Genomic DNA, 57671 nt, shown 5'->3' on the forward strand with positions numbered 1-57671 from the left:
AAAAAGAAAATTTTTAATATTTAATAATGTAACTTTAGAAACAAGTATCAATATTATTAAAAATCATGAAAAGTTATGGTTTTATATAAAAATATCAATGTTTTTCATGATATTAATTGTTTTTTTTACAATTTGCTTTTGGGTTTATTAGGGCTTTGTTGCACAAACCTTTTCTTAAGGGGTTCTTCAGCAATATAATTTCAAAATGAAAAAGCCTAGAGCTTGAATATCGAATTATCAATTGACCCTCGTATGGCTAAGCTTTAATTAAGCGAGGAAATATCTCTATTTAGTTTGATCCTGCGGCTCGATGATATGTTCGGCCTCATGGCAAGCATGGTCGACCTATTAGGAAAGCTCTATCTTTAAAATCTTTATGCAACAAAGCCGTCCAAAACTATAAGATGAAAGGTAGTATGAATTTAAAGACAGAAAAAGTTATTGAAAAAAATATTACTACGATAATTTTTAAAAATATGTCATAACAATGAGTGTCATGTGGATTATCCTAAAAATTTAGAGTTTAAATGTTATGTTTTAATGCTGGGAACCTATTCTGATAGAAGCTATAGAACGAATGAGAATAAAATTACGTATCAGAGTTTCAGATAGATTGTGCGGAAAGAGATAAAAATAAACCCGCACTAAGCGGGTTTATTTTTTATCTCTTGAGATTACATGTTCGGAGATGAGCTTGTGAAAGGACTATCCCAATTACATATTCGGATAGTTCGGACCGCCGCCACCCTCAGGGGTTACCCAAGTAATGTTTTGTGATGGGTCTTTAATGTCACACGTTTTACAGTGTACACAGTTGGCCGCGTTAATTTGGAAACGCTTAGAACCGTCATTCTCTTCCATAATTTCATACACGCCAGCAGGGCAGTAGCGCTGAGCAGGCTCATCCCATTTTGGCAAGTTTACATTTACAGGAATCGATGCATCGGTCAGTTTCAAATGCGCAGGCTGGTTCTCTTCATGCACGGTATTGGATACGAACACTGAAGACAAACGGTCAAATGTCAGTTTACCATCCGGTTTCGGATAATTCGGCTTGAAGTTCGCAGCATCCACAGTTTTCAGTGCGCTGAAATCAGGCTGCAAATCATGCAGCGTGAATGGCACTTTAAAGACATTTTGATCGATAAAGTTGAACGCGCCGCCCATCCATTGACCAAATTTATGCATCGCAGGGCCAAAGTTGCGTGAGTTGTATAGCTCTTCTTTCAGCCAGCTGTTGTTGAACTTATCTGTGTAAGCCGTCAATTCTTTCGCGAAGAAGTCTTCACCTTCGGTCACACGGGCAATCGCCAGATCACCGCCTTTTTCAACACCGGCAGCAATGGCTTCAAACACCGCTTCACCGCACAGCATGCCTGATTTCATTGCGGTGTGAGAGCCTTTGATTTTCGCAAAGTTGAGGAAACCTGCATCATCACCGATTAAAGAGCCGCCTGGGAAAGTGAATTTAGGCAGGGAGTTGAAACCGCCTTTCACCACAGCGCGCGCGCCATAAGAAATACGCTTGCCGCCTTCCAGATACTGCTTGATCAGCGGGTGTGTTTTCCAGCGCTGCATTTCCATAAATGGATACATGTGCGGGTTGGTGTATGACAGGTCAACAATCATGCCCAAAGTCACTTGGTTGTTTTCCGCATGGTACAGCCACCAGCCGCCTGAAGAACCCGTTTCAGCTAAAGGCCAGCCTGCGCCGTGCATCACCAGGCCAGGCTTGTGTTTTGCTGGATCGATTTCCCACAATTCTTTAATGCCGATGCCGTAATGCTGCGGATCTGCATCTTTATCCAAGTCAAATTTAGCAATGAGGCGCTTGCCTAAATGGCCGCGGCAGCCTTCAGCGAAAATGGTGTATTTCGCGTGCAGTTCATAGCCTGGGGTAAAGTTGTGCGTCGGTTCGCCGTCTTTGCCGATGCCCATGTCGCCGGTTTGAATGCCTTTTACTGTGCCGTCTTCGTGGTACAGAATCTCAGACGCTGCAAAGCCCGGGAAGATTGAGACTTCAAGTTCTTCCGCTTTAGCGCCTAACCAGCGAACCACGTTGCCCAGTGAAATCACATAGTTGCCATCATTGTGCATGGTTTTCGGCACCATCCAATGCGGTGCTTCCTGTGATTTTTCATCAGACAATAAGAAGAAAGTTTTATCTTCAGTCACAGGCACATTTAAAGGCGCGCCCTGTTCTTTCCAGTCTGGGAACAATTCATTGATGGCGCGCGGTTCAAGCACAGCGCCAGAGAGGATGTGCGCACCGACTTCGGAGCCCTTTTCCACGATACAAACGGACAGATCGTTCAGGTTATTTTCAATTGCAAGTTGACGGATTTTAATCGCAGCTGAAAGGCCGGCAGGGCCTGCGCCAACGATGACTACGTCAAACTCCATCGATTCACGTTCGATGTGTTCCATGTAGGACTCCTCATCTGGTTTTAAAGGTGGCTACCGTTTTGACTCTAAAAACGGCGCTGCCATGAGTGTTCTCAGTTTCTAGACACAAATAAATTATCGTGTCATTTATATTGTGGGCTAGTATAGTTTTAAACCTTGGTCTAGCCAATTGGCTGAATCATATTATTTTGCCGTCATTAGGGTCTTCTGCTATGAATAATCAAGAAAAAACACCAATTCCGACGAAAACAGCAGCTCTTGGCGATAATAAAAATTTAATGGATCTTGCACAATACTTAAAAGATGGACAGTCCGGTCACAAAAAGTCAATTTTGCCTTTAGACAAATGGCATCCAAAGCACTGCGGAGCCATGAATTTAGAGGTGAAAGCAAATGGCGAGTGGTGGCACGAAGGTCAATTGATCAAGCGCCAGCCGCTGATTGACCTGTTCTCCAGCGTACTGTGGAAAGAGGATGGAAAGTTTTATTTAAAGACGCCTGCGGAACAGATCGAAATTCAGGTGGAAGATGAACCTTTATTCATTAATCAAGTGAATGTGATTGAACTGAATGGGCAACGCTATATTCAGCTGATCTCCAGTACGCAGGATGAAATAATTGTCGATGAGCAGCATCCGGTTTTTATGCGGGAATTTGCCGGTGAGCTTCGGCCTTATGTTGCTGTGCGCTTTGGGCTGAATGCCCTGATTCAGCGAGCGGCTTTTTTTCATTTGATTGAGCTTGGCGAGATGCTTGAAAATGCGCAGGGAGAAACCATATTAAGCTTGAAAAGCGGTGATTTTCACTTGCAATTAGGCGCTTGAGGTTTAAGCTTTCACCATCCCGAAATTCAATTTTTTGAAACTGCAGCCATGACCGCAATCCATCCCATCTATCCGCTTGATGATCCCATGCCGAAAGCAGGCGCTGATGCGCCGATTGGAATTTTTGACTCGGGAATTGGCGGCTTGTCTGTGGCGCAGGAAATTGCGCGTTATTTGCCGAATGAGCACATTGTTTATTATGCCGACACGGCGCATGTGCCTTATGGCCCGCGGGATGATCAGGAGATCCGTGAACTCACGGCGCATGCCATTGAATGGCTGTACCGCAAAGGCTGCAAAGTTGCGGTGGTGGCCTGCAATACGGCGTCAGCCTTCAGTCTGGATTATCTGCGTGCGCATTATGGTGAAAACTTTCCGATCATTGGCTTGGTGCCGGCTTTAAAACCGGCCGTTTTGCAAAGCAAAAGCAAAACAGTAGCCGTCTTGGCAACCCCAGCAACATTCCGCGGCCAGCTGATTAAAGAAGTGATGGAGCATTTTGCCAAGCCTGCACAGGTGCAGGTGATGCCGATCACCAACTTGGATTTAGTGCCTTTTGTTGAGGCAGGCGCGCAAATGAGCGAAGCCTGCCTGCAGACGCTGCGTGAAATTCTGCAGCCGGCAGTCAACCAAGGCGCAGATTTTTTAGTTTTGGGCTGTACGCATTATCCGTTCTTAAAACCTGCCATTCAGCATATTTTTGGTCAGAAACTGACATTAATTGACTCAGGATTTGCCGTTGCGCGTCAAACAGCCCGCATTTTAATTAAAAATGAGTTATTATTTGAGCAAGCTTGTGCTGATGCCATCCGTATTGAGTGCTATGTCAGCGGGCAAAATGCAGAAAATTTAAAGCCGATTCTCAACCGTCTCATTTCAGCGGACTTGAACTGGACGGTGAATAACATCGGCGCTTAAAAGCAAATAAAGTTCTTCTGCGCATTGCTAAAGTAATAATTATCTATAGATTAAGTCTTTATATTGGGGAAGTCTTATTGCAGCCAGAGCATGCGGCACATCAGCGCATCACACTGCAGTAGGCATGGGAATGAGGATAACCAATGCTCGATAAGCGTTATCAGGTTTTTATTTCAACATCTGGCGCGGAAATGCAGCCGGAACGGATGATTTTGGCGCAGACCCTGGTCGGAATGGGGTTCTTCTCTTGGGGATTGGAACAGCGCACACCGTTAAGCACGGCCTTTGCGCGCCGGCAAATTGATGATTGCGATTATGTGGTGATGCTGCTGGGCAGCGCTTATGGCGAACAGTCGGTCTCTGGCGTGGGCTATATGCATCTGGAATATATCTATGCTGTAACCAAGCAAAAACCGATTATTGTTTTTATGCATGATGATCCCGCTTCCCGCGACAATGCTTTGCATGACGACAAGCCTGAATTGCGCGACAAATTTCAGGAGTTCCGCAAACTGCTACAGCATGAAGTCGATCAGGTCTTTACTTACCGCAGCCTGCGCGATTTGGAAATGGCAGTGCGCTTTAATATGACGCAAATGCTGGAGCGCTATCCGGTCTTGGGCTGGGTGCGTCCGCAGAATACGCAAGTGCTGCAAGATGAAATCGACCGCCTGAAAAGCAAGCTGGAGCAGCTGGAAACCGAATCCGGCAAGCGTGAAGCCGATCCTTTCCTGACCTTGCCGAAAGTCTCGATGCATGAGTTTTTCGCCTTTGAATACCGCATGCATGTGTATCAGGACGGCAACTTTAAAGAGCTTAAAATTCAGAAAAAAATGACCTGGGCGCAGCTGCTGGCGGTGCTGGGAGCGACGTTTGTCAATCCGACGCCGGAAGAATTCTTCTCGAAGCGCATGAATGAATATTTGAATGAAACCGGCTTGCAGGATGCCCGCATGGAGATGCCGCGCGCGCATGCGGTTGCCCGCGCGCAAATCAATATCCGCGCTTTGCACAGCATCAAAATGCAGATGCGTCAAAATGAATGGATTATTCAGTCCGGCCGGGATGACCGTCAGCGCATGCTGTGGCAGGTGACGGCTAAAGCGCAAAAGCTGATGGAAAGCAATTTATTGGATAATGATCGAGTTTTTCAATTTAAAGCTCAATATTAATCCGTTTATGAACTTATTCAAAAGCTGATAAAGTAGAGATATTCATTTAAGTTGGAATGGTTTGATGTCGGCTGCAGCGAAAGCGAAAATCACAATTATCTTGGCCAATCTGGGTACGCCGGATTCGCCAGCTGTTCCAGCAGTGCGCCAATTCTTAAAGCAGTTTTTATCCGATCAGCGCGTCATTGAAATTCCCAAGCCGATTTGGCAGCTGATTCTGCGGTTATTTATTTTGCCGTTCCGCCCCAAACGGGTCGCGCATGCCTATGAAATGGTCTGGTCAAATGATTCCCCGATGCGGGAAATTCTGCTGCAGCAGGTGCAGGCGGTAAAACAGCAGCTGACGGTGCAGTATCCTGAGTTTGAGCTGAATGTCGTGCCTGCCATGACTTATGGCAATCCCGGCATTGATGCCTTGCTGCAGCAGCTGTCGCAAGATCCGCAGGATCATATGATTTTATTGCCGCTGTTTCCGCAATATTCGGCAACATCGACCGCGCCGCTGTTTGATGCAATTGCCAAATGGATTCCGCAGCAGCGCAATTTGCCGGGCATTTCCTTGATCCGCGATTATTATCAGCATCCTTTATTTATCCAGTCTTTGGCGCAAAGCGTGCAGGATTATCAGGCTGTGCATGGCAATCCGGAAAAACTGTTGATGTCGTTTCACGGCATTCCGCAACCGTATGCAGATAAAGGCGATCCTTATGCCGAACGTTGCCGTATCACGGCCAAATTGCTGGCAGCGCAGCTGGGTTTGAGTGATGAGCAATGGGCGATCAGCTTTCAGTCGCGTTTTGGCAAGCAGGAATGGGTCAAGCCCTATACCGATGCAACGCTAGAAGCCTGGGGCAAGGCCGGTGTGAAATCGGTGCAGGTCATGAGTCCGGCCTTTTCGGCTGACTGTCTGGAAACGCTGGAAGAGCTGGCGCTGCAAAATGCGGCGCTGTTTCAGCAGTCCGGCGGCGGCAGCTACAGCTATATTCCGGCACTCAACAGCCGTGAAGACCATTTGCAATTGCTCAATGCGCTGCTTCAAGCTAATCTTGACGCCTTAAAGCACACATTAGCCCACTGATTTCGAGGTTCCACCATATGCTGCAAGTCAAAATTGTGCCGGTCACGGCATTCCAGCAAAACTGTTCCATTCTGTGGGATTCTGAAAGCAAAGAGGCGGTTTTGATTGATGCGGGCGGTGAGCCTGAAAAACTGCAGGCGGAAGTGGAAGCGCTGGGCTTAAATGTGAAGGCGCTGTGGCTGACGCATGGCCACTTGGATCATGCCGGCGCGGTGGGCGCGCTTAAAAATCTATGGAATGTGCCGGTGATTGGCCCGCATAAAGAAGATGCGTTTTGGCTGGACATGATTCAGGAGGTTTCCGCGCGTTATGGCTTTCCGATTCCGGAAAAAGTTGAAGTGACGGAGTGGCTGGAAGGCGGTGAAACGCTGAAATTGGGCAATGAAGAATTTGAAGTGCGTTTTGCGCCTGGGCATACGCCAGGCCACGTGATGTTCTACAACAGCAATTACGGCCTCTTATGGACCGGCGATGTGCTGTTTAAAGGGTCGATTGGCCGGACGGATTTCCCGCGCGGCAACCATCAGCAGCTATTGGATTCGATTCAGCGCGAATGCTTCAGCCTGCCGGATGAAACACAGTTTATTTCAGGCCATGGCCCGATGAGCACCATTGGCTTTGAAAAGCAGCATAATCCATTTGTTGCAGGCAAAGCGGGCTGATCGGCTGTTGATGATGTTTCATCTATCATGTGGCGGGCCATTTCAGTTTATGAATGTAAAGGCCGCTCAATCAAAAAACTGAAGCATTTGGCTTCAGTTTTTTTTAAAGGGATTGGAGAGTATCTTTCGGATTTCCATATGCAGAATGACTGAAGCAATGCCTAAGAGCATGCCTGCAGCGGCAATGATCAGATCCGAACGAAGTATCCCCAGCACCAGGCAGCAGATGCTGAGCAGCACCAATAAGCCGAAAACGGCATACAGCAAAGCAGCTTTCATCCTTGAGTGTTTCCCCCTGAAAATATTCACGCATGTTTTTTATTTTGATCATCAAGTGATCTTGATTATGCAGGCACGAATTTACCGGGGTTATGTGACACTATTCTGAATTCAAAAGAAAAAAAGAGAGGAATAACGCTTTTTTATTCTTCAGAACCGTCAGCTTGCGGCGCATCCTGAGTGGGAAGTTTGTAGTCTTCATTGGCCCATGCGCCTAAATCAATCATCTTGCAGCGCTCTGAGCAGAATGGGCGGTATTCATTGTTTTCCCATGTGGTCAGTTTGCCGCAGCGCGGGCATTTTAAAGTGGTTGGCATGGCAAAGCTCCAGGCAAAAAAGCAGACGGTTCGAAATTGGCAAATCAATTAGGCAAATACAGCCACAATTGTTAGACTTATGCCGTTTTTATTAGTTTGATCTGATTATGCCGATTCGTCAATTTCAAGCGCAGCGCATGCATGCTCCCCGTGATTTTCAAGCGATTGCCAATCAGCCGGTCTGTGTGGAAATCGGCGCAGGCAAAGGCAAGCATGCTTTGCTGTTCAGCGCGCAGCATCCTGAAAAGCAGCTGATTGCGGTTGAGCGCACCCGCGAAAAATTTCTGTCGATGCAAAAACAGCACGGACTGGAAGGCCAGCAGAATTTGCAGCCTGTGCATGCCGATGCCTTGCCATGGGTGGTGCATGCGCTGTTTCCGGCGCAGGTGGAACAGTTTTTTATTTTGTATCCGAATCCGGAGCCGCATAATCCTGCACAGCGCTGGCTGAATATGCCGTTTTTCGAATTTCTGCTGTCGCGGTTAAAAACCGGCGGTCAGATCACCTTGGCCAGCAATATTCCAGAGTATATTGCCGAAGCGCAGCAGCAGCTGATCGAAGTATGGAAATTGCCTTTCGTGAAAGAAGTGATTGCATCTGATTCGGCGCGTACGCATTTTGAAATTAAATATCTGGAGCGCGGTGAATTGTGCCAGCAGCTGATCATCACCAAGCCGGAAGGCTACAGCACGCGTTTTGATGAATTTCAGCCTTTGCAGGGGCAGACGGCGGCAGCGGCGGAATAAGCGCCATGAACCAGCGCATTGCGATTATTGGCGCAGGCCCGGCAGGGCTGATGGCGGCCGAGCTGCTGAGCCAGTATGGCTATGAGGTGCATGTCTATGAGCAAAAGCCGTCGGCAGCCCGCAAATTTTTAATGGCGGGCAAAACCGGCTTGAATATCTCACATGCAGAGCCTGTGGAGCAGTTTATTCAGCGTTACGATCAGGCGGATTGGCTGGCGCCGTGGGTGACGCAGTGGGATGCTGCATGGATTCAGCATTGGATGAACGATCTGGGCATCGATTCCTATATTGGCTCGTCTGGCCGTGTATTTCCGATTGAAATGAAGGCTGCGCCGCTGCTGCGCGCGTGGCTGAAACGGCTGGCGCAGCATGGGGTGAAATTTCATTACCGCCATCAGGTGCAGGGGCTGCAGCAGCAGACCTTAAGGCTGCATGATCAGCTGCAGGTGCAGACTTTTGATGAGCGTTTTGATGCGATTGTGATGGCCTGCGGTGCGGTGTCTTGGTCACAGCTGGGCAGTGATGGCGCTTGGCAGCAGTGGCTGAATGGTCAGGAGATTGAGCCTTTTCAAGCCAGCAATGCGGGCGTAGAAATTCCGTGGTCTCAGTTTATGCAGCCGGTGTTTGGGCAGCCGCTGAAGCGGGTTGAGGCTTGGGTGGGGCATGGCGCGAAATCGACTGGGGATATTGTGATTTCGTACTATGGGCTGGAAAGCGGCCTGATTTATAAACAGGGCCGGGCTTTGCGCCATTTGCTCAAACAGCGGCAGCCGATGGCGCTGTATTTGGATTTGCTGCCGGATCAAACGGCACAGCAGCTGGCGGCAAAACTGCAGCCCGGCAAAAAGCAGTCACTGAGCAATGTCTGGCGTAAAGCCGGTTTAGATGCGGCCAAAGCAAATTTAGTCCGGGAACTGACAGATAAAGCTTTGTGGACACAGCCCGAAGCCTTGGCGGCGCAGATTAAAGCCTTAAAAATACCGCTGACAGGTTTCCGCCCAATTGAAGAAGCCATCAGCTGTGCAGGCGGCATCAAGCGTGAAGCATTGACTGAAGATCTGCAGCTGAAAGCGCATCCGGCGGTGTTCTGCGCCGGTGAAATGCTAGATTGGGATGCGCCCACCGGCGGCTACCTGCTGACAGCCTGTTTTGCCACCGGGCGGGCAGCTGGGGAAGGCGTGCATCATTTTTTAATGGCGCAATAATCTGCATCTTTTCTTGCATCCCGTCTATGGCGCTGTGTTAATTTGATGATCAGCACAAGGACGGGATACCAAGCATGACCGAACAAAACATCTATAGCGGCAGCTGCTTATGCGGCGGCATCCGATATGAAATTCATGGCGAGATTGGCGAAATGGTGCAGTGCCATTGCCGGCGCTGCCGCAAGGCCAATGGCGCGGCCTACGCGGTGAATGCGCCGATCCGCAAAACGGATTTTAAAATCGTGCAAGGCGAGGCGCTGCTGAAAAAATTCCAGTCGACTGAAACCACGCAGCGCTGTTTTTGCGGCAGCTGCGGCTCACCGATCATCAGCATTAAAACTGAAACCCCGGATTTTTACCGTTTAAGAATCGGCACTTTAGATACGCCTTTAGCGCAAAAACCAGCCATGCATATTTTTGCCGGATCCAAAGCCGAATGGGATGAGATCTGTGATTCATTGCCGCAGTATGCGGAACGGCCTTAATTTGAAATAGATAGCCGTGGAAAAAGCTGCCGTCAATAAGCGGCTGCCGTAAAAAAGGGTTCATCTGAACCCTTTTTATTTTGAGAGGCTTACTGCTTTTCTGCAGGAGAGGGAATGGATGGATATTGCTGCTGCCAATGTTCCAGCTGTTCCTGCGCATGAATAAACTGGCCCAGGCCTTTGACATTTTCACTTGGATTTTTATCACTGGCAATCTGCGTATTTTGCGCTGCCGATGGCTGCTGCAGCAATTTGCCCTGATTATCCCAGTACTGATACATCAAGCCTTGGATATAGCGGCCTTGCTCGGTTTTTAAATCCAACGCTTTGAGCATGGTCAGGGCCGAATTGATATTGTCCTGCTTGCGGCTGAGGGCGAACTCCGGCGTTAAGGAGCCATCTTCCTTCATGCGCATCAATTCGTCTTCCATTTCATCACTGACTGCGGTAAAGCGCGTGTCAAAATCAGTCAGCGCCTGAATGTCCTGCTGGTCATTGGGCGTTTTGGCAAAAGCTTTCACAGGTTCCGCTGAAAGCTCGCGCATGATCTGATCGTCTTGCGAGAGGTCAGTCGAGGGCTTTTCCGCATTGTTGCTGCGGTCACAGCCTGCAGACAGCAGCGCTGCGCTGACCAAGACGGTCAAACTGAGGCATTTGAATATTTTTTGCATGCTGCACCTATTTTCCAGATGTTTTTTTAAAGACATACACATGCGTTGTATATGGGAAATCAATTTCATCTTGCGCCAGTTTGCCGGTCAATTCAAATACAGTTTGTTCAAATTGCTGTTTCAGCTGCAGCTGCTGCTGTTCGGGCATCGCGGCAACAAAACTGGTGGACAGCAGGCGCTTGGATACGACCTGCTCAACTGTGCCGTGGTGCAGCTGGCGGAATGTTGCCTTCTGCTCCAGATGGAACCATGGCTGCTGTTCGAACGCTTTGCGCCACAGGCCGCTGTGATAGCGCGGCGTATCGCCCTCCAGCGGCAGCAGCAGATCGGCTAAGGCTTTGACCCAATCCGTGTTAATATCGCGCTGGTTCCAGATCAGCACCAAATCGCCGTTTGGCTGTAAAATGCGGCTGATTTCCGCCAGTGTTTCCGGCGTGGCAAACCAATGAAACGACTGCGCGCAAAACACCGCGCGGACGGATTGGTCAGGCAAGGGAATGGCATGGCTGGACGCTTGAATGGCCTGTACGCCTGGATGCGCCTGGCGCAGCTGCTCCAGCATGGCGGGCACAGGATCAACCGCAGTCAAGCGCGGGCTGATGGCTTGAAGATAGGGCAGGAATTTTCCGGTTCCGGCGCCAAGATCCAGCAGGGCATCCTCAGCGCTTAAATTCAGCTGCTGCCTCAGCCATGCGCTGATCTCTGCCGGATAATCTGGGCGCACTTGCTGATACAGTGCGGCGGCGCTGCCAAAGCCTTTTTCAGCGGCAGGATGTAATGATTGTGTCATATTCTGCAATTTTTAATCTTCGACTCCATTATAAAATAGCATAATCCTATGAACTGCAAATTTGACTGTATATTGACTATTAGATGAAGAATGCCAAAGGACTTGAAAACGGTGTAATGATGGATAAGCAAATTATTTTTGAAGATGAGCAGATTCGGGTCATTTTCCTCAAAGGTTCGTCTGAAGAATTGATTTTTTCCTTTGGTGATTTAATTACCCGGGCCAAAGGCCTGAGTGTGAATGCAGAAAAATCGCTGCATAAATTTGATTTTAATGTGATCGGCATTATGCCGAAGCAGAAATCATGGTTTCCGCAAAGCTCGATTCTGGCCATGATGGACAGCATTCAATCCGTGATTGCGCCCTTTAAGAAGCGCATTGCCTATGGCGGCTCTATGGGCGGCTATGCGGCCATCAAATATTCCAACCTGCTGGATGTGCAGCGCATTGTGGCGATGGTGCCGCAGTATTCCATCAACCCGGATGATGTGGAAGATACCCGCTACAACATGTTCTATCAGCCGGAGCTGAATGGCGAGATGTTTGTGCGCGCTGAAGATGTTTCTGCAGAACGTGAATATATTGTGATATTTGACCCTTATTATGCGGCGGACCGCGTGCATATCGAGCATCTGAAGCCGTTGATTCCGCATGCGCACCTGCTGCATTTGCCTTATACCGACCATGATGCCATTGCGGTTTTGGCTAGTTCAGAGCTGGTGCATGATTTCCTGCGCCATCCTTTTGATGCCGGCTATTTCTACCAAAAAATGCGCCGTGTGAAAAAGAACAGCAAGTTTTATTACCGCAAGGTGATTGAAAATCTTTTGCCCCGCCACAAAGAGGCTTTGGGGCAGATCCTGAAAAGCAATGCGCTGGCGCTGGATGATCAGTTTTTTGACGCCAAGCAGAAGCAGACGCTGCTGCGCGAACTGTTCAGCAATAAGCAGGTCGATCAGCAGGATTTGGCCAAACTGGGCATTCAGGTCAGCATGCCGCAGGAAAAACGCAGCCTGCTGCAGGATGTCTACGAACATGGCTTGGTATTTAATGTCATCAGCCAGAAAATTGAGAGCTATGCGGCCGGCGCGATTGCGCTGAATCATAAATTCCTGATTCCGATTTATGCCAAGGGCAATGGCTTGGTGCAGATCAGCTGGAATGATCAGCCCTATATGATTGTCATGAACGACCGTCAAATGATGAAACTGGTGCTGGTGCAGGATGAACTGCCTTTAGGCATGCATCCGCTGATGATGAAAAAATATGCGGATTATTATGCCATCAGCTATAAAGAGCTGAATTTAAGCACCGATGAGCTGGGCGCTGCGCATTTTGCGGACCGCCTGGATGCGGACTGCAAATTTGTGCCGCAGCTGGAAAAGCCTTAAGTCTAAAAAGGGATAAAAAGCAGCCAGTTGCTTTTTTCTGTATTCAGATTAAGATCGATATCGAACAAAGTTTCATCATGTTCATAAAATGGATTTTAAATAGAAGATCAGAATGAGCGGGGTGGTCAGTATGCATTCTCAACCAATGCCTGCTGTATTTTGCTTTATCGCGGCGGCTTTATATTCGGGAACGGCCGCTGCACAGGGTTTCAGTGCTCATGCCGCTGTACTCAGCCTGGGATTGATTGTGGTGGGCGCATTGGCGGTGTATGTGGTGATTCAGATCCGCCGTTCGCTGCGCAGTGATCTGGATAAGCGCTGAATCGGCAGCTGGAGATTGAAAGGCCTTTTCAGCTGCAAGCTTGCTGATGGCCTTATTTTCGCAGAGCGGCATTTTATGGCGCCGCTGGCGCTATACACGGATAAGCCCGCATTTTTGCGGGTTTTTTCTGGCCTGCTGCGTTTAAAAATCACAGAAATACGGCTTGAAAAGCGCGCTGGACTTGGCTTTAATGCCTTAATGCGCCGCCAGCCGGCAAGGATATAAAGCAGAGGATGCAGATGAAAGCCGTATATTTAGATTTTCAGTCATTGGATAAAAGCGATTTAGATTTCAGCGGCCTGCATGCTGTTTTTGATGAGCTGACCATGCATGAGGTGACGCCGCCGGAGCTGCTGCTGGAACGCGTGCAGCAGGCGGAAGCCATTATCACCAATAAAGTGCTGATTTCTGCAGAAGTGATGCAGCAGTGCCCGAAGCTGAAGCTGATTTTAATTTCCGCGACCGGCACCAATAATGTCGATTTGGCGCATGCCAAGCAGCAGGGCATTACCGTATGCAATTGCCAAGGCTACGGCACGGCGGCTGTGGCGCAGCATACGCTGATGCTGATGCTGAATCTCGCCACATCGTTCCGTCAGTATGACCGCGATGTGCAGCAAGGTGAATGGAACAAGGCCAAGCAATTTTGCCTGCTGGATTATCCGATTATTGAACTTTCCGGCAAAACATTGGGCATTGTCGGCTATGGGGAACTGGGCAAAGCAGTCGCGCATCTGGCGCAGGCTTTCGGCATGAAAATTATGATTGCGTCTTTACCGAAACGTCCGGCTGCGGCTGAACGGGTGCCTTTTGCGGAATTATTGCCGCAAGTGGATTTTTTAAGCCTGCATTGCCCTTTAACTGAAGATACCCGTGATTTGCTGGACAGCGCGGCCTTTGCGCAAATGAAGCCTGGCGCTTTTGTGATTAACTGCGCGCGCGGCGGCATTGTGAATGAGCAGGCATTGGCGAATGCATTGAAGTCAGGTCAAATTGCCGGCGCGGCGGCAGACGTTTTAACTGTTGAACCGCCGAAAGACGGCAATGTGCTGCTGGACAGCAGCACATTGCCGAATTTAATCATTACGCCGCACAGCGCATGGGGCAGTGTCGATGCGCGCCAGCGTATCGTGCAGCAGATGATTGAAAATGCCGAAGCCTTTAAAGCCGGTTTTCCGATCCGCCAGGTGAGTTAAGCATCGCAGGGCAGACTGGATTTCGGCCCTAAAAATGCTTTTTATGATGAAAATTCCATCATCTGTGGATAACTTTTTGATCTGTGTGGAAAACTATTTTACGGCCTAAAACCGCATGATTCAGTGTTTGGCTGCGAATTCAGCAACGATCTGCAGCATCCATTTTTTGCGGTGAATATTCTATTTTTTAAATATTAAAGCCCATCAAAGGATGGGCTTTAATATTCAATTCAGTGTGTTTTGAACACGCTCTATAAATCTTATAAATCCGTCACCGGATAGGCTTTGGTGCCAGCGCTGTTTGGTGCAGTTGGGCTTGCGACAGGCGTTATAGGCGCAGTCTGATAGCTGCTGGGCGATGTTGACGGTTCGCTCAGCGAGCGCTGTTCTATCGGCGCAGGCTGGCTGGGTTTGCCGCCCAGCGCTTCTTTGGTTTCCTGAATTTTGGTATTCACATTCTGCGCGGCTTTTTGCGCGCCGGCATCTGCTTTTTGCACAGTGCTGCTGGCGGCGTCTTTGGTATTATCCCAAGCCTGATCGACCGATGGCTTGATTTTGCCAACACCGCGCTCAGCCGCATTGCCAACGCGATTGGCCGTATTAATCACGCCTTCCTGTGTTTTATAAGCCCAAACATGGAAAATATTCGGGTTGTCGCCATAAGGCTTCACCGGTTTTTCAGCCTGCTGTCCGGTTTGGGCTGCTGCGGGTGCCGGTTCTTGCGCCCAAAGGGCCGCAGAGCCGAAAACCAGACCGGTGCAAAGGGCGGTTTTTAAGGTCGAGCCTAAAGCGTTTTTAATCAATAGCATGCTGCGGGCACCTCAATCAGTGTCGGTTATGTGTGGCGCAAAGGCCTATTTCTGTTCAACATTATAGGCATGTTGGCCCAGCTTGCATGAGAAGGCAGCGAAATTCATACAGCTTGTAATGCAAAGCATCAGATCCATGAGGCGGAGCTTGAGGATTCACTGTTTATCGTCTATTTAAAAAATTTAGCCATGTGAATGATCAGCAGCCTGATTTGCGCTTCGGGTTTTGTAGAGATGAAAAAAAAAGACCCAGATGAATGGGCCTTTCGAAGAATATCTCTGGAGAAGATGTCCTTTCATGCAATGCGGCTGTGTTTATGCCATGACACCGCGCGGCGGCGCTATTTTGCGCCTGCAGATGCGTCTGATTCAGATGAAATATGCGCATTGCCGGCTGGGGTGTTGAGTTCTGCCTGAACCTGGCCATTGACGGCTGTACTATGTGGCTGAGCTGCATGCTTCTGTTTCAGTTCAGCCGTCTTTTCTTGGGCAAAGGCTTTGGTTTTAGAGGCTTTGTCTGTGACAAAATCTTTCGACTGACCGGCTTTTTTAGTGATAAAGCCTTTGGTTTTTTCAGACGTTTCATGCAGGGACTGTTTGACTTTGGCGCTGTTTTCGGCGCTGGATTGTTTGATTTCGGCAGTTTTTTCTTTCGCTGCCTGGGCTGTGCCGGCACTAAGATTTTTGGTGTCTTGCCATTTGTCTTGGCTGAAGGCTTTGGTTTTTTCTGCGCCGTGTTCAATGCCTTCACCGGTTTTATGCGCGGCATGTTGAACGGCATGTCCTGTTTTCTGCGTCGCAGTTTTGACGTTTTGGCCGATATTATGCAGCGCGCTGGATTCTTGATTGGTTTGCACATTCAGATCGGCCTTTGCTGAAACTTGAGCAGTATTGGCCAAGACAAGGGGAGAGGCTGCAAAAAGTGCTGCAGCAATGGCTGTGATTTTCAATAATTTTGTATTCGATACATTCATTTTTAAACTTATACCTCTTGGGTGAAACCTGATTGTGAAATAATTTCACCTTGGGATGAGACAGGAAATCATCTTAGAAGTATTTTTTTGAAAAATGAGGGTTTGTGATAAAAGCAGCACAATGTTTTACACGGAAAATACGTTCAGGCGCTTTTTGTGATGAGGTGTAAATGTATGTGATGAATATAAGATTTTGAAATTTAAATGATTATTATGATTTTTAGGCGGGTTTTTAAATTTAAATTGTAAAAATGGGCTTTCATCATCTGCCTGTGTAAATAGGCAGATGATGAAAAATGCATAATCAGTCACATTGCGCTAAAGCATCTTTATGGAAGTTGTGGCGCAGCGCAAGGAAGTTTTTCTGTACGTCTGGCGCGTGCAGGTCAAAGTTGGTTGCAGTGCTGGTGCCGTCTTTGGCAAATGTGGCTGAGCCGCCAGTAATCAGCGTTAAGCCTTTAAATGACCATTGTTCGATGACTTTGCCTGCTTCAAGATTGCCGGTAAATTCAATCACGCATTTGTCTGCAAATTTGGTGAGTTTGGCTTTGTTGTTTGTTGTGTTTGGATAGACGTCTAAGCCGCTGACTTCTTGCAGTACCCCTAAATCTACCGTTTGGATTTTTGGCGCAGTTGTACATGCTGTAAGCGCGATACCCGCAAGACCAGTCAAAATGAGCGTTTTCAGTTTCATACGATTCTTTCTTGTTGAGTGTTGTTGGTTTGAGTATAGGGAATTGAGGTTAGGTTGGCTAGTTGGATATTAAGTGATAAGCCCAGAAGGCCCTATTCGATCTCGGCTTAAATAATAAGAACCTTGATAATTTATAAGAGTAAGTAGGTATTGTCGAAGTAAATCACTAACATCTCGTAAGTCTTCCATTGCTTGTTTACTATAATTAATGTCACCAAAAGGTAATAAAATTCCTTCATGAATCATTGTATGGCGTTTATGTAAGAATGGCGTTATCTCAGCCCTTTGAAAATTATTAGCTTCAAACATTCTTAAAGTCATTTCAGTTGATGAAATTTGACCATATGTTTTATGTATATACTTTTTTCTTTTTCCTTTGGGCGGCCAATAATTTTCTATATCTAGAGGTGCACTATCTAGATGTGGAAAATCTTTATGTGTGAAATTTTGTCCTAAATATTCATAGTTATTATCTAAGGCAAAGGTATTCTTAAGATTTTCTATCGCAACATAATGTGAAATAAGAGAGATTTCTAAGGCTAATGAGGCTCTATTTGCTTCACATAAATATCCAAAGATTACGGTTAGTTGCCGTGCTGATTTTAATTTTTTAAAAGTTGGATAGACTTGCTCAATAAAATTACGAATTTCTTTTCCATAACTTTCAATAATATTATTAGGAGGATTGGCAATAACTCCTAAACAAGATGTCCAGCTTTCATTAGAATTAATTTTATAGCCATGGCGGCAAACAGGTGATTGCTGTATAAAAGATAACAGCCAACAAAAATCATCAATAATTCCTAAAATTTGTTCAATCTGATCTGAACTGATATTTTCAATAGTAATTTTAGTTGTAATAATACTCTGATTAACAAAGTCTTTCTGCTTCTGTTTGATATTAAGTTGTTTAAATTCAAACTTAAAGCATTCACACTGTATCGTTGTAGTATCTCGAACTCGCTGATTATTATAGGTGGAAAAATTTTCACCCAACATAAATAAATTGATAAGAAATACTTCTAATTTTTCCATGCTCATTTTTAATAAAAAACCCCACTAGTTTATAGCGGGGTTTTTCTTAAATTACAATAATTTAAGTCTTAATGCTGAAGTACTGAAATATCAGCCACTTTCGTAAACAAGTCGCGAAGCTGAGCAAGCATGCGCAAACGGTTTGCTTTCAATTCAGCATCATCCGCCATCACCATGACACTGTCAAAGAACGCATCGACTGGCGCACGAAGGGCAGCAAGTGCAGATAGAGCAGCCGTGTAATCTTTGGCAGCAAATAACGGCTCAACCACAGGCGTTACTTTAGCAAGTTCAGCGAACAATGCTTTTTCAGCATCTTCAACCAAATTCGCTTCAACCACAGCACCTTCAGGCGCAGCTTCTTTGGCAAGAATATTGGCAACACGTTTATTCGCAGCAGCCAAAGCCGCAGCTTCAGGCAAGTTACGGAAATGATTTACCGCATTAACACGCTTATCAAAATCAAGCGGTGATTTTGGTGATAAAGCTTGAACCGCTTGAATCACATCCACTTCAACGCCTTGATCTTCGTATTTCGCACGGTAACGACCTTCAAGGAATGCCACTGCATCCACCAAAGTCTTAGCGTGATCTTTAATCACATCGCCATACGCAGCCAAAGCAAGTTTGATCAATTCTTCAATCGATACATCCAGTTCATTTTCAGTCACTAAACGTAAAATACCAATCGCAGAACGGCGCAGCGCAAACGGATCTTTCGAACCAGTAGGCGCTTGACCAATACCGAAAATACCGGTCAAGGTATCTAAACGGTCTGCAAGTGCAAGCGTGGTCCCTGTCTTGGTTTTCGGTAAAACGTCACCGGCGAATTTAGGTAAATATTGCTCACCTAAAGCTTCCGCCACTTCATCATTTTCGCCTTCAATGCGTGCGTAGTAAGTACCCGCAATCCCTTGAAGTTCTGGGAATTCACCCACAAGCTCGGAGGTTAAGTCGCATTTTGCAAGTAATGCCGCTTTTTCAGCATCCGCAGGGTTTGCACCGGTGATTGCAGATAAAGCCATCGCCAATTTCGCAATACGTTCAGATTTGTTCCACAGCGTACCCAATTCAGCTTGGAATACCATGTTCGCAAGTTTTTCTTTACGTGACGCAAGCGGTTGCTTTTGGTCTTGTAGGAAGAAGAATTCAGCATCTGACAAACGTGGACGAACCACTTTTTCATTCCCTTCAATAATTTGAGCCGGATCTTTAGACTCAATATTTGAAACGGTAATGAAGTAAGGCTGCAGTTTATTATCTGCATTTACTAGACAGAAATACTTCTGGTTGTCCTGCATCGTAGTGATTAACGCTTCTTGCGGCACAGCAAGGAAACGCTCTTCAAAGCTAGCACGAAGGGCAACAGGCCATTCAACCAATGCAGTCACTTCGTCACGAAGGTCGCTTGGGACAATCGCAATCGCATTCACCTCATCAGCAAGCGCTTTTACTTGCTGGTCGATGATTGCTTGACGTTCTTCAAAAGAAGCAACCACATGTGCAGCTTTTAATTTTGCTAAATACTCATCAGCATTGGCCAACGTAATCGCTTCAGGTGCATGGAAACGGTGACCATAAGTCACGTTGCCTGCTTTGTGATCTTGAATCGTTGCATCAATCACGTCGCTGTCTTTGAGCAATACCACCCATTTTACAGGGCGTACAAATTCAGTACGGCTAGCCGCAGAACGCATGCGTTTTGCAATTGGCAGGTTGTCCAACGCTGTTTGTAAAATTTGTGGCAATAAAACGTCAAGGCTTTGACCTTTCACGTCTTTTAGGTAGCACACTTTTTCAACTTTACCGGCTTGGAAAGTTGAAACTTGATCCACGGTAATGCCTTGACCACGCATGAAGCCTTCAAGCGCTTTGGTTGGTTTGCCTTCCGCATCAAATGCTGCTTGTTTGGCAGGACCGTCAAAACGTTTTTGCGTGTCTGCTTGCGCAGCATCGACATTGACAATTTTTAATGCTAAACGGCGTGGTGCTGCATAAGCTTCGATTGCGTCAAATGCAAGACCTGCATCTTTTAAGCCTTTTACTGTTTCAGCTTGCAGAGCATCACGTAATTTTTTTAAGCTTTTTGGTGGAAGTTCTTCGCAGCCTAATTCGAACAATACTGTATGTTTAGACATTATTTGCTCTCCTTAGATTCAACTTTTGCTTCTGCTTCAACTTGCGCTTTTAACTGTGCCAGAACTTCATCACGTAGATGCGGTTCTGCCATTGGGAAACCGAGTTTCGCACGAGCAGCCACATAACTTTGTGCAATCGCACGCGCCAAGGTGCGGACACGTAAAATATAACGCTGACGTTCAGTCACTGAAATTGCGCCGCGTGCATCGAGTAAGTTAAAGCTGTGTGATGCTTTAATCACTTGTTCATAAGCAGGCAATGGAAGTTCAGCTTCCATTAAGCGGGTCGCTTCAGCTTCGTAGAAGTCGAACAGCTCAAACATTTTTTCAACGTTGGCATATTCAAAGTTATAAGTTGATTGCTCTACTTCGTTTTGATGGAACACATCGCCGTAAGTTACTGTACCGAACTGGCCTTTGGTCCAAACCAAATCGTAAACAGAGTCTACACCTTGCAAATACATCGCAAGACGTTCAAGACCGTACGTGATTTCGCCTGTCACTGGGTAGCATTCAACACCGCCAACTTGCTGGAAGTAAGTGAACTGAGTCACTTCCATACCGTTGAGCCAAACTTCCCAGCCTAAGCCCCAAGCACCGAGTGTTGGCGATTCCCAGTTATCTTCCACGAAACGGATGTCGTGAGTAAGGGTATCAATCCCGATCGCTTCAAGAGAGTCGAGGTAAAGCTGCTGGATGTTGTCTGGGTTTGGCTTCAATACCACTTGGAATTGGTAGTAGTGCTGCAAACGGTTCGGGTTTTCACCATAACGGCCATCTTTCGGACGGCGAGACGGCTGAACGTATGCTGCGTTCCAAGTTTCAGGCCCTAAAGCGCGTAGGAAGGTTGCAGTGTGGAATGTCCCAGCACCCATTTCCATATCGTAAGGTTGAAGAATGACGCAGCCTTGTTCAGCCCAGTAGTTTTGTAAGGCAAGAATTAAGCCTTGGAAGGTATCAATATGCGATATGGCGCGACTCATGGTCATCCACTTAAAATTAGATAAAAATTGTGCTCAATTATAGGGACTTTCGGGGGGTGTGGCAAAGGTTTCGCGTGAACAAGTGGGCTTTTAATGCGGGATAGAATAAAGGCGCTGCAGGTTTTAAATGGGTCTGAATATAATTGATGGGACATAGCCGCGACGAGAAAACTTAATCAGTGATACCGTTATCAACGATTATCGTGCTATAAAAATACAACAAATTTTAGGAATAATAAAATGATTCAAAGGCTTATGGATTCGAAGTGGTTGCGGTGGCAAAAAGGAAGACAGCATTCGGGTTATGACAAAATGTTGTTATTACAAAACCATTTAGGGCTTAAATGTGATGCCTATTTTCTTCGTTTTCCTGTAGGTTCAATGATTCCATCACATCAAGACCCGGTACAGCAGGGGCGGCATTTTAGGTTGAATATCATTATTAAAAAATCGAAAGCAGGTGGTGAATTTATATGTGAGCAAAATATTATTAATTTATCGAGAGTTAAATTATTTAGGCCAGATTTGTATCGACATGAAGTGACTGAGGTGCAGGGCAGCCCACGTTATGTATTGAGTATAGGATGTGTAATCGATTAAATCTGATAGATAAAATCAATATCTTTAAGAAAATTTAGCCTACGATTTTTCAAAAATCCCAAATAACCAACAGGGTATCTGTCTTTTACAACTCAAGTGACTTGGCGCAGTATACGCAAATCGAATGATAAAATATCGCTACTAAATGACCATTTGCTGTGCGGCTTTGGCGCGTCCATCGTTTAGAGAAATTTTTGAATAAAAGAATCAAAATCCAATATCAATAACTCTACAGCGGAAAATAAAAATGAGCCATTTGGACTCATTTTTTATCAAGGCTTTTTTATCAAAGCGTTATGATTCAGACAAGCTTCTGGTTTTGTTAATCACAATTTCAACCCGTCGATTCTTCTGACGGCCTTCAGGATTGTCTTCTCCATTGGATAGGGTGTTCGGTTCAAGTGGCTGACTTTCTCCCATCCCACTGACTTGATAATTTAAATCAATGCCTTGAGCTTTAAAATAATCACGCACCGCTTCAGCACGTTGTAAAGACAGCTTTTGATTGGCCGCATCTGAGCCGATATTATCGGTATGACCGACAATGGCAATGATACCTTTGCCTTTACTTTTTAAGGTCTCGGCTGCTTGCTGTAATTCAGGTTCAGCCTCGGGTTTTAAACAGGCCTTACCAAAATCAAATAGTACGTCCGAACTTAAATTCACCTGAATATTAAATTCATTATTGTTTGCACTGAGGTCGGAACCGGTAGCCGATAAATTGCTGGCTTCCGCCTGAGGTTGGTTCGGCTCAGGCGGCTTCGGCTGCTGCTCTGGCGTAGTCTGAGTGTTGTCTATTTCTGCGGTGTTCTGTTCAGCCTGAGCAGGCGGCGGATCGGTTTTGGAATCCGCACATCCTGCAATCAATAAGCTTAAGCCTGCGCTATACAGTAATTTTCTCATTAGCGTTCAACCGGTATGCCGTCAAAAGAACCAGCATTGCCTAGGTTAATGCTGACGGTTTTGGTGCTTTCAGGCGGCGCAGGGAATTTAAAGGTCAATAAAATAGGATCATAACTGGCTTTGCTAATGGCTTTGTCTGTTGCATTTAACGGCGCAGCCATCCAAACGCCAGCATCATCTTGCAGCAGTCCGACTTTTTTTGCTGTGTCATCGTCAATATAATTGGTTTGTGACAAATTAATGGACGTGCTCATAAATTCAGTTTTGCCATTTGGGGCAGGATTGGGTTGAGCCATCACCTTCACGGTTAAAATTTTTCCGGTCACTTTGACGCTTTGTAAAGCTAAAGTGCCTTTACTCATGGGCATTTCAGCCAAAGCCGGCTGAGGCGCGGGTTCACGAATAAGATCGTTCTCATTTTTTGCAGCTTCGGCTGGGGCGGTTTCTTGAGGCGTATTATCATGGGCTGATGGGGTAGCTTGTTGAGGCTCTTTGGAGCAGGCCGATAAACCCAAGCCCAGCACGCAGACGGTACACATTGCGAAGATCTTTTTATTCATTCTGGCCATTCCTTTCAAATATTTTTATAGGTCTTTTGACTATAGGAAATTTTAAACAGCCAGCCTGTCTGGGTTTTGTTGTAAAACGTTAATGAAATAAGAGAGATGAGTGAATGGCTGGCTCGCGGGCGTGATTCTGCCCATTGGGGTATATGCAGGATTGAGCATTGTTCAGCAGAAAGTTTTATAAGACAAAGGTGTAAAACAAATACATCTTATTATGGACTTCGTTTTATAATCGCCCATCTGTTCGAACAATCAATCAGGCAAACTGTGTTTCATTCCAAAGCTGACTGGCTCAATACGCTCAAACCGAACTTTAAAGTGCTGCCTCTCAAAGACCGCTTGCTTTGCGGGATTGGGGCGCTCATTGGTTTAGGACTGTCTTCATATATCAGCTGGCTGGCCTTGGGTGACCTCAATGCGTGGTATATCGCGCCGATGGGCGCTTCCTCGGTTTTATTATTTGCCGTACCTGCCAGTCCGCTGGCGCAGCCGTGGAATATGGTGGTCGGCAACAGTATTGCCGCGCTGATTGGCGTGACCTGCGCCCTGTATATTCCCAACTTAACCGAAGCTTTCAGTGTGGCGGTCGCTTTGGCGATTATCCTGATGATGACCACAGATTCTTTGCATCCACCGAGTGGCGCAGTCGCGATTACGGCAGTGCTCGGGGGCGATGCGGTGCATGAGCTGGGCTATTATTTTTGGTTTTATCCGGTGCTGCTGAATTCAGTGCTGCTGATGGTTGTGGCGATTGTCTATAACCGTTTGCTGGGCAAGCAGTATCCGCAAAAAGCTCAGCTGAATACCCGGACTGCGGCGCCAACCCCGACACAGAAAGTCACCATTCAGCCCGCGGATATTCAGAACGTGCTGGAGCATCAAACTGAATTGCTGGATATCAGTGAATATGACTTGCAGAAAATCATTTTAGAAGCGCAAACGCTGGCCAATGCCCGTGCCGTGAACCAGTTCACGTGTCAGGATATTATGACGCGGCAAGTGATTTCATTGCGTGCTGAGGATGATATTCAGTCTGCACTGGAAAAATTCAAACAGGTGAATCTGATGAGCCTGCCGGTGGTGACAGATTTGGACCGGCTGGTGGGAACCTTGGCGCTGTATGATGTGGTGGAGTGGTTTAAGCGGGCGGCTGATCCGAAAGCCACTTGGGAAAACCACGTTTATCAGATTATGAGCCCGCAAGTGGTGACCGTGCAGCCGCTGCAGCCGATTCAGGATTTGGTGCCGTATTTTGTTGAGCGCTCGTTTAATTATATCCCGGTCGTGGCGCAGCAGCGTTTGGTCGGCATCATTAGCCGTGCAGACATGATTGCGGTTCTCAACCGGCAGCTAAATCAGCAGCGTGAAAGCGGAGATTAGCCGAAAAATAGCAGGCAAAAAAAAGCTGCAGCATTTAGGGGAATTACTGCAGCGACCAAAATCGGTCTAAGGGATAATCTGACCGGCCTTAGTTCAGCGGATCATCATGAATGGTGCGTACCGGATTTTTATAGCCCGGCATGTTTGCATAGGCTGGATTTTGTTTTGGCATGACCAGCCATAGAATGAGATAAACCAAAATCCCTGGGAAAGCTGCGCTCATGCAGGAAATGACCACAAAAATAATGCGCAACAAAGTCACATTCCAACCAAAACGTTCAGCAATACCGCCCATCACGCCTGCAATCATATTCGAGCGGCTGGAACGGTATAAACCAACATTGGCCATTGAAGTCTCCTTAAAATTCTAAAATTCACAATCGGGCAGAGCAAAAACTCCTGCTCATGTAATAGAAATGGTGACGCAGTTGATGATTTAAAGGGATGCATGCCAAGAAAACGTAAAAATATGTAAAGCCTGATTAAAAAAGCCACCCGACCTGATTAGAATGAAAAGGAAGCCGCATGCTGTATATTTTTTTTATATATAACAATGAGATATATTAATATTTCTCTGAAAGGCAATACTTGCGCGCCGCAGCCTGAAATGACACATTCCGGCAGCGGATCTTCAAAAAATCCAGCCTCAAAGCGGTAACGGTACATGATGCAATATGCGGTAAAAAAGTATTTTAAGGATTCAGTGCATTGGCTGGCCTTGTGTGCAGGCAGCTTGCTTGCGGGGTGCGGGAAGTTCTCAGCGCCTTTGGATGATCCGAACTCTTCCGCTTCTGAAACTGTTTCAGCCGTGAATGCGAAAGATGCTGTTGCCTCGGAAACTCAGCCAGCGCCAAGCCGAAATTTGGCGCAAGCCGCAGGGCAGGTCACGCTTAAAGCCGAACAGCCGCAGCTGAACCATCAGATATCGGAACAAGCCAAAGCTTACGCCGGCCGCTATCAGGCCAGCATTCCCTGTGATGACGGCTTTATTTCCTGCAAGCAGGGTACGGCGGAACTGATCTTGAATCTGCTGCCGGACGGCAAGGCGCACCGCAGCATTATTCATTACGGCAAAATATTTGCAGATCGGCCGGTGAGTGCAGACGGCAGCACCGCATACAGCAAAGACATGTGGACGCTGGGTGAGACGGATCATCAAATTATTGTACATCGTGAAGAAGGAGGGAATTTCTACTATATGATTCAAGACCGCGATCATTTGATGATCGAAATGGATAAAACCCGCAATGCTGGCGACGGCAAAAATCAAGAAAGGTCTAAACATAGTGATCCGAAACCGGCAAAAACGTATGTGCTGACGCGTGATAAAGATGAAAAATAGAACAATAAAAAAGAATTAAAACAAAATTTTATAGTGTTTTTTATATATAAATGATCAATAAGATGATCTTGCTGAAACCTAATAACAGCGTAAAAATCTGGTGGGTTGTGTGGGGTTCGAACCCACGACCAATAGATTAAGAGTCTACTGCTCTACCAACTGAGCTAACAACCCTGAGAAAATTTTAAAATAACATTTTAAAATTTTTGCAAGATAAGCGAAGCGCGTAGTTTTGAATACTAGGGAATATTTGTCATCTAAAATTTTTCAGGCCAAATACTTAATCTAGCAAGACAAGCATGATACTTCGCAGCATCGGTATAGCAAAATTTCGAGAATGGCGAATCAAAACCGGAGGGTGATGGTTTGTCTTGGTCGGAACTTGCAGGTTTCATTTCTTTAACATCTTAAAAAGTATAGCAGATGAAAGAAAGAAGCCCTAAGAAAGAATGGTGGGTCGTCCGCGACTCGAACGCGGGACCAATAGATTAAAAGTCTACTGCTCTACCAACTGAGCTAACGACCCTTAGGGGGTATTTCTAAATTGTATTCTAAAATGGAAATTTTAGAAAGATGGTGGGTCGTCCGCGACTCGAACGCGGGACCAATAGATTAAAAGTCTACTGCTCTACCAACTGAGCTAACGACCCATCAGGAATATCAGAGAAAATGGTGGGTCGTCCGCGACTCGAACGCGGGACCAATAGATTAAAAGTCTACTGCTCTACCAACTGAGCTAACGACCCATCTCTCTTGATGGAGCGTATTGTAGCAAGATCTCATCCAAGCGCAAGTAAAAAAACATAAACTTGCTTTTGTTTGATTATAAATACAACAAAATTGCCTGTCTTATTGATAAAACAGGCAATTGTTTGCCTTAGAAACGGTATTTATAAGCCTGAATATTGGCGAAAATATCTGCGCTGACATCGCAATATGCATCATGGCCCGGCAGCAGCACCAAAATCCGTTCATCGGTTTGATTCGGATCAAAAGCCTGTTCTTTTAGTTTGTTCTTTTGATATTTAAATGTGCCGGTCGTCTCCACTTTCTGCTGGACGCGCAGGAATACCGGAACCGCATAGGCCGGCAGATTCTTTTTAAACTCCGCCGCCATCTGCTTGCAGTCAGCTTCATCCAGCGCGGCATGATCGGTCAGGGTGATTGCGGCCATGCCGGCGCGGCCGTTGGTATTGGGGATTTCTACGCCATAGACTACCGCTTCGGAAATTTTGCTGTATTCGCTGACGATGTTTTCCACTTCAGTGGTGGAGACGTTTTCGCCTTTCCAGCGGTAAGTATCGCCCAAACGGTCGACAAACTGCGCGTGGCGGAAGCCGATGTCGCGCACTAAATCACCGGTATTGAAATAGGCATCGCCGTGTTTGAACAGATCGGGAATGATCACGGATTTATTTTTTTCCGTATCAGTATAGCCGTCAAACGGTGAACGGCGGGTGATTTTGCCCACCAACAGGCCGACTTCGCCTTTTTTCACTTTCATGCACCAGCCTTTTTGATTGCGGACTGGCTCATTCTTTTCTTTATCAAATTGAATGATGGCATAAGGAGTGGGGGAAAAACCGACGGTATTGTCAAAGTTGAAGACGTTGCTGAAGCCGACATTGCCTTCGCTGGATGCATACAGCTCCAGCACTTCCTCAATGCCAAAGCGCTGTTTGAATTTATCCCAAATATTTGGACGCATGCCGTTGCCGATCATTTTCTTCACGCGATGGCCTTTTTCCAATTCGGAAGGCGGCGCATCCATCAGGTAGCGGCACAGTTCGCCGACATAGCCGATCGCTGAGGCATCAAATTTCTGCACATCTTTCCAGAATGAAGAAGTGGAGAATTTGCGGCGCAGCGCCAAGGTGGAAGCGCCGGCAATCACGCCGCACCAGCAGACGACTGTGCCTGTGGCGTGATACAGCGGCAGGGTGACATACATGACATCTTTTTCGTTCAAATTCAGCACATGGCCATAGGTGCCGTAAGCCAAAGTCCAGCGGCTATTGGTGAAAATCACCGCCTTCGGCAAGCCAGTCGTGCCGGAGGTATAAATGTAGAACAGCCCGTCTTTGCCTTTTACGCTGCGTGTGGCGGGTGTGTTGAAGGTTGGAAATTCTTGAATGGCTTCGGCAAGATTGATATAGCCTTGCGGCGCTGTTCCGGCATGCTGGCGTGTCGCCTGATCGGCAAACCAATGGAAGCGGTCCGCCGCCAGATTCAAATCACCGCGCACGGCATCTACAGCGGCGCGGCATTCTTCACCGCTGATCAGGGCAATCGGCTTCACCAGATTTACACTGTGCACCAGCACTTTGCCGGTTTGCGCTGTGTTGACCAGCGCGGCAGTCACACCGATTTTTGCCAAAGCGATGATGGTGGCCACCAGCTCAGAACGGTTTTCGATCATGACGGCAATGACATCGCCTTTTTGCGCGCCTAGCGCTAAATAATAATGCGCAATTTGGTTGGCCCAGGCATTCAGTTTGTTATAGGTATATTTTTGATCTTCAAACAGCAGGGCGCAGCCGTCCGGGTTGCGCTGAACGGCCTTTTCAAAAGCAATGCCCAGTCCCGCAGGAGTATTAGGGGTGCGTAAATAGGCTTGTTTAAGACCGCTCAATAAATTCGGGACTTTGCCGATGAAGCCCGGTATTTTGGCAGCAACGTCAGTGATTCCAATTAAATCGTGTTGTGTAGTTTGACTCATGATAATCCTATTTATTTTTCGCCGTCCGATGCGGTTTCTCTCTGCACAAAAAAACTTTTGCGCTAATTTCACACATGTCTTTTAATCGTTTCGTTCTAGTGCAATCAACCTAATCTGACAAAAGTACCAAAAAAAAACCAGTCACCGAAATGACTGGATTTTTTTATTCAGCTGCAATTGAGCAAATCATTACTCAGATGCAGGGCTGGCTTTTTTCGGCGGACGTCCGCGCGGACGGCGCGGGCGGGCAGGTTTGTCCTTGTCCGCTTTGGCTTGTTCGGCTTCTGAATCAGCGTTTTCAGCTGTCTCTGCGGCTGGCGCTTTTACATCCGCTGCTGGTTCAGCCGTTTCTGCTGCAGGTGCTTCTTCTGCTGCAGGTGCCTCTACAGGCAATTCTGCTTGCACTGGCTCGGCTGGCGCTTCGGTTTGAACCGGTTCTGCTTGAACTTCAACCACCGCCGGTTCAGCTGCTGGCGCTGCAGGAGATTCTGCAGCGGCTTCAACTGGCGTTTCGGCCTGCGGTGCTGCAGCTGCTGGTTCTTCAGCGTGCGCTTTTTTAGCCTGTTCCAGCGCTTGCTTGGCTAAGCGGCGGCGTTCACGCGGGTCATTGGCCACACGGCTTTCCGACACCGGTTTTGGCGGCGTTAAGTCCAAAACTGGCGCAGGTTCTGCTTCCGGCGCAGCTTTTGCAATGGCAACATCGCGAGTGACGGGCTTTTTCTCTGCAGGCGCTTCAGCTGCCGGAGCAGTTAAAGTGGCTGCATATTCTTCCGTGAATTTTTGCAATGCACGGTTGAATGTTGGAATTAAGCCAAATTGCTCAATCAGTACAGAGCAGTCTTCACCATACACATGCTTGATGAGGCTGCCTACTGTGTATTGACCCAGTGTCGGCACTTGAGACGGCGCAATTTTTGGCGCTTCAGCCTGCTGAGCTTGCGCTGCGCGCTGCTGGCGGCGGCGCTGGCGCGGATCATTGCTGGCGCGTTTAACCGGCTGCTGATGCGGTTTTTTCTCATCATGCTGCGGTGCCGGCGCAGCTTCTGCTGGCGCTTTTTCTGCTTGAACGGCAGGCGCATGCGCTTTTGCCGGTTTTTCAGCTTTCGCGGCTGCAGCGGCAGGCTGAGCTTGACCAGCTAAAGCAACGATTTCGCTTTGCGCTTGATCGACATTCACCACCAGTGCAGTTGTCATGATGTCCTGACGCGGCGCATCAATTTGCTCAACTTTCGGCTGGCGTGATGGCGCTGCCTGTTCAGCTGCAGCAGCTTCTTGCGGCGCAGCAGCCTGTTCGTTCAATACGCTTTGATCGCGGTGGCGGTTCGGGCGGTTTGGACGCTGGCTATTGCGGTCACGGCGCGGTACGGCATTTTGCGACTGTTCATTGTTTTGAACGTCCTGCTGCTGTTCGCTGCTGTGCTGGCGGCGGGAATTGCGTTTGTTTTCACGCGCTTCCTGACGCTGTTCTTGACGGGAAACTTGAACAATTTCCTCGTGCACCTGGTTCGCATTGTCTTGAACAGCTTGTTCACGCGGCTCTTTATGTTTGTTGCGCGGTTTTTTATTGCTGTTGTTGGCGTTGCGCTGCGGTTTTTCTTCTCTGTCCGCAGGATGCTTATCGGCATCGCGGCTGTCTGCTTTCATGGCAACCGTTGATGGCGTTAAGTACGCATTGTTCACCGGTGCAGCAGCTGCAGGAGCCGTTTGCACTGGTGCAGCAGAAACTTGACCCATCTGGCCGCGGCTTACTGCGCCGCCATTCACCATTTGTTCAATGGCTGCAGCGGCATTGTTTGCAGTGCGGGATTGGTCAATGGTTGCGGCTTGTTTTTGTACAAACAGATTTTCCAGCCAAGCGCATGGGCTTGCTGAAGCTTGCGCAGGTGCAGCTTGTACGGCTGGCTGCTGAGGCGCTGCTGCAGCTGCATGCTTATTGCTGTGCTTGCGCAGGCCTTTTTCTTGCGGCTGAGCAGGCGCTTGAACTGGCTGTTCACCATCCAAATGCCATTCAGCAGATTCATAGCCCAGTTCTTTTTCGCTAGAGCGGGTTGCTTCTGTACGTTCGTAGCTGGTTGGCGCAAAGCCTTCCGGGTTGTACGAAATTTCGTAGTGCGGCGTTTCCAAATGCGGGTGCGGCAATACAGTTACGCGGACATTTGAGGTTTGCTCAAGGTAAACCAAGCTGTGGCGTTTTTCGTTCAATAGGAAAGCGGCGATTTCAACAGGCACTTCCACTTGAACTTCACCATGGCGTTCACGCAGCGCAATTTCTTCCACTTTACGCATGATTGAAAGTGATAAAGAACGCAGGTCACGCACCATGCCGGTACCGTGGCAGCGCGGGCAAACATAGCCAGTCGCTTCTTCAAGAGACGGACGTAAACGCTGACGGCTCATTTCCATCAAGCCGAAGCGTGACAGCTGGCCGAATTGGATGCGCGCACGGTCGCTTTGTGTCGCTTCACGCAGTTTCGCTTCAACCATGCGCTGGTTGCGGTCTTTGGTCATGTCGATAAAGTCGATCACCACCAAGCCACCGATGTCGCGTAAACGCAATTGACGGGCAATTTCTTCAGCCGCTTCCAAGTTGGTATTGAGCGCTGTTTCTTCAACGTCATGACCGCGGGTCGATTTTGCAGAGTTGATATCAATCGACACCAACGCTTCAGTTTGGTCAATCACGATTGAACCGCCAGACGGAAGTTTCACTTCACGTTCATAGGCAGTTTGAATTTGGCTTTCGATACCGAAATGAGCAAATAAAGGCTCATTTAAAGTATAGGTTTTCAGCTTGTCAATTTGACGCGGCATCACTGCTTTAACAAAGTTATAAGCTTCGTTATAGGCTTGTTCTGAGTCGATTAGGATTTCAGCAACATCGTCACGCAGGTAGTCGCGGATGGCGCGGGTGACGACGCCAGCTTCCTGATGCACCAGCATAGGCGATGGGCCAGAGTTTGCAGTGCTTTGGATTTGCGCCCAAAGATCCAGCAAATGCTGCAGATCCAGCTGAAGCTCTTCTTGAGAACGGCCAATGCCGGCAGTACGTACAATCACGCTCATGCCGCGCGGTACGCTTAACGACGCCAGCATTTCTTTCAGTTCTTCACGCACAGAGCCTGAAATTTGACGGCTGATGCCGCCGCCTTTCGGGTTGTTTGGCATCAGCACCAAATAACGGCCAGCAAGTGAAATGAATGTAGATAAAGCTGCGCCCTTATTGCCGCGTTCTTCTTTTTCCACTTGCACCAAAAGCTCAGTGCCTTCAGTGATCAATTCACGGATATTTGAAGTTTGGCGAGGATCCGCTTTGAAATATGAATTGGCAATTTCCCGCATAGACAGGAAGCCTTGACGGCCTGCGCCATATTCAACAAAGACAGCTTCTAAAGAAGGCTCTACGCGAGTCACGTGGCCTTTATAGATATTTGATTTTTTTTGTTCACGGGTACGATTCTCTAAGTCGAAATCGTAAAGACGCTGACCAGTGACAAGTGCAACGCGAATCTCTTCGGCATGTGTTGCATTAATCAACATACGTTTCATGGGTGTAACACCTAATAGTGATACACAGCAAGACATCGCTATACACGCAGCGAACATCAGACAGCATGGATCAACTGCTCAGACCTCAAAAAACACATTGTGCTCTGAGCTTTTTACCGGCCTTTTTTGATGGGCTTCGGTGTGTGATTCACGTATTGATGATGGCAATACGGCTTCAATCTTTAAACGATTAAAGTCACCTGTGCCTTTCACTGGCGGACGAGCGGTGCATTGGATGTGAGTAACTTTCACTGTCACATTGCTCGAAGAACATCCCTTCATTTAAGTCAGGGGAACGTCTTGATACGGAATTATCATCGTATCTTTGCAAACTGTGCAGATCCAATGCATCAAGCGCTGTGGCCTGAATGCGGCATCAGGGTGCGACTAATCTGATGTGTATCAGTTTACGTTTAAAAGCCAACCAAGTTGGCAGCATATTTTTTTGGGGCAAGCTGCTTTTGCATCTTAAGATGCAATTAAACGCAACAGCTTGCAGTTTTGCCGATATAATAAGCCTTCGGCGTCGGCATAATTCTTTGGGGACCTTCCCGTTTTGCGTGAGTGCTTAAGAGTTCGGCTGTATTCAGAAAATCTGAAACTAACCTACTTTGACTCACTTACGATGGTTTCCGTGCGCTGACTATATCAAACCTTGCATCATCTGCCTATGGGCTAAGCTTATGTTTCTTGTGTAAAGCATAGCCTAAATGATCAGTTTTTAATCAATTTCGGTATTTTTTTAGGTCACAGTAACTGTATGAATTCTACACAGCAATGGCAAAGCGTCACTTGGTTTGAAGTGGATGAGCATCAAGCCGGTCAGCGTATTGATAATTTCCTGTTTAGCCGTTTAAAAGGTGTGCCGAAAAGCCGCATTTACCGTTTAATCCGTGAAAGCCAAGTGCGCGTCAATAAAAAGCGCGTAAAGGCTGAAACCAAATTGAATATCGGCGACCAAGTCCGTGTGGCGCCGATCCGCTATGAACAAAAAGATGAAAGCGCTGCGCCGGTTTCAGATAAAGTGGCGCAGAGCCTGCTCAGCCGCGTGGTATATGAAGATGAAGGCCTGATGGTGGTGAATAAGCCGTCCGGCATTGCTGTGCATGGCGGCAGCGGTGTGGCTTATGGCCTGATTGAAGGCCTGCGCGCGGCAACTGGCAAAAAGTATTTGGAGCTGATTCACCGCATTGACCGGGATACCTCGGGCCTGGTGATGATTTCGAAAAAACGCAGCGTGCTGAAAACCTTGCAGGATATGCTGCGTGAGCACAAAATTCAAAAAACCTACGCAGCTGTCGTTAAAGGTCAGGTCAGCTTGGATAAACAGCTGATTGATCAGCCTTTGCTGCGTTATGAATTGCCGAATGGCGAACGCCGCGTGCGTGTGTCGAAAGACGGCAAGGAATCAAGAACCCAGTGGACGGTGCAAGAGCGCTTTATGCACGCCACGCTGGTGTATGCTTCGCCGCTGTCTGGCCGGACGCATCAGATCCGCGTGCATGGCTTAAGCATTGGCCATCCGCTGGTGGGGGATGAAAAATACGGTCATGACACCGAATATAAAGGGCCGAAGCCGCGCCGTTTATGCCTGCATGCAATGCGTTTGGAAATCCCGGGCTATCCTGTGATTGAAACACCTTTGCCGGAAGATATGCAGAGTTTGGTGGCGCAGCTGAGAGCGCAGAAAGCGGATAAGCCGGCTGTGACGCAGGATGACGAATAAGTCCTGCTGAATGTGGGCTATTCTTTAGAGACTAAAAGCACCTCTCCCTAACCCTCTCCTAAAAGGAGAGGGGATTGCCTGAATGGACTCGTCTAAAAACGCTTAATTTTATTCAAGCTGAGCGCATTGCTTTGCTGGGATAGATTAAAATGAATCAAATATTGGAACCTTTACATGAACAAACCTGTAGAACTCATCATTTTTGACTGGGATGGCACTTTATTTGATTCGGTAGGGCAGATTGTGGCGAGCCTGCAATTTGCTGCGCAGCAGTTTGCGCAGCCGCTGACGGATGCCGATGCCAAAAGCATCATCGGTTTAGGCCTGCCGGAAGTGGCGCAGCGCCTGTTTCCCAGTGTGCCTGAACTGCATGCGGCTATTTTAAAAAGCTATGCGGATCATTATGTGGCGAACTCAACAGGAGATCGGTGGTTTGCAGGCGTGTCTGAAATGCTACATGAGCTGAAAGATGCCGGCCTGCAGCTGGCGGTGGCAACCGGAAAAAGCCGTAAAGGCTTAGACCGTGTCTTGGGCCAGACCAATAGCCGTGAGCTATTTGCGGCGACCCGCGCGGCCAGCGAAACACGCTCCAAACCGGATCCGCTGATGCTGGCCGAAATTTTGACAGAAACAGGCATTGCTGCAGAACAGGCGATTATGGTCGGTGATACTTCTTATGATTTAGAGATGGCGCTGAATATCGCCATGCCGCGTGTCGGAGTCAGTTATGGCGTGCACAGCATTGCCACGCTGAATCAATTCCAGCCTTTGTATATTGCAGACAGCGTGAATGCGCTGCGGCATTTTTTACTGCAGCAGTCGGCGCTGCGCGAAGCCGTGTAGCGGCATCAGATTGGCTCATCTTTGAGTTCAGCCCGGCCGAGTGTGCATGGCGCATAAGTGTGCGTTTTGCATGCCTGTGCCGAGCGGTTTGAGCGTGCTGGATGCAGATAAAAATGAAGAATAACTAGAAATTGAACACGGATCTCAGGCTGTGAACTGTATTTAAAACCAGCAGTCGGTCTCATCTTTTAGTCGTATGCCGGATGTTTTTGGACAGGGAATGCGCGTCCGGCTGTTCTGGCTTATTTCTGCGCTTTATTAAGGATTTATCCTATATCGCTGTTTTTATAAAATAAAACCAAGCTAATTTATAGGAATTAGCTATTGCCCCAAATAAAATAAGTATTGGCATTCATTTCTCAAAATCCCGATTCTAAATCAGTTTAAACAGATATGCGTTTGCTTGTAATGGAAGCTGATTCAGCATGGACGGCTCTAAAAATATCAGCGTGATCAGCGGTTATTTTATCCATTTGCAGTGACGGCATAAGTCCAATTTTTGCAGTTTGAGGAAACATTGATGTCGAATTCTGCTGTTGTTGAATCAGTTGCGCAGGCATTACGCAACGCTGAATTGTCAAAAACTGCGGTTGCGCCCATTCGCCCTGAATTAGGCGGAGAGCAGGCCGGTGTGGATATCGCTTACGCAGTTCAAGAAGTAAATACCCAGCGCGCGCTGTCTGAAGGCCGCCGTTTGACCGGCCGTAAAATTGGCTTGACCTCTAAAGCTGTGCAAGCGCAGCTGGGCGTGGATCAGCCGGATTTCGGCATGCTGTTTGCTGACATGGCGTATGGCGATGGCGAAGCGATCCCAGCCGGCCTATTGATTCAGCCGAAAGTGGAAGCGGAAATCGCGCTCATCATCAATAAAGATTTAACTCAAGAAAAGCATACCTATGCGGACATTATCAGCGCCACTGAATATGCGCTGCCTGCGGTAGAAGTGGTGGATAGCCGTATCGAAAACTGGAAAATCAGCTTGATTGATACGGTCGCGGATAATGCGTCTTCGGCAGCATATGTTCTCGGTTCGCGTCCGGTGAAACTGGAAAACTTAGACCTCGTAAACTGCAAAATGACCATGACCCGCGGCGGTGAAGTGGTATCGCAAGGTGTCGGCAAAGCATGTTTGGCCAACCCTTTGAATGCAGCTGTGTGGCTGGCGGACGAAATGGTGCGCCGCGGCCGTCCATTGCTGGCGGGTGACATCATCTTGACTGGCGCGCTGGGCCCAATGGTGGTTGCGCATGCCGGTGACGAATTCGTCGTTGAAATTGAAGGCTTTGGTTCTGTAACAGCTGCTTTCGCTGCTGAATAAGTTCAGATTTTAAGAGCGTTTTGAAGAGAAATTGTTCATGAAAAAGATTAAATGTGCAATGATCGGTCCAGGTAATATCGGTACTGACTTGCTTTATAAATTGCAGCGCAGCGAATTTTTAGAGCCTGTATGGATGGTGGGGATTGACCCGACTTCTGAAGGTTTGGCGCGCGCGGCGAAAATGGGCCTGAAAACTACGGCTGAAGGCGTAGACGGCTTGCTGCCGCACGTGATTGCAGACGATATTAAAATCGCATTCGATGCCACTTCGGCTTATGTGCATGCGGAAAACAGCCGCAAGCTGAACGAGCTGGGCGTACTGATGATTGACTTGACGCCTGCGGCCATTGGCCCATTCTGCGTGCCGCCAGTCAATCTTGATGCGCTGCTTGAACAAGGTGAAGTGCCGAACGTCAACATGGTAACGTGCGGCGGTCAGGCGACCATTCCAATGGTTGCGGCCATTTCCCGCGTTCAGCCGGTTGAATATGGTGAAATCATTGCCACAGTATCAACAAAATCTGTCGGTCCGGGCACACGTAAAAACATTGATGAATTTACCCGTACCACTGCAGGCGCGATCGAGAAAGTCGGCGGCGCGAAACAAGGTAAAGCCATCATCATCATTAACCCGGCTGAGCCGCCATTGATGATGCGTGACACGGTTCATTGCCTGGTTGAAGGTGAGCCGGATCAAGTGGCAATCACTGAATCTGTACACGCAATGATTAAAGAAGTTCAAAAATATGTGCCGGGTTACAAGCTGGTGAATGGCCCAGTTTTTGACGGCAACCGCGTTTCAATCTTCCTGGAAGTTGAAGGTCTGGGAGACTTCTTGCCGAAATATGCAGGCAACCTCGACATTATGACTGCAGCGGCTGCGCGTACTGCAGAAATGTTTGCAGAACGCGTATTAAACGCTGCAGAAGCTTAAGGAATACCAAAATGTCTAAGATTATTATTAATGATATGACTTTGCGTGATGGTATGCACCCGATGCGCCATCAAACCACTCCTGAGCAAATGGTTGCGATTGCCACCGCTTTGGATGATGCCGGTGTGCCGCTGATTGAAGTGACCCACGGCGACGGCTTAGGTGGCAACTCTGTCAACTACGGTTTTGCCGCAGCGACAGATGAAGAATATTTAAAAGCGGTAATTCCGAATCTGAAACAAGCCAAAGTTTCAGCATTGCTGTTACCGGGTATTGGTACGGTTGACCATTTACATATGGCGCATGATGTGGGTGTAGCGACCATTCGTGTAGCAACCCATTCAACTGAAGCGGATGTGTCTGAACAGCACATTACCGCTGCGCGTAAACTCGGCATGGACACTGTGGGCTTCCTGATGATGGCGCACATGGCGTCTCCAGAAAAATTGTTGGAAGAAGCGCAAAAAATGGTGTCTTACGGTGCGAACTGTATTTATGTGACGGATTCAGCGGGTTACATGCTGCCGCAAGACGTCACCGACCGTGTCGGTATTTTACGCGCCAACTTGGCGTCAGACATCGAAATCGGTTTCCATGGCCATCACAACTTAGGCATGGGCGTGGCAAACTCGATTGCAGCCGTTGATGCGGGCGCCAAACGTGTCGATTTAGCCTCTGCGGGTCTGGGTGCAGGTGCCGGCAATACACCGCTTGAATTGTTTGTTGCGGTTGCCAACCGTATGCAAATCGAAACCGGTGTGGACTTGTTTAAAGTACAAGATATTGCTGAAGAATTAATTGTACCGATGATGCAGCAGCCCATCCGTGCGGACCGTGATGCAGCGACATTGGGTTATGCAGGCGTGTATTCTTCATTCCTATTGTTCGCCAAACGTGCTGAAGCAAAATATGGCGTATCGGCGCGTGAAATTCTGCTTGAATTGGGCCGCCGCGGCACAGTCGGCGGTCAGGAAGATATGATCGAAGACTTGGCCTTGACCATGTCGAAAGCCAAAGAAGTCAATGCTTAATTTGATTTAAGCCGGATTCTTTAAAAAGCGCCTTTTCAGGCGCTTTTTTATTGCGGATTTTGAGGCGGAGGAAGCGCTCTGCGCTGCGCTTTTGCATGGCATTCAGCCTGCTGCGGCTGGATGAACGAGAATGGGCTGAAAAATATTAATAGTTAAGAAATATAGTATAATATTCTATTTATATTAATGTATTCAAAAGCTTATGGTTGATTGGCGCGGACTTAAACTTAAAAGCGATCAATGATTTTCATTTGTCGGAAAAATGCAATTTATTTATATAAAAAACGATTTATAACAATGTATTAGGTTGAATAGTATGCGCTGGATTGCAAAATATCTTATTGCTGAAAGTTATTAAGCGGAAAATAGCAAAATTTTTAAAAAACGTAATTTTGCACGATTTCGGTCAAACCTTAATACTGTGGTCGGATTTCTTGGCTGCAGAGAGTCCTGCATGATAAGGCCATAGCTTAATCTGATCATTAGGAATTCAGCCATGCGTCGTCAAAATTTATGGATAGCGATTCTTGCTGCGACAGCAACTTTAGGAACCGCTGCATCTCATGCAGCGTTTATTGACGATAGCCAAGTCCAGCTGAAGTTCAAAAACTTTTACTTGGACCGTCAAATTGAAGATACCCCAAATAAAAACTGGGGTTCATGGTCGCAAGGCATTACGCTGGATGCGAAATCAGGCTATGCGGATATCGGCGGCGGCATTCAAGTCGGTGCAGACCTGCTGGTGCAGCATGCTTTTAAACTGAATGGCCGTGATGCCAATGCGGATTTCATTTTGCCGCATGACGGCAAAGAGTCAAAGGACAACTTCGGCAAAGTCGGCGCAACGTTGAAAGCCAAAGTGTCAAAAACTGAATTGAAAGTGGGCGAGCTTTTGCCGGTATCTCCAGTGCTGGTATTTGATCCGTCACGTCAGTTGCTGACTACTTACAGCGGCGCATGGCTGGAATCAAAAGACCTGAAAGACACCAAGCTGACTGTGGCTTATATTGACGGCATCAACAACCGTTATGACAATCAGTTCCGCGATTTGACAATGTTTGCTCCAGCAAAAGGCGCAAGCTATTACGATAATGGCCCAGCATCTGACGGGATGTATATCGCAGGGATTGATCACCAATTTACCCCTGAAATTGGCGGCAGCTACTGGTATGCCGATGTACAGGATATCTATCAGCAGCACTATGTCGGCGCAAGCTACAAAACCAAGCTGGGTGAAAAAGCCAAGCTAGACAGCCATATCCGTTACTTTGACAACTCCGAGTCTGGCGATAAGCTGTACGGCGCTATTGATAACCAAGCCTTGTCTGTCGGCGCAAAAGTCAATTACGGCGCGCATACTTTGGGTCTAGGCTACCAGCAAATGTTTGGCGACAGCGCATTCCCGACATTGGGCGGATGGGTGCCGCAGCCGTACCTTGTGAACTGGGGCGTAGCGACGTTTACCGCCAAAAACGAAAAATCATGGGGCCTTACCTATGGCTATGATTTCTCTGAACTGGGCGCGAAAGGCCTGAATGCGACAGCGGTATATTTCTCCGGCTATGATGCAGACACCAACGGCAAAACCAATCAGGATTCGAATGAGCTGAACTTGATTGTGAACTATACGGTTCCGGAAGGTAAGTTGAAAGGCTTAGGTTTCCAGGCGATGTATATCGATGCGAACTTCGATTACAAGTCTGATTTGGAAGAATACCGTGTAGCCACTACCTATACTTATAAGTTCTAATTCAAGCATTCAATCCAGAGCGGCTTTCAAGCCGCTCTTTTTTGCTTCCAGCATATTTAACAGCAAAATACCTGATGGAAATTAAGGGTATGGGTTTTATTAAAATATTATAAAACAAATACTTAAATAATATTTAATATGTTGCATGTGATCGTAAATTTGTATCAGTTGGCGGCAGGATAGCGGTTAATATGAGACTGTAGAAAAGCCTTAAACTTTAATCCACTTGGCGTTTAAATCTGCATAAAAGATGGAAACGCAGGCGCTTACGCTGTACGAGGAGTATGTATGAGCACAGTTCAAATCCCTGATTATAAAACGGATTCATTCTTCGGCTTAGAAGATAAATGGATTGAAACCGCGGAAGGTGAGTTGACTCACTATCACGAAATCGGTGAAGGAACGCCAATCCTATTTTTGCATGGTTCAGGTACCGGCGTATCTGCTGCTGCAAACTGGTGGCTGAACTTGCCGCAAATTGGCGAACAAGCGCGCTGCATCGCGATTGATACTATCGGCTATGGCCAAACTGTGGTTGCACCAGGCACTGCATACGGCATCCGCGCATGGGTGGATCATGCCATCCGTACTTTAGATGCGCTGGGCATTGAAAAAACTTGGCTGGTCGGCAACTCTTTAGGCGGCTGGCTGGCGTTCCAATTGGCGATGGATTATCCAGACCGTGTCTTGGGCATTGTGTCAATGGGTACGGGCGGCGCGAAACAAACTGCAGCGCTGAAAGCGCATGCGAATCCAGTGCTGACTGAAGAAGGCATCAAGAAAACATTGTCGATGTTTGTAGTCAACAAAGACTTGATCACAGACGAATTGGTGAAAGTACGTTTTGCATCTGCTGCAAATGACTATGCATCGAATCGTTTGATGGATGTTGTCGGTGCACGTGACCGTGACCGTTTCGAATTCCCGCTTGATTTTGAAAAAATGAAAGACATTACTGTGCCAGTATTGCTGATTCATGGCGTGCAGGATGTGGTGATTCCAGTGTCACGTACATGGGACATTTTAAATACTGTGCCAAATGCTGATGCGCACATTTTCAGTCAATGCGGCCACTGGTCTCAAGTTGAAAAATCAGAAGAGTTCAACACTGTAATCAAAAATTATTTGACTGCCCGCGGCGTGAAATAAACTGGATTCCAGCTGGAATTGATGAAAAAGGATGGCCAATGCCATCCTTTTTTTTTGCGCCTGATTCGGGCGGATAAGCGGCGGGAACGGCGCTAAGCCTGAATAAAGCTGGCCGCCACATTGATGCAGATAGCTAAAATAGTGGTATTGAAGCCATAGGCCAGCAATATGTGCAGGATATTCAGCACCCGCATCGGGCGGGAAGTAATGGACACATCTGCCGTTTGCGCGGATGTGCCGATGACATAGCTGAAATAGAGGAAATCCGGATAAGTCGGCTGCGGGGTTTTTGGAAATTCCAGCCCGCCTGCTTTGGATTCTTCCACCGCCAGATAAAAATCATGCGCATAGTGAATCGCAAAAACGGTATGCATGAACAGCCAGGCAAAGACAATGGTCAGCGCGGAAAGCGCCAAACGCGCCAGCCGGCTGCCGAAGTTCTGCGGCAGATGATTCAGCTCAACCACGATGGCAATAAAGCACATCACCAGGGTCAAAAAGACCAGCAGTAAAATCAGCCATTTGCTGGCATCCTGCTGCTGAGCGCGCTGTAAAATATGCTGATGATCCGCATTCCATAAACGCTGCATGGTGAATGCCAGATAGCTGGAGACCGCAATATTCCAGCTGATCAGCAGGCAGCTTGGCCATGCCCAAGGGCTGAAATAGCGTAAAAGGCTGTACAAAATCAGCGTAAATAAAAAGGAAATAAAGAAGTAGGGCCGGTAGCGCACGCCGGCACGGATGCTGAAAAATGGCTGAAGTTTCATCAAGGCCCCTTTATTCTTGTTGATTAAGCAGCTTGGCAATAAGATGAAGCCTAAAATATTTTAAACTGCATACGTTCACCTTATTAGACTTAAGTTGTAATTTGCCGAACAAAATAAATAGATTATGAATTTATAAACTAAATCTTATAAGTTATTTCCCATGAAGCCGGCGCTGCTGATTGATAAATAGTGTAAGACTTAAGTTGCGTGCGGTCTAAAAAAGTACAATTTCTGGCGAAAAAAAGCGCCATCATTTTCAAAATGAATGATGGCGCTTTTAGAGATCAGCGCATGATTGCGGCTGAAGGCGTTTAATCCTGATCGCGGGCAATATTTAAATAAAAGACCTTGGTCAGCAATTCGATGAATTTGTTGACCGCTGCGGACGTGCTGTTTTTGCGGTAGCTGACATATAAATCCAAGTAAGGCAGTTCGATATCCAGCGGGCGGATGACCGTATTGCTCATGGTCAGCGGGGCGATATAGCCCGGCAAAATCGTACAGCCTAAGCCCATGCCAATCGAGTTGATGTTGAACAGAATATTGTCCGCTTTCTGCACAATATTGAATTCAATATTGTTGGCTTTAGCAAAATCTAAAATAGCGGTGTGCAGGGTCAGAGACTGTTCTGCAGCAGGGATAATAAAATCTATTCCATTCAATGCTTTAACTGGAATGCGCTCATATTTTGCCAGCGGGTGGTCTTTCGGCAAAATAAAGATTAAAGGTTCACGCAGCACAAATTGGCTTTCAATTTCGTCATTATGGAAATTATGGCGGGTAAAAGTGACGTCCAGTTCACCTTTTTTCAGCAATTTCATCTGATCGACGTTGTTCAGGCTGAGCAGTTCAATCTTCAGGTCTGGGTTCTGCACGCGCAGATTCGGCAAGACATAAGGGAAGATTTTCATCTCAGCCACAGGCACAAAGCCGATGCGCAGCATCTGCTGTTTGGCTTGCGACACTTGGCGCGCCATCGCGACAGCTTTGTCTGCTTGCGCCAGCGTTAAGCGCGCTTGTTCAAGGAATACGGCGCCTTCTTCAGTCAGTTCGACCTTACGCTTCGTGCGGTGCAATAATTTGACGCCGACATCCTCTTCAAGGTCTTTGATTTGCTGACTGAGGGAAGGTTGAGCGGTATAAAGTTTAAGCGCAGCTTTGCTGAAGTTCAGTTCTTCAGCAACCGTAATGAAGTAGCGCAGGTGTCGTAATTCCATATATTCTGCCTAGGAGTAATCCAAAAAATGTCTTACTATAAGTTGAGAGCAGTATAATCTATAATCAACTATAGCGTGAAGCTTATTTTGATATTTAGAAAATAAATGGTTAGGCGTCTTGCATCGGTGTTTTAATATAAATGATAACTATGCTAATAAGTTCTGAAACCTATTAATTAAAACAAAAAAAATATTTCCCCAAAACCTGCCAAAAATCCATCATCGTTGAAAAGTTGAGTCTATTTGTTTGTGACCCCACGGTTGTCGCAGGAGAGCTTTCATGAGTGGAAAAATTGATGTTCGCGAAATCGACGCTTTAGTCGATGCGCAAAATGGACGTATCTCGCCATCCATCTATACCGATCCAGATCTATATGAATTAGAGCTTGAACGTGTGTTCGGCCGTACTTGGCTGTTCCTTTGCCATGAAAGCCAAATTCCTAAAGCAGGTGATTTTTTCAATACCTATATGGGTGAAGATCCAATCATCGTGGCGCGTCAAAAAGACGGCTCAATCAAAGCATTCTTAAACCAATGCCGTCACCGTTCTATGCGCGTCAGCTTTGCAGACTGCGGCAATACCCGCGCATTCACTTGCCCGTACCACGGCTGGTCTTACGGTATTGACGGTTCTTTAAAAGATATCCCGCTTGAAGACCGCGCGTTCCCGCAAGGTGCTTGCAAAGAGCAATGGGGCCTGGTGGAAGTGAACCGCGTTAAATCTTACAAAGGCTTGGTTTTCGGCTGCTGGGATGAAACTACGCCTGACCTTGAAGAATACATGGGCGATATCGCTTGGTACTTAGATGGCGTTCTTGACCGTCGTCCAGGCGGTACTGAAATCATTGGTGGTGTACACAAGTGGGAAATCGAGTGTAACTGGAAATTTGCAGCGGAACAGTTCGCTTCTGACCAATACCACGCATTGTTCTCTCACGCTTCTGCGATCCAAGTTTTGGGCGCGAAACCGGATGATGAATCATCGAAAAAACTCGGCGCTGCGCAAACAGCACGTCCAGTATGGGAAACGGCGAAAGACGCAATCCAATACGGTTCACGCGGTCACGGTTCAGGTTTCTTCTTTACTGAAAAACCAGATGCGAACGTGTGGGTAGACGGTGAGGTTGCCAATTACTTCCGTGAAACTTATGAAGAAGTAAAAGAGCGTTTAGGCGAAGTTCGTGCTTTACGTCTTGCCGGTCACAACACCATGTTCCCAACTTTGTCTTGGTTGAACGGTACAGCAACACTTCGCGTATGGCACCCGCGTGGTCCAAACAAAACTGAAGTGTGGGCATTCTGTATTGCCGACGCGGAAGCATCGCAAGAAGTGAAAGAAGCATTTGAACGTTCTGCTACCCGTGCATTCGGTCCAGCTGGTTTCCTAGAGCAAGATGACTCTGAAAACTGGATTGAGATCCAAAAAGTTTTACGCGGCTACAAAGCCCGTAAAAACCAGCTCATTATGGAAATGGGTAAAGGCAACGAGAAATTGCGTGAAGATGGTATTCCTGGGATTACCAACTATATTTTCTCTGAAACCGCAGCGCGCGGCATGTACCGCCGCTGGGCAGATTTATTGATCCATGAAAAATGGGAAGACGTGGAAAAAGCCGCTGACGAATATGAGAAGGAGCTTGTGAAATGAGTCAGATCAGTTTAGAACTTCAGCATCAAATCAGTCAGTTCCTCTATCGCGAAGCAAAATTGCTGGACGATTGGAAATTCCGCGAATGGCTGGATGTGCTAGGGGAAGATATTTCTTATACCTTGCGCACCACGCCAAACGCTCAAACCCGTGACCGCCGCCGTTCGATTGAGCCGCCAACCACTTGGGTATTTAACGATACCAAAGATTTGCTGGAACGCCGTGTAGCTCGTTTAGAAACAGGCATGGCTTGGGCTGAAGAGCCTCCTTCACGTACAACACACATGGTTTCCAATGTGATTGTTGAAGCGACTGAAGTTGCAGGTGAATACGACGTTTACGTAACGTACTTGTTGTACCGCACCCAGAAAGAAAAAGATGTCACCATCTACTGCGGCAAGCGTCACGACAAGATCCGTAAAGTCGAGACTGAGCAAGGTTTCCAAATCTTCAACCGTAAGATTACCCTTGATCAGGTGACTTACAACTCACATAACCTGAGCGTGTTCTTCTAATGAATAAGATTTTTGTTTGCCAAGTCGATGACTTAGACGAAGGCGATGCATTGAAAGTAGATTGCGGCGTGAATGGTATTGAAGCGCTTGCAGTATTCAACAATGGCGGAGAATTCTTCGCCATGAACGACCGTTGTTCACATGGCAATGCTTCTATGTCTGAAGGCTACCTTGAAGATGACGGTACAGTGGAATGCCCACTTCATTCAGCGCGTTTCTGTTTGAAAACTGGACAAGCATTATGCTTGCCAGCAACAGATCCGATCAAAACATTCCCAGTGATTGTTGAAGATGGTGCTTTATACGTAGAGATGGCAGGAGAGTAATCATGGGTTGGCTGCAAGGCGAAGTTGCACTTATTACTGGCGGTGGTTCAGGCTTAGGCTGGGCACTGGTTGAACGTTTCCTTGAAGAGGGCGCACAAGTTGCGGTTCTTCAGCGTTCAAAAGAAAAAGTGGATGCCTTAAATGAACACTTCGGTGGCAAAGTGCTTGCGATCGAAGGGGATGTAGCCAGCTATGAAGACAACGTCCGTGCTGTCAATGCGACGGTGGAGCGTTTTGGCAAGCTCGACTGTTTTGTCGGAAACGCCGGTATCTGGGATCATTATGCCGATATCGTCAACACTTCGGGTGAGCAGCTGGAAAAAGCCTTTGATGAAATCATGGGTATTAACACCAAGTCGCTGATTCTTGGTGCCAAAGCGGCGCTCGATGCATTGATCGCTTCTGAAGGTTCTATCATATTTACTTTGTCTAATTCCGCACTGTACTCTGCAGGCGGAGGCCCTATATATACTGCATCTAAGCATGCAGGGGTCGGCGTGATGAAAGAATTGGCCTATGAGCTTGCGCCTAAAGTACGAGTGAACGCAGTTGCGCCGTCCGGTATGAATGTCAACATCAAAGGCGCTGCGTCTTTAGGTCAGGAAAATCTGGGGCTGCTTGATGCCCGTGATCCTGAAAAAATTGGACGCGGCATGCCGCTTGGCTTCTTGCCAGAACCTGAAGATATGACTGGTTCTTACGTACTTTTGGCTTCTCGTCAGAACAACCGTCCACTGACCGGTGTTTTAATTAACGCGGAATGCGGTCTCGGTATCCGTGGTTTACGTCAACCGCGTGCGGGCTTCTTTGACGAGATCTAAATTCGCCAAAACGTAAAGAACTTACTCGGCAGCCATTTTGGCTGCCTTCCGTTTAGGAGTCACCCATGGCCGTTAAACTTATTTGTGCATCGCACAGCCCCTTAATGGAATTTGCTTCTCCGCAAGAGAAATACAAAGAGGACAAAGTTCGCGAAACTTTTGCCAAACTTGCGCAAGATGTTGCAGATTACAATCCCACATTGATCATCACCTTTGGTCCAGACCATTTTAATGGCTTCTTCTATGACTTGATGCCAAGCTTCTGCGTCGGTATTCGTGCCAAAGCAGCAGGTGACTGGGACTACGGTAAAGACAACAACCACATTAATGTGCCTGAAGAAACAGCCGTGAACTTAGTGCGCCGTGTGCTGGATGAAGGCGTTGATGTGGCGTACTCATACCGTATGCAAGCAGACCATGGGGTCACTCAGCCTTTACATTTCTTGTGTGGTGGTCAGCTTGACCGTTATCCAACCATTCCAATTTTTATCAATGGTGCAGCTGCACCGATGCCAACCACCAAGCGTACTGTAGCTTTGGGCCGTGCAGTCGGTCAGTTCATCAAGTCATTGAACTTGGAAAATGAACGCGTACTTGTCTTGGGTACAGGCGGTCTATCGCATGATCCACCGACACCGCAAATGGGTTCAGTACCGCCAGAAGTGGAAGAATTCCTGATTGCGGGTCGTAACCCAAGTGCAGAATCGCGCAGCAACCGTCAGTCCAAGATTATTGCCGTGGGTCAAAAACTCGCTGCAGGTGATACATCTGTTGCTGTACCGCTTAACCCAGAATGGGACCGTGCATTACTCGAAACATTTGCCCAAGCAGACTTTGCTACGATTGAAGCGATGACTGAAGCTGAAATCCGTGTCGAGGGCGGTCGCGGCGGTCAAGAAGTGCGTTCGTGGATGGCTGCCTTTGCTGCCTTGCATGAAGTCGGTGAATATGCAATGACAACACATTGCTACGAAGATATTAGTGAGTGGATTGCGGGCTTTGGTATCGTATCTGCAGAATTGAAATAAGGAACAAACCCATGAGCCAAAATGGTATCGAAACCATCGTTATTGTTGGTGCTGGTCAAGCTGGTGCTAGCGCCATTTTAGAACTCCGTGCGAACAAGTATGAAGGCAAAATCATTTTGGTGGGTGATGAAACACATCTTCCTTATGAACGTCCGCCTTTGTCTAAAGACGTGATTTTAAAGCCTGAAGAAACCAAGATCGAAATTTTGTCAGAAGAAAAACTGGCAGATTTGGGTGTTGAACATATTCGCGGTAATGGCGTGGTGAAAATCAACGTAGACTCGAAAACTGTTGAACTGAAAAATGGCGAAACGGTTGCATTTGACAAGTTGCTGCTGGCAACCGGTGGTGCAGCGCGCCGTTTACCGAACTTCGATGCACTCGGCAAACACGTTTATACACTACGCAACCTTGAAGATTCTCAAGCCTTGGTTCCGGTATTACAGCCGGGCCGCCGTTTGGTGCTTATTGGTGGTGGTGTGATTGGTCTTGAGCTTGCATCTTCAGCACGCTCTAAAGACTGTGAAGTGACCGTGATTGAAATGGGTTCAATGGTGATGGGCCGTTCATCTCCGCGTGTATTGAGTGAATTTTTATTGGCGCAGCAACGTCTTGCGGGTGTTGATGTTCGTCTTTCTACTGCGATTGCAGACTGCAAGTTAGATGGCGAAGAAGTGGTGATCACGCTGGAAAGCGGTGAAGAACTTCGTGCTGATGCGGTAATTTACGGTATTGGTATTGTGCCAAATATGCAGCTTGCTGCGGATGCTGGGCTAGCAGTGGACTGTGCCATTAAGGTCAACGAAGACTGCCAAACTTCACATGCTGACATCTATGCAGCGGGCGATGTAGCGACTCAGCTTCGTGACTGCGGTAATCATCGCCGTGTCGAAACTTGGGAAAATGCTAACTTACAAGCGGGCATCTTTGCGCGTCATGTGATGGGTGTTGAGCATCCAACTCCAAATCCAGCATGGTTCTGGACCGATCAGTTGAGTATCAACTATCAATTTGTTGGTGATATGGGCGCAGCGGAATGGATTGCGCGCGGTGAGATGAATGCTGAGCAGCGTGCTGAATCATCATTTGTTTTATTTGGTGTGACGGATGGTGTCATCGTGGGCGGTATTACTGTGAATGCGGCCAAAGAGATGCGTCATTTGAAAAAATTGATCAGTAAGAATGCAGCATTTGAAGCAGATAAATATTTAGATTTAAGCCAAGATTTACGTAAACTCGTTAAATAAGCTGAATGTCTCAGAAGGGCAGACTTGCGGTAACGTGGGTCTGCTTTTTTATGCTTTGTTTTATATCATCGTAGGCATACAGCATTTGTTGTATTTAATGGATACAGCTAAAGCGAATGTTGATCTGTTCAACAGTTATTTTAATCCTCCCCAACCCTCCTTTTTCAAAGGAGGGAGCTGTCTTTGTGAAGAGCAGATTTTGTTTGGATTGTTTCCCCCTCTTTTTAAAGAGGGGTTAGGGGAGATTATTGATCATTTAGGAGTAGTCTTATCTCCTTGCACTGTGGCGGCATCCATGCCGCCATCAGTATTGTTGATTGCGGATTTGAACATAAATTTGGTTCGATTCTTTCTAATACATTTTTATTGAGCAGTTTATGAACTCAAATTCATCCTCCATGATGGTCACGGCAAGTATCTATGCGCTTTTGGTGCTGATTTGGGCGGCCACACCGCTGGCGATTGTGTGGAGTGTGGCGGAAGTGCATCCGATGTGGGTGCTGATTATCCGTTACTTTGGCGCATCGATCATTGCGTTGTTCCTCTTGAAACTTATGCGTGATCCTTTGCCCTTTGATGCAGTATCGTTTAAAAGCTATGTGGCGGGCAGTTTAAATCTGATCGGTGCGCAGCTGTTTATTTATTTGGCGGCCAACTATCTCACTTCAGGCTTGATGGCGCTGATTTTCGGCTTTTCGCCCTTGATTGCTGGCCTGATTGGTCATGTGATTCTGAAAACTCAAAAGCTGATTGGCCTGCAATGGCTGGGTATGGCGATTGCTGTGGGCGGGCTGACCTTTGTCTTTGCCGATTCTGCCGACAGCAAAGGCAATCCGATTGGCATTGTCCTGATGTTGATCAGCATGGTCTCCTATATCAGCTCTATTTTCTGGGTCAAACAGATTAATGCGCCGCTGAAACCGATGTCGCAAGCCACAGGTTCTCTGATTGTTTCGGCGTTAGGTTCGCTTTTGATTATTCCCTTCATTTGGCAGCATTTCCCCACAGCGATGCCGAGCGGCCGTGCGATGCTTGGCTTTGTGTTCACCATGATTTTGTCGTCGATTGTGGCAATGCTGTGCTATTTCTGGCTGATCAAGCGTTTGGCCGCGTCCACGGTGTCTTTAAGCAATGTGATGACTCCTGTGATTGCTTTGATGCTGGGTGCGACCTTAAATCATGAACATATTAGCCCTAATGCGGTGATAGGGATTGCCGTGGTGATGCTGGGTATTGTGATGTATTTCTGGAAAGAATGGCGTGTGCAATACTTTGCCAAAGCCAGAAGATAAACACTCAGTCAAAAGAGAAGCGGCGCTTCTCTTTTTTATGCGCATTTGCCAGCCAGCGGATGAAGGGCGCTTATCCTGCGGACAGATGAATCCATGTTCCACATGGAACCTTGCATAATGCGGAGACAGTCATTAAGGCTGAAACAGCCTCCCGCCTGCGTTATGAAAATGTGCAAAAAGAGATTGAAATAAAACAAAAAATAAACTTAAGCAAAATGATGCCTTGATTAATATGGAATAATGCAGCAGCTGATACATGCAGGCCGCTGATGATCATGTTCAGCCGCACTTTCAGGACCGCATTCCATGTCGAATACCAATAAAGCCGTTGTGTATGCAGCCTTAATGGGGAATTTGGCGATCGCCTTGGTCAAGTTCGCGGCTGCGTATATCACCAACAGCTCCGCCATGCTGAGCGAGGCCGTGCATTCGGTGGTGGATACGCTGAACGAAATCCTGCTGCTGTACGGCATGAATCAGTCTCAGCAGCCGGCGAACGCACGGCATCCTTTTGGCTATGGCCGTGAACTGTATTTCTGGGCCTTTATTGTTTCGCTGCTGGTCTTCGCCTTAGGCGCAATCGTTTCAATCTATCAGGGTGTGCAGCACATCCGCCATCCTGAAGAAATGCTGAACCCTGCAGTGAACTATGCGGTTTTAGCCTTTGCCATGCTGTGTGAAGGCACATCATGGTTTCTGGCGCTCAAGGCTTTTCGCAAAGCCAAAGGCCAGCAGAGTTACTTTAAAGCCTTCCGGCGCAGCAAAGACCCGACGACTTTTACCGTGCTGTTTGAAGATACAGCTGCGCTGATCGGTCTATTTATCGCCTTAATCGGGATTTATTTGGCGCATGCGCTGAATATGCCTGTGCTGGATGGTGTAGCATCTGTCATGATCGGTGCGGTTTTAGCCATTTCAGCTTTTTTGCTGGCGCGTGAAACCAAAGGCTTGCTGATGGGGGAAACTGCAGATCCTCAGCTGCGCAGCAATGTGCTGAGGATTGCGCAGCAGGATGACGTAATCCTTTCCGCCAATGGCGTGCTGACGGAGCAGATCGGTGCGCATCAGGTGATCGCATCGCTGAGCTTGGAGTTTAAAGACCATCTCAGCTCGGATGAAATCGAGGCCTGTGTGAATCGAATTGAATCACAAATTAAACAGATTCATCCTGAAATTGTGGCACTCTTTGTCAAACCTCAATCCCTGCAGGTGTGGCAGCAAAGAATGAAAGGCCGTTTGGATGAACAGCCGCACTGAATTCTGCTGATGCAATTCCGCAGATATTGTTTTGCTAAAAATTTTTGAAGAACTTTGAATGTCCATGAAGCAAGATTCGGAACACAAGCATTTTCAACTGCCGGCACAGGCATGCTGGCCTCATGTCTGGCGCCAGCCTGTATTTGATTATCTGGCCTCAGAGCATTTTAACGGCGAGCATTTTTTGAATGCGCTGCGCCCGCCTGAAAGCCATAAGCGTTCTAATTTTATTAAATGGATGCTGAAGCGCCGCTCATCAACATGGAATGTGGACCGCAAGCAAGAATACCAGCAGTTTGCGCAATCCTCGCGTTCTTTGCCGCAAAACCGCCCGAATGCCAAGCTGGATGATTGGCAAATCTGGTTTGTGGGCCATGCCACGGTGCTGATCCAAATTGGCCCCTATAACCTGCTGACCGACCCGGTCTGGGCGGAATACGCTGGGCCAAGCCAAGGCCGCGGACCGCGGCGGGCCTGTCCGGCCGGCATCGCGCTGGAAGAGCTTCCAGACATTCATGCCGTGCTGCTGAGCCATAATCATTATGACCATATGGATTTAAACACCTTGAATTGGCTGCATGAGCGTTTTGCCATGCCGATTTATACTGGGCTGGGCAACAGCTATTACCTGCCGGAGCATTTTCAGGTGTATGAATTGGATTGGTGGCAGTCGGCTTTGCTGGGCGATTTGAAACTGGTTTATACCCCGGCGCAGCATGGTTCCGGGCGCGGCATGCGCGATCAAAACCGCGCATTGTGGGGCGGGTTTTCGGTGCTGAATGGCACAGACCATTGTTTCTTTGCCGGCGATACCGGCTATTCCCCGCATTTTAAAGAAATTTACGCTAAATTTGGCGCGCCGCGCATTGCCTTGCTGCCGATCGGCGCCTATGAGCCGCGGCTGCTGATGCGCTATCTGCACATGAACCCAGAAGAAGCTTTTCAAGCGCATAAAGATCTGCATGCGAAATGCTCCTTGGCGATTCATTACCGGACGTTCCAGCTGACCGATGAAAGCCGTGAACAGCCGGAAGAAGATTTGCAGAAAGCGCGGAGCAAATCCTCAAAATTAATGAGCCCGTTTATCTGCATCCGTGAAGGCAAGCGCTTGACGGTATAGCCAACTGTATTCGCGCAGCTTGAGCAGCTGAATTGCGCTGGTGGACACACAGCCATCGCCGCATTCATGACCAAGGGATTGAGGGCCTGGATAAAGCAGGCCGGCTGCACAATTAAAATGAGCAGGCTCAGCACAGCCTTGCCTGCGATATTCAGATCATGCCGCTATTTTGCATGCATTAACAGCAACAAGAGGCAGTCAAATAGAATCTCAGCGGCGCTTGAACCGTGCATCAGCCAATGGAGGCAGATCCGCTGAAGCCTTGCAGCTGCTAAATGCGCAGTTCATCCGCTGCAGGAAACAATATTTTCGGCACCAGCCCTTGATAAATCCAAAGCGCGGCCAAGCTCCGCTGGGTCAGGCGCAGCGGCAGATTCAGCAAGTCATTCATCAAGCAGGGCATCCTCCAAAACAGGAATGGAATCAATTCCATAATAAAATTAAGGTTTCTTGAATAAACAGTTCATTTTAAAACCATAAAATTGGAATATCCGATTGTTTACATTCGTAAAAGCTGCTTCATATTGTCATCAAAACCAGCTAAGTTAATTATGAAATATAGATATTTAAACGGTTCAGCCCATTTACTTCATAATTGATTTGGAGCTTTAAAATGACACAGAATTCACAAGCATCCGGTTGCCCATTTCACCAAGCGGGCGGGCAAACCAGTTCGGCCAGCACCAGCAATGCAGACTGGTGGCCCAATGCGCTAAACCTCGACATTCTTTCTCAGCACGATAAAAAAGTGAATCCGATGGATCCTGACTTTGATTATGCAGAAGCATTCAAGTCCTTGGATTTAGAAGCAGTGAAGCGGGATCTGCGGGATTTAATCAACAGCAGCCAAGACTGGTGGCCATCTGATTATGGCAGCTACATTGGCATGTTCGTGCGTACTGCATGGCACTTGGCTGGCTCTTACCGGAAACAGGATGGCCGCGGCGGCGCCAATACCGGCAATCAGCGCTTTGCACCATTGAACAGCTGGCCGGATAACGTCAATACAGATAAAGGCCGCCGTTTGCTGTGGCCGATCAAACGCAAATACGGCAACAAAATTTCTTGGGGCGATTTAATCGTCCTCGCCGGCACAGTCGCCTATGATGTTGCAGGCTTGAAAACTTTCGGCTTTGGCGGCGGACGGACCGATATCTGGGCGCCGGAAAAAGATGTTTACTGGGGCGAAGAGCGCGAATGGCTTGCGCCGACGAAAGAGCGCTACTCCAGTGATGCCGACCGTTCGTCTTTGGAAAATCCGCTGGCTGCCGTGCAAATGGGGCTGATTTATGTCAACCCTGAAGGTGTCGATGGCGTGCAGGATCCTCTGCGCACAGCGCAAGATATGCGCGTGACCTTTGACCGCATGGGGATGGATGATGAAGAAACGGCCGCGCTGACCATTGGCGGCCATACTGTAGGCAAGGCGCATGGCAATGGCAAGGCGGAAAACCTCGGTGCAGATGTTGAAAGCGCAGATGTTGAGTTTCAAGGCTTAGGCTGGCATAACTCGGAAGGCGCAGGCAACGCGGGCAATACCATGGTCAGCGGTTTGGAAGGCGCGTGGACCACGCACCCAACCAAATGGGACAATGAATTCCTGTATTTGCTGCTGACGTATGAGTGGGAAAAAACGCTCAGCCCTGCGGGCGCGAAACAATGGGAGCCGATCAACATTAAGGAAGAAGACAAGCCTGTTGATGCGCACAATCCTAATGTCCGCCGCAATCCGATGATGACTGATGCCGATATGGCGCTGAAATTTGATCCGGTCTACCGCAAAATTGCAGAAGATTTCTATCACAACCCTGACAAATTGGCGGATGCCTTTGCCCGCGGCTGGTTTAAATTGACCCACCGCGACATGGGGCCAAAATCCCGCTATTTAGGCGCAGATGTTCCTGCTGAAGATTTAATTTGGCAAGACCCGATTCCAGCAGTCGATTACACCTTATCGGATGCGGAAGTTGCAGAGCTGAAAGTGAAGCTTTTAAACAGCGGTTTAAGTTCAGCTGAGCTGATTGCAACAGCGTGGGACAGCGCGCGCACATTCCGCGGCTCAGACTACCGCGGCGGCGCAAACGGCGCGCGTATCCGCCTTGCGCCGCAAAAAGACTGGGCGGGCAATGAGCCTGCGCGTTTAGCGAAAGTCTTGGCGAAACTTGAAGAGATTCAAGCCGGCCTTGCGAAAAAAGTCAGCATTGCCGATCTGATTGTCTTGGGCGGTACGGCAGCTGTTGAGCAAGCTGCGAAAGCGGCAGGCGTGAACATCAATGTGCCATTTACAGCAGGGCGCGGCGATGCGCTTCAAGAACAGACAGATGTGTATTCATTTGAAGACCTGGAGCCTAAAGCGGATGGCTTCCGCAACTTTGTGAAGCAGGATTATGCTGCGCATCCGGAAGAAATGCTGCTGGACCGCGCGCAATTGCTGGGCTTGACTGCGCCGGAAATGACCGTGCTGGTGGGCGGAATGCGTGTGCTGGGCGCGAACTTCGGCGGTTCGAAGCATGGTGTATTTACGGACCGCGTTGGCGTGTTAAGCAATGACTTCTTTGTGACTTTGACCGATATGGCTTACAGCTGGAAGCCGACAGGCAAAAACGCGTACAGCATTGTTGAGCGTGCATCAGGCGCAGAAAAGTACACCGCGACCCGCGTAGACTTGGTATTCGGTTCGAACTCCATTCTGCGCTCTTATGCAGAAGTGTATGCGCAAGATGACAACAAAGAAAAGTTTGTAAAAGACTTTGCGGCGGCATGGACGAAAGTCATGAATGCAGACCGGTTTGATGTTAAATAATTGATCTGATATGTAAAAAAACCGCCTAAGGGCGGTTTTTTTGAATTGCTGAAAATGCATGAAAAGCCGCTTGAGCTCAGCAGGAAATAACGCTGGGCTGATGCGAGTTCTGCCGTCTAAAGCCGCATATCGATCACAATGCGGCCATCAATTTTACCGTGCTCCATGCGTTCGAAAATATCATTGATATTGCTCAGCGGCTCAACATGAATATGGGCTTTGACTTTGCCTCGGGCGGCAATATCCAGCGCTTCTTTTAAATCGAGGCGCGTACCGACAATAGAGCCGCGGACGGTAATGCCTTCCAGCACCATATCAAAAATGGACAAGTCAAAGGTTCCCGGCGGCAAGCCATTCAGCACCATGGTGCCGCCGCGGCGGACAATGGACACGGCTTGTTCAAATGCTTTCGGAGAAACAGCTGTCACCAATACGCCATGGCATCCTTCGCCTGTCGCCTTTAATACGGCTTCTTTGACATCGGTTTTCAGGGCATTCACGGTCACATCAGCCCCTAAATTTTTGGCGAGCTCCAGTTTTGAGTCATCGACATCAATGGCCAGCACATTAAAGCCCATTGTTTTCGCATATTGCACAGCGACATGCCCCAAACCGCCAATGCCGGAAATAGCCACCCAATCGCCGGTTTTGGCTTCTGTCATCTTCAGGCCTTTATACACGGTGACACCGGCACAGAGAATCGGCGCGATTTCAAGCAGATCGACCCCTTCAGGAATGATGCCCACATAGTTGCCGTCCGCCAGGCAATATTCTGCAAAGCTGCCATTCACGGAATAACCCGAATTTTGCTGCTGCTTGCAGAGCGTTTCCCATCCGGCATAGCAATGATCACAATGCCCGCACGCTGAATACAGCCAAGGCACGCCGACAATATCTCCTTTTTTCAGATGTTCGATCCCAGCGCCCACTTCAATCACTTCACCGACGCCTTCATGCCCCGGAATAAACGGCAAAGTCGGCTTAACCGGCCAGTCCCCATGTACGGCATGCAGGTCGGTATGGCATACACCTGTGGCAATAATTTTGACTAAGACTTTACCTGGACTGATTTTAGGAATTTCGACTTGTTGTATTTTGAGCGGCTGATTAAATTCAGTCACTACCGCTGCTTTCATGGTGCTCATATGATGTTCTCCATTTGACAGGTATGCGATTATTTTTTAAACAATCTTATTTCACTATAGAATGAAAGAACGGCATATTGAGTTGCAGATTTGTAGAATCTCTACATTTTTATGTGGTTTGCGGTGAAAGTATAATTATGTTTAGAACCAATAATTTATGATCTTAATGTCGAGATAATTCATGGCTCGGTTCAATCACTGAAATCAAATCAGCTTCCAGTGTCTGCCAATCCTTAAAATCAGGCTCGGTCAGCAAAGTCTGTGAAATAAAGCCATAACAGATCCGCTGCATCTTTAAACCCATCCGCTGCCGCTGCATGTCATCAGCAAGGAATGGCGTGAGGATGTTCTGCCACATCTGCAGCATCATGGCATAACTTTTCTGATAAATCTCAATACTTGAAATCTGCCGTTCCAGCAAAAAAGCCTGCGCCCATAAAAATTGCTGCGCTTTGACCTGTTCAACTTGAAAATGAATCATGCGCTGTAAATAAGCAGAGAAGTCCACATCTGTGGATAACTCAAGCTGCGATTGTGCATAACTTTGCATCTGTTCGGCATGCTGCTTGACCTGCATAAAAATGGTCAGCGCAATCAAATCTTCCTTCTTGGAAAAATACTCATAAAAAGTGCCTAAACCGACCCCAGCCAAGTCGGTGATTTCCCGAATGGTGATTTTATTCGCAGGATGCGCATGCAAAAGCCGAACAAAACTTTCCATCAGCGCTTCCTGCGTGATGCGGGCCCTTGATTGACGAGGTTTACGCCGTACATTAATCGCTGCCAAAGCCATAAAAATAATCCGAACATCCATGCTCCCATTTTCTTCTATACTGAATGCAATTGGATAAAACAACAAGATGAGCGTTTAGGATGAACACAGCACAGCATTGGCAAACACATGAAATCAGCAATCAATTTGATGAAAAACAAGATTACAACTTGTTTGAAACCGACACGGTACTGAAAGAAATTTTAGCGCGCTGCGGCAGTCAGGATCAGGTCAAGCTGTCTGCGATGGGGCAAGCAGCAGGCTCAAAGGAATATTATGAATATGCTGAGCTTGCCAATCAGCACACACCAATATTGCATGTTTTTGATGCGCGCGGCCGCCGTAGAGACTTTATTGAGTTTCATCCGGCTTGGCACAAATGGATGGGCCTAAACCGCCAGTTTGATAGCCATGCTTATCCTTTTAATCATGCTAAATCACCAGCAAAATGGGTCGATTGGGCCGCACGTTTTTACTTGGCGGGGCAGGTTGAATGCGGCAATCTGTGTCCAAACTCCATGACTTTGGGCAGTATTCCGCTGATTCAGCGTGAACCTGAACTGTGGGCCAAAATCGGCGATAAGCTGCTCTCGACCGAATATGATGAACGTGATGTGCCGATTGCGCAGAAAAAATCGATTTGGCTTGGCATGGGCATGACCGAAAAGCAGGGCGGTTCCGATGTGCGTGCCAATGAAACACTGGCGATTCCAGTCGCTGAGTCAGGCCGTGGCAAAGCCTATTTACTGACAGGGCATAAATGGTTTTTTTCTGCGCCGATGTGTGATGCGCATTTGGTGGTGGCGAA

The 57671-nt window shown here is 47.6% G+C and carries 52 protein-coding genes and 4 tRNA genes (1 of these 56 running past the window's edge); 32 read left to right on the forward strand and 24 right to left on the reverse strand.

What is annotated here, in order from left to right; translation table 11 throughout:
- Positions 1-714 precede the first annotated feature (714 nt).
- Entirely contained in the window at positions 715-2427 is a 1713-nt protein-coding gene (locus tag ACE3T3_RS06840; protein WP_374665324.1) for a 4Fe-4S dicluster domain-containing protein, read from the reverse strand.
- Between the two features lie 191 nt (positions 2428-2618).
- On the opposite strand from ACE3T3_RS06840, the gene ACE3T3_RS06845 reads away from it, so the two are divergent.
- The 5 genes from ACE3T3_RS06845 to ACE3T3_RS06865 all read left to right on the forward strand — a co-directional run bounded on the left by ACE3T3_RS06845 (position 2619) and on the right by ACE3T3_RS06865 (position 7060).
- Entirely contained in the window at positions 2619-3230 is a 612-nt protein-coding gene (locus ACE3T3_RS06845) for a DUF1285 domain-containing protein (protein ID WP_374665326.1), read from the forward strand.
- A gap of 48 nt (positions 3231-3278) precedes the next feature.
- Entirely contained in the window at positions 3279-4148 is an 870-nt protein-coding gene (gene murI / locus ACE3T3_RS06850; RefSeq protein WP_374665328.1) for a glutamate racemase, read from the forward strand.
- A 143-nt stretch (positions 4149-4291) separates the two neighbouring features.
- Positions 4292-5320 (forward strand): DUF4062 domain-containing protein, encoded by a 1029-nt coding sequence (locus ACE3T3_RS06855; protein WP_374665330.1) that lies wholly within the window; start codon positions 4292-4294, stop codon positions 5318-5320.
- A gap of 64 nt (positions 5321-5384) precedes the next feature.
- Positions 5385-6398 (forward strand): ferrochelatase, encoded by a 1014-nt coding sequence (hemH, locus tag ACE3T3_RS06860; protein WP_374665332.1) that lies wholly within the window; start codon positions 5385-5387, stop codon positions 6396-6398.
- Between the two features lie 17 nt (positions 6399-6415).
- Complete coding sequence (locus ACE3T3_RS06865; RefSeq protein WP_374665334.1) at positions 6416-7060, forward strand: MBL fold metallo-hydrolase; 645 nt, start codon at positions 6416-6418, stop codon at positions 7058-7060.
- Positions 7061-7153: 93 nt separating this feature from the next.
- Here the strand turns inward: ACE3T3_RS06865 and ACE3T3_RS06870 are convergent, their stop codons facing one another.
- On the reverse strand, positions 7154-7339 hold the full coding sequence (locus ACE3T3_RS06870) for a hypothetical protein (protein ID WP_374665336.1): 186 nt from the start codon (positions 7337-7339) through the stop codon (positions 7154-7156).
- A 143-nt stretch (positions 7340-7482) separates the two neighbouring features.
- Entirely contained in the window at positions 7483-7656 is a 174-nt protein-coding gene (locus tag ACE3T3_RS06875; RefSeq protein WP_374665338.1) for a DNA gyrase inhibitor YacG, read from the reverse strand.
- Positions 7657-7757: 101 nt separating this feature from the next.
- On the opposite strand from ACE3T3_RS06875, the gene ACE3T3_RS06880 reads away from it, so the two are divergent.
- The 3 genes from ACE3T3_RS06880 (at position 7758) to ACE3T3_RS06890 (ending at position 10092) form a co-directional block, all read left to right on the forward strand.
- Positions 7758-8402, forward strand: a complete 645-nt coding sequence (locus ACE3T3_RS06880; protein WP_374665575.1) for an SAM-dependent methyltransferase — start codon at positions 7758-7760, stop codon at positions 8400-8402.
- A 5-nt stretch (positions 8403-8407) separates the two neighbouring features.
- Complete coding sequence (locus tag ACE3T3_RS06885; protein ID WP_374665340.1) at positions 8408-9607, forward strand: TIGR03862 family flavoprotein; 1200 nt, start codon at positions 8408-8410, stop codon at positions 9605-9607.
- A 74-nt stretch (positions 9608-9681) separates the two neighbouring features.
- Positions 9682-10092: a GFA family protein gene (locus ACE3T3_RS06890; RefSeq protein ID WP_374665342.1), complete on the forward strand. Its 411-nt coding sequence runs from the start codon at positions 9682-9684 to the stop codon at positions 10090-10092.
- Positions 10093-10181: 89 nt separating this feature from the next.
- Here ACE3T3_RS06890 and ACE3T3_RS06895 read toward each other — a convergent pair whose 3' ends face one another.
- Positions 10182-10763, reverse strand: a complete 582-nt coding sequence (locus ACE3T3_RS06895; protein ID WP_374665344.1) for a hypothetical protein — start codon at positions 10761-10763, stop codon at positions 10182-10184.
- 7 nt (positions 10764-10770) lie between these two features.
- Positions 10771-11553: a class I SAM-dependent methyltransferase gene (locus ACE3T3_RS06900; protein WP_374665346.1), complete on the reverse strand. Its 783-nt coding sequence runs from the start codon at positions 11551-11553 to the stop codon at positions 10771-10773.
- Positions 11554-11672: 119 nt separating this feature from the next.
- Between ACE3T3_RS06900 and ACE3T3_RS06905 the strand changes: the two genes are divergently transcribed.
- From ACE3T3_RS06905 to ACE3T3_RS06915, 3 genes are all read left to right on the forward strand, one after another.
- The gene (locus tag ACE3T3_RS06905; RefSeq protein ID WP_374665577.1) at positions 11673-12944 is read left to right on the forward strand and encodes a hypothetical protein; all 1272 of its coding nucleotides are present in this window, start codon (positions 11673-11675) and stop codon (positions 12942-12944) included.
- A 130-nt stretch (positions 12945-13074) separates the two neighbouring features.
- The gene (locus tag ACE3T3_RS06910) at positions 13075-13266 is read left to right on the forward strand and encodes a hypothetical protein (protein ID WP_374665348.1); all 192 of its coding nucleotides are present in this window, start codon (positions 13075-13077) and stop codon (positions 13264-13266) included.
- Between the two features lie 239 nt (positions 13267-13505).
- The gene (locus ACE3T3_RS06915) at positions 13506-14462 is read left to right on the forward strand and encodes a 2-hydroxyacid dehydrogenase (RefSeq protein WP_374665350.1); all 957 of its coding nucleotides are present in this window, start codon (positions 13506-13508) and stop codon (positions 14460-14462) included.
- Positions 14463-14722: 260 nt separating this feature from the next.
- Here ACE3T3_RS06915 and ACE3T3_RS06920 read toward each other — a convergent pair whose 3' ends face one another.
- The 6 genes from ACE3T3_RS06920 to glyQ form a co-directional block, all read right to left on the reverse strand.
- Positions 14723-15271 (reverse strand): hypothetical protein, encoded by a 549-nt coding sequence (locus ACE3T3_RS06920; RefSeq protein ID WP_374665352.1) that lies wholly within the window; start codon positions 15269-15271, stop codon positions 14723-14725.
- A gap of 341 nt (positions 15272-15612) precedes the next feature.
- Positions 15613-16245: a hypothetical protein gene (locus ACE3T3_RS06925; protein WP_374665354.1), complete on the reverse strand. Its 633-nt coding sequence runs from the start codon at positions 16243-16245 to the stop codon at positions 15613-15615.
- Between the two features lie 304 nt (positions 16246-16549).
- Positions 16550-16939, reverse strand: a complete 390-nt coding sequence (locus ACE3T3_RS06930) for a hypothetical protein (protein ID WP_374665356.1) — start codon at positions 16937-16939, stop codon at positions 16550-16552.
- A gap of 69 nt (positions 16940-17008) precedes the next feature.
- Entirely contained in the window at positions 17009-17974 is a 966-nt protein-coding gene (locus ACE3T3_RS06935; protein WP_374665358.1) for a hypothetical protein, read from the reverse strand.
- Positions 17975-18042: 68 nt separating this feature from the next.
- On the reverse strand, positions 18043-20112 hold the full coding sequence (gene glyS / locus ACE3T3_RS06940; RefSeq protein WP_374665359.1) for a glycine--tRNA ligase subunit beta: 2070 nt from the start codon (positions 20110-20112) through the stop codon (positions 18043-18045).
- On the reverse strand, positions 20112-21095 hold the full coding sequence (gene glyQ, locus ACE3T3_RS06945) for a glycine--tRNA ligase subunit alpha (RefSeq protein WP_374665361.1): 984 nt from the start codon (positions 21093-21095) through the stop codon (positions 20112-20114). Before glyQ ends, glyS begins: the two co-directional genes overlap by 1 nt.
- Before the next feature lie 255 nt (positions 21096-21350).
- Between glyQ and ACE3T3_RS06950 the strand changes: the two genes are divergently transcribed.
- Positions 21351-21695, forward strand: a complete 345-nt coding sequence (locus ACE3T3_RS06950) for a 2OG-Fe(II) oxygenase (RefSeq protein ID WP_374665363.1) — start codon at positions 21351-21353, stop codon at positions 21693-21695.
- A 294-nt stretch (positions 21696-21989) separates the two neighbouring features.
- On the opposite strand, the gene ACE3T3_RS06955 is transcribed toward ACE3T3_RS06950, so the two are convergent.
- Together ACE3T3_RS06955 and ACE3T3_RS06960 are read right to left on the reverse strand one after the other, a co-directional pair.
- Complete coding sequence (locus ACE3T3_RS06955) at positions 21990-22598, reverse strand: OmpA family protein (RefSeq protein WP_374665365.1); 609 nt, start codon at positions 22596-22598, stop codon at positions 21990-21992.
- Positions 22598-23158 carry a hypothetical protein gene (locus ACE3T3_RS06960; RefSeq protein WP_374665367.1) on the reverse strand — a complete coding sequence of 187 codons (561 nt, stop codon included), beginning with the start codon at positions 23156-23158 and terminating at the stop codon, positions 22598-22600. The genes ACE3T3_RS06955 and ACE3T3_RS06960 overlap by 1 nt, the downstream gene beginning before the upstream one ends.
- Positions 23159-23431: 273 nt before the next feature.
- Between ACE3T3_RS06960 and ACE3T3_RS06965 the strand changes: the two genes are divergently transcribed.
- A complete protein-coding gene (locus tag ACE3T3_RS06965; protein ID WP_374665369.1) occupies positions 23432-24544 on the forward strand; it encodes an HPP family protein in 1113 nt (370 codons plus the stop codon).
- An 88-nt stretch (positions 24545-24632) separates the two neighbouring features.
- Here the strand turns inward: ACE3T3_RS06965 and ACE3T3_RS06970 are convergent, their stop codons facing one another.
- Positions 24633-24893 carry a PspC domain-containing protein gene (locus ACE3T3_RS06970; RefSeq protein WP_374665370.1) on the reverse strand — a complete coding sequence of 87 codons (261 nt, stop codon included), beginning with the start codon at positions 24891-24893 and terminating at the stop codon, positions 24633-24635.
- A gap of 315 nt (positions 24894-25208) precedes the next feature.
- On the opposite strand from ACE3T3_RS06970, the gene ACE3T3_RS06975 reads away from it, so the two are divergent.
- Positions 25209-25886 carry a hypothetical protein gene (locus ACE3T3_RS06975; protein ID WP_374665372.1) on the forward strand — a complete coding sequence of 226 codons (678 nt, stop codon included), beginning with the start codon at positions 25209-25211 and terminating at the stop codon, positions 25884-25886.
- 98 nt (positions 25887-25984) lie between these two features.
- Here the strand turns inward: ACE3T3_RS06975 and ACE3T3_RS06980 are convergent.
- The 6 genes from ACE3T3_RS06980 to ACE3T3_RS07005 all read right to left on the reverse strand — a co-directional run bounded on the left by ACE3T3_RS06980 (position 25985) and on the right by ACE3T3_RS07005 (position 32151).
- A tRNA-Lys gene (locus tag ACE3T3_RS06980) sits at positions 25985-26060 on the reverse strand.
- Between the two features lie 276 nt (positions 26061-26336).
- Positions 26337-26412 (reverse strand) — tRNA-Lys (locus ACE3T3_RS06985).
- Positions 26413-26460: 48 nt separating this feature from the next.
- Positions 26461-26536, reverse strand: a tRNA-Lys gene (locus tag ACE3T3_RS06990).
- 20 nt (positions 26537-26556) lie between these two features.
- Positions 26557-26632: transfer RNA gene (locus ACE3T3_RS06995), tRNA-Lys, on the reverse strand.
- A 131-nt stretch (positions 26633-26763) separates the two neighbouring features.
- Positions 26764-28605 (reverse strand): long-chain-acyl-CoA synthetase, encoded by a 1842-nt coding sequence (locus ACE3T3_RS07000; RefSeq protein ID WP_374665374.1) that lies wholly within the window; start codon positions 28603-28605, stop codon positions 26764-26766.
- Positions 28606-28794: 189 nt separating this feature from the next.
- Positions 28795-32151 carry an Rne/Rng family ribonuclease gene (locus ACE3T3_RS07005; RefSeq protein WP_374665376.1) on the reverse strand — a complete coding sequence of 1119 codons (3357 nt, stop codon included), beginning with the start codon at positions 32149-32151 and terminating at the stop codon, positions 28795-28797.
- A gap of 760 nt (positions 32152-32911) precedes the next feature.
- Between ACE3T3_RS07005 and ACE3T3_RS07010 the strand changes: the two genes are divergently transcribed.
- The 7 genes from ACE3T3_RS07010 (at position 32912) to ACE3T3_RS07040 (ending at position 40902) form a co-directional block, all read left to right on the forward strand.
- A complete protein-coding gene (locus ACE3T3_RS07010) occupies positions 32912-33877 on the forward strand; it encodes an RluA family pseudouridine synthase (protein WP_374665378.1) in 966 nt (321 codons plus the stop codon).
- A gap of 174 nt (positions 33878-34051) precedes the next feature.
- Positions 34052-34720 carry an HAD-IA family hydrolase gene (locus tag ACE3T3_RS07015; protein ID WP_374665380.1) on the forward strand — a complete coding sequence of 223 codons (669 nt, stop codon included), beginning with the start codon at positions 34052-34054 and terminating at the stop codon, positions 34718-34720.
- A gap of 520 nt (positions 34721-35240) precedes the next feature.
- Complete coding sequence (locus ACE3T3_RS07020) at positions 35241-36038, forward strand: 2-keto-4-pentenoate hydratase (RefSeq protein ID WP_374665382.1); 798 nt, start codon at positions 35241-35243, stop codon at positions 36036-36038.
- 37 nt (positions 36039-36075) lie between these two features.
- Positions 36076-36972, forward strand: coding sequence for an acetaldehyde dehydrogenase (acetylating) (locus ACE3T3_RS07025; protein ID WP_374665384.1), 897 nt, complete (start codon positions 36076-36078; stop codon positions 36970-36972).
- A gap of 11 nt (positions 36973-36983) precedes the next feature.
- Positions 36984-38003: a 4-hydroxy-2-oxovalerate aldolase gene (gene dmpG / locus ACE3T3_RS07030; protein ID WP_374665385.1), complete on the forward strand. Its 1020-nt coding sequence runs from the start codon at positions 36984-36986 to the stop codon at positions 38001-38003.
- A gap of 496 nt (positions 38004-38499) precedes the next feature.
- Positions 38500-39753, forward strand: a complete 1254-nt coding sequence (locus tag ACE3T3_RS07035; RefSeq protein ID WP_374665387.1) for an OprD family outer membrane porin — start codon at positions 38500-38502, stop codon at positions 39751-39753.
- 288 nt (positions 39754-40041) lie between these two features.
- Entirely contained in the window at positions 40042-40902 is an 861-nt protein-coding gene (locus ACE3T3_RS07040) for an alpha/beta fold hydrolase (RefSeq protein ID WP_374665389.1), read from the forward strand.
- Positions 40903-40994: 92 nt separating this feature from the next.
- On the opposite strand, the gene ACE3T3_RS07045 is transcribed toward ACE3T3_RS07040, so the two are convergent.
- A complete protein-coding gene (locus ACE3T3_RS07045; protein ID WP_374665391.1) occupies positions 40995-41672 on the reverse strand; it encodes a DUF1345 domain-containing protein in 678 nt (225 codons plus the stop codon).
- A gap of 311 nt (positions 41673-41983) precedes the next feature.
- Positions 41984-42889 (reverse strand): DNA-binding transcriptional regulator HcaR, encoded by a 906-nt coding sequence (hcaR, locus tag ACE3T3_RS07050; RefSeq protein WP_374665393.1) that lies wholly within the window; start codon positions 42887-42889, stop codon positions 41984-41986.
- 280 nt (positions 42890-43169) lie between these two features.
- On the opposite strand from hcaR, the gene hcaE reads away from it, so the two are divergent.
- From hcaE to katG, 10 genes are all read left to right on the forward strand, one after another.
- Positions 43170-44537: a 3-phenylpropionate/cinnamic acid dioxygenase subunit alpha gene (gene hcaE, locus ACE3T3_RS07055; RefSeq protein WP_374665395.1), complete on the forward strand. Its 1368-nt coding sequence runs from the start codon at positions 43170-43172 to the stop codon at positions 44535-44537.
- Positions 44534-45052 carry a 3-phenylpropionate/cinnamic acid dioxygenase subunit beta gene (gene hcaF, locus ACE3T3_RS07060; RefSeq protein ID WP_374665397.1) on the forward strand — a complete coding sequence of 173 codons (519 nt, stop codon included), beginning with the start codon at positions 44534-44536 and terminating at the stop codon, positions 45050-45052. Before hcaE ends, hcaF begins: the two co-directional genes overlap by 4 nt.
- Positions 45052-45378, forward strand: coding sequence for a 3-phenylpropionate/cinnamic acid dioxygenase ferredoxin subunit (hcaC, locus tag ACE3T3_RS07065; protein WP_078189742.1), 327 nt, complete (start codon positions 45052-45054; stop codon positions 45376-45378). The genes hcaF and hcaC overlap by 1 nt, the downstream gene beginning before the upstream one ends.
- A 2-nt stretch (positions 45379-45380) precedes the next feature.
- The gene (hcaB, locus tag ACE3T3_RS07070) at positions 45381-46199 is read left to right on the forward strand and encodes a 3-phenylpropionate-dihydrodiol/cinnamic acid-dihydrodiol dehydrogenase (RefSeq protein ID WP_374665399.1); all 819 of its coding nucleotides are present in this window, start codon (positions 45381-45383) and stop codon (positions 46197-46199) included.
- Between the two features lie 65 nt (positions 46200-46264).
- Positions 46265-47227 carry a 3-carboxyethylcatechol 2,3-dioxygenase gene (locus ACE3T3_RS07075; RefSeq protein ID WP_374665401.1) on the forward strand — a complete coding sequence of 321 codons (963 nt, stop codon included), beginning with the start codon at positions 46265-46267 and terminating at the stop codon, positions 47225-47227.
- Between the two features lie 11 nt (positions 47228-47238).
- On the forward strand, positions 47239-48474 hold the full coding sequence (hcaD, locus tag ACE3T3_RS07080) for a 3-phenylpropionate/cinnamic acid dioxygenase ferredoxin--NAD(+) reductase subunit (protein ID WP_374665403.1): 1236 nt from the start codon (positions 47239-47241) through the stop codon (positions 48472-48474).
- A 377-nt stretch (positions 48475-48851) separates the two neighbouring features.
- Positions 48852-49766 carry a DMT family transporter gene (locus ACE3T3_RS07085; RefSeq protein WP_374665405.1) on the forward strand — a complete coding sequence of 305 codons (915 nt, stop codon included), beginning with the start codon at positions 48852-48854 and terminating at the stop codon, positions 49764-49766.
- 306 nt (positions 49767-50072) lie between these two features.
- A complete protein-coding gene (locus tag ACE3T3_RS07090) occupies positions 50073-51023 on the forward strand; it encodes a cation diffusion facilitator family transporter (RefSeq protein WP_374665406.1) in 951 nt (316 codons plus the stop codon).
- A 64-nt stretch (positions 51024-51087) separates the two neighbouring features.
- Positions 51088-52143 (forward strand): MBL fold metallo-hydrolase, encoded by a 1056-nt coding sequence (locus ACE3T3_RS07095; RefSeq protein ID WP_374665408.1) that lies wholly within the window; start codon positions 51088-51090, stop codon positions 52141-52143.
- A 613-nt stretch (positions 52144-52756) separates the two neighbouring features.
- Positions 52757-54946 carry a catalase/peroxidase HPI gene (katG, locus tag ACE3T3_RS07100; RefSeq protein ID WP_374665410.1) on the forward strand — a complete coding sequence of 730 codons (2190 nt, stop codon included), beginning with the start codon at positions 52757-52759 and terminating at the stop codon, positions 54944-54946.
- A gap of 116 nt (positions 54947-55062) precedes the next feature.
- Here the strand turns inward: katG and adhP are convergent, their stop codons facing one another.
- Positions 55063-56091, reverse strand: coding sequence for an alcohol dehydrogenase AdhP (adhP, locus tag ACE3T3_RS07105; RefSeq protein ID WP_374665412.1), 1029 nt, complete (start codon positions 56089-56091; stop codon positions 55063-55065).
- Positions 56092-56254: 163 nt separating this feature from the next.
- Positions 56255-56884 (reverse strand): TetR/AcrR family transcriptional regulator, encoded by a 630-nt coding sequence (locus tag ACE3T3_RS07110; protein ID WP_374665579.1) that lies wholly within the window; start codon positions 56882-56884, stop codon positions 56255-56257.
- An 80-nt stretch (positions 56885-56964) separates the two neighbouring features.
- Between ACE3T3_RS07110 and ACE3T3_RS07115 the strand changes: the two genes are divergently transcribed.
- Positions 56965-57671, forward strand: the start of a protein-coding gene (locus ACE3T3_RS07115; RefSeq protein ID WP_374665414.1) for an acyl-CoA dehydrogenase family protein. 955 nt of this gene lie beyond the right edge of the window; only the first 707 of its 1662 coding nucleotides appear in the window; its start codon is at positions 56965-56967; its stop codon lies beyond the right edge, outside the window.

Source organism: Acinetobacter sp. (assembly GCF_041919735.1).
Taxonomy (GTDB): domain Bacteria; phylum Pseudomonadota; class Gammaproteobacteria; order Pseudomonadales; family Moraxellaceae; genus Acinetobacter.

Excerpts from the sequence above, each read along its gene's own strand:
- hcaB (WP_374665399.1), top strand. The coding sequence starts at position 45,381 with ATGGGTTGGCTGCAAGGCGAAGTTGCACTTATTACTGGCGGTGGTTCA.
- ACE3T3_RS07035 (WP_374665387.1), top strand. The coding sequence starts at position 38,500 with ATGCGTCGTCAAAATTTATGGATAGCGATTCTTGCTGCGACAGCAACT.
- ACE3T3_RS07010 (WP_374665378.1), top strand. The coding sequence starts at position 32,912 with ATGAATTCTACACAGCAATGGCAAAGCGTCACTTGGTTTGAAGTGGAT.
- ACE3T3_RS06920 (WP_374665352.1), bottom strand. The coding sequence starts at position 15,271 with ATGCTATTGATTAAAAACGCTTTAGGCTCGACCTTAAAAACCGCCCTT.
- ACE3T3_RS07025 (WP_374665384.1), top strand. The coding sequence starts at position 36,076 with ATGAAAAAGATTAAATGTGCAATGATCGGTCCAGGTAATATCGGTACT.
- glyS (WP_374665359.1), bottom strand. The coding sequence starts at position 20,112 with ATGTCTAAACATACAGTATTGTTCGAATTAGGCTGCGAAGAACTTCCA.
- ACE3T3_RS06975 (WP_374665372.1), top strand. The coding sequence starts at position 25,209 with ATGATGCAATATGCGGTAAAAAAGTATTTTAAGGATTCAGTGCATTGG.
- ACE3T3_RS06935 (WP_374665358.1), bottom strand. The coding sequence starts at position 17,974 with ATGGAAAAATTAGAAGTATTTCTTATCAATTTATTTATGTTGGGTGAA.
- ACE3T3_RS06900 (WP_374665346.1), bottom strand. The coding sequence starts at position 11,553 with ATGACACAATCATTACATCCTGCCGCTGAAAAAGGCTTTGGCAGCGCC.
- hcaE (WP_374665395.1), top strand. The coding sequence starts at position 43,170 with ATGAGTGGAAAAATTGATGTTCGCGAAATCGACGCTTTAGTCGATGCG.
- ACE3T3_RS06970 (WP_374665370.1), bottom strand. The coding sequence starts at position 24,893 with ATGGCCAATGTTGGTTTATACCGTTCCAGCCGCTCGAATATGATTGCA.
- ACE3T3_RS06890 (WP_374665342.1), top strand. The coding sequence starts at position 9,682 with ATGACCGAACAAAACATCTATAGCGGCAGCTGCTTATGCGGCGGCATC.
- ACE3T3_RS06910 (WP_374665348.1), top strand. The coding sequence starts at position 13,075 with ATGCATTCTCAACCAATGCCTGCTGTATTTTGCTTTATCGCGGCGGCT.
- ACE3T3_RS06845 (WP_374665326.1), top strand. The coding sequence starts at position 2,619 with ATGAATAATCAAGAAAAAACACCAATTCCGACGAAAACAGCAGCTCTT.
- ACE3T3_RS06960 (WP_374665367.1), bottom strand. The coding sequence starts at position 23,158 with ATGAATAAAAAGATCTTCGCAATGTGTACCGTCTGCGTGCTGGGCTTG.
- hcaD (WP_374665403.1), top strand. The coding sequence starts at position 47,239 with ATGAGCCAAAATGGTATCGAAACCATCGTTATTGTTGGTGCTGGTCAA.
- ACE3T3_RS07005 (WP_374665376.1), bottom strand. The coding sequence starts at position 32,151 with ATGAAACGTATGTTGATTAATGCAACACATGCCGAAGAGATTCGCGTT.
- ACE3T3_RS06865 (WP_374665334.1), top strand. The coding sequence starts at position 6,416 with ATGCTGCAAGTCAAAATTGTGCCGGTCACGGCATTCCAGCAAAACTGT.
- ACE3T3_RS06950 (WP_374665363.1), top strand. The coding sequence starts at position 21,351 with ATGGATTCGAAGTGGTTGCGGTGGCAAAAAGGAAGACAGCATTCGGGT.
- ACE3T3_RS07045 (WP_374665391.1), bottom strand. The coding sequence starts at position 41,672 with ATGAAACTTCAGCCATTTTTCAGCATCCGTGCCGGCGTGCGCTACCGG.
- hcaC (WP_078189742.1), top strand. The coding sequence starts at position 45,052 with ATGAATAAGATTTTTGTTTGCCAAGTCGATGACTTAGACGAAGGCGAT.
- ACE3T3_RS07075 (WP_374665401.1), top strand. The coding sequence starts at position 46,265 with ATGGCCGTTAAACTTATTTGTGCATCGCACAGCCCCTTAATGGAATTT.
- ACE3T3_RS06875 (WP_374665338.1), bottom strand. The coding sequence starts at position 7,656 with ATGCCAACCACTTTAAAATGCCCGCGCTGCGGCAAACTGACCACATGG.
- ACE3T3_RS07020 (WP_374665382.1), top strand. The coding sequence starts at position 35,241 with ATGTCGAATTCTGCTGTTGTTGAATCAGTTGCGCAGGCATTACGCAAC.
- hcaR (WP_374665393.1), bottom strand. The coding sequence starts at position 42,889 with ATGGAATTACGACACCTGCGCTACTTCATTACGGTTGCTGAAGAACTG.
- ACE3T3_RS06915 (WP_374665350.1), top strand. The coding sequence starts at position 13,506 with ATGAAAGCCGTATATTTAGATTTTCAGTCATTGGATAAAAGCGATTTA.
- ACE3T3_RS06840 (WP_374665324.1), bottom strand. The coding sequence starts at position 2,427 with ATGGAACACATCGAACGTGAATCGATGGAGTTTGACGTAGTCATCGTT.
- ACE3T3_RS07095 (WP_374665408.1), top strand. The coding sequence starts at position 51,088 with ATGAAGCAAGATTCGGAACACAAGCATTTTCAACTGCCGGCACAGGCA.
- ACE3T3_RS07085 (WP_374665405.1), top strand. The coding sequence starts at position 48,852 with ATGAACTCAAATTCATCCTCCATGATGGTCACGGCAAGTATCTATGCG.
- ACE3T3_RS07015 (WP_374665380.1), top strand. The coding sequence starts at position 34,052 with ATGAACAAACCTGTAGAACTCATCATTTTTGACTGGGATGGCACTTTA.
- ACE3T3_RS07090 (WP_374665406.1), top strand. The coding sequence starts at position 50,073 with ATGTCGAATACCAATAAAGCCGTTGTGTATGCAGCCTTAATGGGGAAT.
- ACE3T3_RS06895 (WP_374665344.1), bottom strand. The coding sequence starts at position 10,763 with ATGCAAAAAATATTCAAATGCCTCAGTTTGACCGTCTTGGTCAGCGCA.
- ACE3T3_RS06925 (WP_374665354.1), bottom strand. The coding sequence starts at position 16,245 with ATGAATGTATCGAATACAAAATTATTGAAAATCACAGCCATTGCTGCA.
- ACE3T3_RS06855 (WP_374665330.1), top strand. The coding sequence starts at position 4,292 with ATGCTCGATAAGCGTTATCAGGTTTTTATTTCAACATCTGGCGCGGAA.
- ACE3T3_RS07000 (WP_374665374.1), bottom strand. The coding sequence starts at position 28,605 with ATGAGTCAAACTACACAACACGATTTAATTGGAATCACTGACGTTGCT.
- katG (WP_374665410.1), top strand. The coding sequence starts at position 52,757 with ATGACACAGAATTCACAAGCATCCGGTTGCCCATTTCACCAAGCGGGC.
- ACE3T3_RS07040 (WP_374665389.1), top strand. The coding sequence starts at position 40,042 with ATGAGCACAGTTCAAATCCCTGATTATAAAACGGATTCATTCTTCGGC.
- murI (WP_374665328.1), top strand. The coding sequence starts at position 3,279 with ATGACCGCAATCCATCCCATCTATCCGCTTGATGATCCCATGCCGAAA.
- hcaF (WP_374665397.1), top strand. The coding sequence starts at position 44,534 with ATGAGTCAGATCAGTTTAGAACTTCAGCATCAAATCAGTCAGTTCCTC.
- glyQ (WP_374665361.1), bottom strand. The coding sequence starts at position 21,095 with ATGAGTCGCGCCATATCGCATATTGATACCTTCCAAGGCTTAATTCTT.
- ACE3T3_RS06930 (WP_374665356.1), bottom strand. The coding sequence starts at position 16,939 with ATGAAACTGAAAACGCTCATTTTGACTGGTCTTGCGGGTATCGCGCTT.
- ACE3T3_RS06955 (WP_374665365.1), bottom strand. The coding sequence starts at position 22,598 with ATGAGAAAATTACTGTATAGCGCAGGCTTAAGCTTATTGATTGCAGGA.
- hemH (WP_374665332.1), top strand. The coding sequence starts at position 5,385 with ATGTCGGCTGCAGCGAAAGCGAAAATCACAATTATCTTGGCCAATCTG.
- ACE3T3_RS06885 (WP_374665340.1), top strand. The coding sequence starts at position 8,408 with ATGAACCAGCGCATTGCGATTATTGGCGCAGGCCCGGCAGGGCTGATG.
- dmpG (WP_374665385.1), top strand. The coding sequence starts at position 36,984 with ATGTCTAAGATTATTATTAATGATATGACTTTGCGTGATGGTATGCAC.
- adhP (WP_374665412.1), bottom strand. The coding sequence starts at position 56,091 with ATGAGCACCATGAAAGCAGCGGTAGTGACTGAATTTAATCAGCCGCTC.
- ACE3T3_RS06870 (WP_374665336.1), bottom strand. The coding sequence starts at position 7,339 with ATGAAAGCTGCTTTGCTGTATGCCGTTTTCGGCTTATTGGTGCTGCTC.
- ACE3T3_RS07110 (WP_374665579.1), bottom strand. The coding sequence starts at position 56,884 with ATGGCTTTGGCAGCGATTAATGTACGGCGTAAACCTCGTCAATCAAGG.
- ACE3T3_RS06905 (WP_374665577.1), top strand. The coding sequence starts at position 11,673 with ATGGATAAGCAAATTATTTTTGAAGATGAGCAGATTCGGGTCATTTTC.